General features: G+C 39.2%; 55 protein-coding genes (1 of these 55 cut by a window edge). 28 read left to right on the top strand and 27 right to left on the bottom strand.

Annotation, left to right across the window (positions count from 1 at the left end; translation table 11 throughout):
- Positions 1 to 222: 222 nt before the first annotated feature.
- The 7 genes from ACED20_RS12370 to ACED20_RS12340 form a co-directional block, all read right to left on the bottom strand.
- Positions 223 to 699 carry a hypothetical protein gene (locus tag ACED20_RS12370; RefSeq protein ID WP_378104845.1) on the bottom strand — a complete coding sequence of 159 codons (477 nt, stop codon included), beginning with the start codon at positions 697 to 699 and terminating at the stop codon, positions 223 to 225.
- A 41-nt stretch (positions 700 to 740) separates the two neighbouring features.
- On the bottom strand, positions 741 to 1,268 hold the full coding sequence (locus ACED20_RS12365) for a hypothetical protein (protein WP_294199140.1): 528 nt from the start codon (positions 1,266 to 1,268) through the stop codon (positions 741 to 743).
- Between the two features lie 2 nt (positions 1,269 to 1,270).
- A complete protein-coding gene (locus ACED20_RS12360; protein WP_294199139.1) occupies positions 1,271 to 4,006 on the bottom strand; it encodes a hypothetical protein in 2,736 nt (911 codons plus the stop codon).
- A complete protein-coding gene (locus tag ACED20_RS12355) occupies positions 3,999 to 4,799 on the bottom strand; it encodes a WxL protein host-binding domain-containing protein (RefSeq protein WP_294199138.1) in 801 nt (266 codons plus the stop codon). Before ACED20_RS12355 ends, ACED20_RS12360 begins: the two co-directional genes overlap by 8 nt.
- Before the next feature lie 97 nt (positions 4,800 to 4,896).
- The gene (locus ACED20_RS12350) at positions 4,897 to 5,475 is read right to left on the bottom strand and encodes a hypothetical protein (RefSeq protein ID WP_294199137.1); all 579 of its coding nucleotides are present in this window, start codon (positions 5,473 to 5,475) and stop codon (positions 4,897 to 4,899) included.
- A 325-nt stretch (positions 5,476 to 5,800) separates the two neighbouring features.
- Positions 5,801 to 7,405 (bottom strand): hypothetical protein, encoded by a 1,605-nt coding sequence (locus tag ACED20_RS12345; RefSeq protein ID WP_294199136.1) that lies wholly within the window; start codon positions 7,403 to 7,405, stop codon positions 5,801 to 5,803.
- Between the two features lie 125 nt (positions 7,406 to 7,530).
- Positions 7,531 to 8,325, bottom strand: a complete 795-nt coding sequence (locus ACED20_RS12340; RefSeq protein WP_294199135.1) for an SDR family oxidoreductase — start codon at positions 8,323 to 8,325, stop codon at positions 7,531 to 7,533.
- A 441-nt stretch (positions 8,326 to 8,766) separates the two neighbouring features.
- Between ACED20_RS12340 and ACED20_RS12335 the strand changes: the two genes are divergently transcribed.
- The 3 genes from ACED20_RS12335 (at position 8,767) to ACED20_RS12325 (ending at position 15,080) form a co-directional block, all read left to right on the top strand.
- Positions 8,767 to 11,655, top strand: coding sequence for a SusC/RagA family TonB-linked outer membrane protein (locus tag ACED20_RS12335; RefSeq protein WP_378104838.1), 2,889 nt, complete (start codon positions 8,767 to 8,769; stop codon positions 11,653 to 11,655).
- A gap of 24 nt (positions 11,656 to 11,679) precedes the next feature.
- Positions 11,680 to 13,188 (top strand): RagB/SusD family nutrient uptake outer membrane protein, encoded by a 1,509-nt coding sequence (locus ACED20_RS12330; protein WP_294199133.1) that lies wholly within the window; start codon positions 11,680 to 11,682, stop codon positions 13,186 to 13,188.
- Positions 13,189 to 13,253: 65 nt separating this feature from the next.
- Positions 13,254 to 15,080 carry an alkaline phosphatase gene (locus ACED20_RS12325; protein ID WP_378104836.1) on the top strand — a complete coding sequence of 609 codons (1,827 nt, stop codon included), beginning with the start codon at positions 13,254 to 13,256 and terminating at the stop codon, positions 15,078 to 15,080.
- Between the two features lie 202 nt (positions 15,081 to 15,282).
- Here the strand turns inward: ACED20_RS12325 and ACED20_RS12320 are convergent, their stop codons facing one another.
- From ACED20_RS12320 to ACED20_RS12305, 4 genes are all read right to left on the bottom strand, one after another.
- Positions 15,283 to 16,536 (bottom strand): 3-phosphoshikimate 1-carboxyvinyltransferase, encoded by a 1,254-nt coding sequence (locus tag ACED20_RS12320; RefSeq protein WP_378104834.1) that lies wholly within the window; start codon positions 16,534 to 16,536, stop codon positions 15,283 to 15,285.
- Between the two features lie 81 nt (positions 16,537 to 16,617).
- Positions 16,618 to 16,944: a nucleotide pyrophosphohydrolase gene (locus tag ACED20_RS12315; RefSeq protein WP_378104831.1), complete on the bottom strand. Its 327-nt coding sequence runs from the start codon at positions 16,942 to 16,944 to the stop codon at positions 16,618 to 16,620.
- Positions 16,944 to 17,135: a hypothetical protein gene (locus tag ACED20_RS12310; protein ID WP_294228773.1), complete on the bottom strand. Its 192-nt coding sequence runs from the start codon at positions 17,133 to 17,135 to the stop codon at positions 16,944 to 16,946. The genes ACED20_RS12315 and ACED20_RS12310 overlap by 1 nt, the downstream gene beginning before the upstream one ends.
- 18 nt (positions 17,136 to 17,153) lie before the next feature.
- On the bottom strand, positions 17,154 to 18,566 hold the full coding sequence (locus ACED20_RS12305) for a hypothetical protein (RefSeq protein WP_294224223.1): 1,413 nt from the start codon (positions 18,564 to 18,566) through the stop codon (positions 17,154 to 17,156).
- Between the two features lie 182 nt (positions 18,567 to 18,748).
- On the opposite strand from ACED20_RS12305, the gene ACED20_RS12300 reads away from it, so the two are divergent.
- The gene (locus ACED20_RS12300) at positions 18,749 to 19,000 is read left to right on the top strand and encodes a type B 50S ribosomal protein L31 (RefSeq protein WP_002976190.1); all 252 of its coding nucleotides are present in this window, start codon (positions 18,749 to 18,751) and stop codon (positions 18,998 to 19,000) included.
- Between the two features lie 55 nt (positions 19,001 to 19,055).
- Here the strand turns inward: ACED20_RS12300 and ACED20_RS12295 are convergent, their stop codons facing one another.
- A complete protein-coding gene (locus tag ACED20_RS12295) occupies positions 19,056 to 19,844 on the bottom strand; it encodes a response regulator transcription factor (protein ID WP_294236466.1) in 789 nt (262 codons plus the stop codon).
- A 168-nt stretch (positions 19,845 to 20,012) separates the two neighbouring features.
- Here ACED20_RS12295 and ACED20_RS12290 point away from each other — a divergent pair, with 168 nt between their 5' ends.
- Positions 20,013 to 21,797: a hypothetical protein gene (locus ACED20_RS12290; protein WP_294236464.1), complete on the top strand. Its 1,785-nt coding sequence runs from the start codon at positions 20,013 to 20,015 to the stop codon at positions 21,795 to 21,797.
- Between the two features lie 122 nt (positions 21,798 to 21,919).
- Positions 21,920 to 23,080, top strand: coding sequence for a GlmU family protein (locus ACED20_RS12285; protein WP_294236462.1), 1,161 nt, complete (start codon positions 21,920 to 21,922; stop codon positions 23,078 to 23,080).
- 35 nt (positions 23,081 to 23,115) lie between these two features.
- On the opposite strand, the gene ACED20_RS12280 is transcribed toward ACED20_RS12285, so the two are convergent.
- Positions 23,116 to 24,003 carry a hypothetical protein gene (locus ACED20_RS12280; RefSeq protein ID WP_294236460.1) on the bottom strand — a complete coding sequence of 296 codons (888 nt, stop codon included), beginning with the start codon at positions 24,001 to 24,003 and terminating at the stop codon, positions 23,116 to 23,118.
- A gap of 9 nt (positions 24,004 to 24,012) precedes the next feature.
- The gene (locus ACED20_RS12275; RefSeq protein ID WP_345766650.1) at positions 24,013 to 25,284 is read right to left on the bottom strand and encodes a hypothetical protein; all 1,272 of its coding nucleotides are present in this window, start codon (positions 25,282 to 25,284) and stop codon (positions 24,013 to 24,015) included.
- A gap of 163 nt (positions 25,285 to 25,447) precedes the next feature.
- Here ACED20_RS12275 and ACED20_RS12270 point away from each other — a divergent pair, with 163 nt between their 5' ends.
- From ACED20_RS12270 to ACED20_RS12235, 8 genes are all read left to right on the top strand, one after another.
- Complete coding sequence (locus tag ACED20_RS12270) at positions 25,448 to 25,780, top strand: helix-turn-helix domain-containing protein (RefSeq protein WP_294236486.1); 333 nt, start codon at positions 25,448 to 25,450, stop codon at positions 25,778 to 25,780.
- Positions 25,781 to 25,864: 84 nt separating this feature from the next.
- Positions 25,865 to 26,374 carry an RNA polymerase sigma factor gene (locus ACED20_RS12265; protein WP_294236456.1) on the top strand — a complete coding sequence of 170 codons (510 nt, stop codon included), beginning with the start codon at positions 25,865 to 25,867 and terminating at the stop codon, positions 26,372 to 26,374.
- Complete coding sequence (locus tag ACED20_RS12260) at positions 26,349 to 27,002, top strand: hypothetical protein (protein ID WP_294236454.1); 654 nt, start codon at positions 26,349 to 26,351, stop codon at positions 27,000 to 27,002. Before ACED20_RS12265 ends, ACED20_RS12260 begins: the two co-directional genes overlap by 26 nt.
- Positions 27,003 to 27,062: 60 nt before the next feature.
- Positions 27,063 to 28,331, top strand: coding sequence for a DUF4252 domain-containing protein (locus ACED20_RS12255; protein ID WP_294236453.1), 1,269 nt, complete (start codon positions 27,063 to 27,065; stop codon positions 28,329 to 28,331).
- An 18-nt stretch (positions 28,332 to 28,349) separates the two neighbouring features.
- Positions 28,350 to 28,856, top strand: coding sequence for a DUF4252 domain-containing protein (locus tag ACED20_RS12250; protein WP_294236451.1), 507 nt, complete (start codon positions 28,350 to 28,352; stop codon positions 28,854 to 28,856).
- Positions 28,857 to 28,885: 29 nt separating this feature from the next.
- Positions 28,886 to 29,590, top strand: a complete 705-nt coding sequence (locus tag ACED20_RS12245; protein WP_294236449.1) for a hypothetical protein — start codon at positions 28,886 to 28,888, stop codon at positions 29,588 to 29,590.
- 166 nt (positions 29,591 to 29,756) lie between these two features.
- On the top strand, positions 29,757 to 31,217 hold the full coding sequence (gene guaB, locus ACED20_RS12240; protein WP_294236447.1) for an IMP dehydrogenase: 1,461 nt from the start codon (positions 29,757 to 29,759) through the stop codon (positions 31,215 to 31,217).
- Between the two features lie 378 nt (positions 31,218 to 31,595).
- The gene (locus tag ACED20_RS12235) at positions 31,596 to 33,479 is read left to right on the top strand and encodes a GEVED domain-containing protein (RefSeq protein WP_378104821.1); all 1,884 of its coding nucleotides are present in this window, start codon (positions 31,596 to 31,598) and stop codon (positions 33,477 to 33,479) included.
- Positions 33,480 to 33,697: 218 nt separating this feature from the next.
- Here the strand turns inward: ACED20_RS12235 and ACED20_RS12230 are convergent, their stop codons facing one another.
- Complete coding sequence (locus ACED20_RS12230) at positions 33,698 to 34,768, bottom strand: DUF4407 domain-containing protein (RefSeq protein WP_378104819.1); 1,071 nt, start codon at positions 34,766 to 34,768, stop codon at positions 33,698 to 33,700.
- A gap of 168 nt (positions 34,769 to 34,936) precedes the next feature.
- Here ACED20_RS12230 and ACED20_RS12225 point away from each other — a divergent pair, with 168 nt between their 5' ends.
- Positions 34,937 to 35,347 (top strand): hypothetical protein, encoded by a 411-nt coding sequence (locus tag ACED20_RS12225; RefSeq protein ID WP_294236441.1) that lies wholly within the window; start codon positions 34,937 to 34,939, stop codon positions 35,345 to 35,347.
- A 51-nt stretch (positions 35,348 to 35,398) separates the two neighbouring features.
- On the opposite strand, the gene ruvC is transcribed toward ACED20_RS12225, so the two are convergent.
- Positions 35,399 to 35,953, bottom strand: coding sequence for a crossover junction endodeoxyribonuclease RuvC (ruvC, locus tag ACED20_RS12220; RefSeq protein ID WP_294224202.1), 555 nt, complete (start codon positions 35,951 to 35,953; stop codon positions 35,399 to 35,401).
- A 393-nt stretch (positions 35,954 to 36,346) separates the two neighbouring features.
- Here ruvC and ACED20_RS12215 point away from each other — a divergent pair, with 393 nt between their 5' ends.
- The 5 genes from ACED20_RS12215 (at position 36,347) to ACED20_RS12195 (ending at position 38,761) form a co-directional block, all read left to right on the top strand.
- Positions 36,347 to 36,670, top strand: a complete 324-nt coding sequence (locus ACED20_RS12215; RefSeq protein WP_294200646.1) for a PadR family transcriptional regulator — start codon at positions 36,347 to 36,349, stop codon at positions 36,668 to 36,670.
- 110 nt (positions 36,671 to 36,780) lie between these two features.
- Complete coding sequence (locus ACED20_RS12210) at positions 36,781 to 37,281, top strand: hypothetical protein (RefSeq protein WP_294236439.1); 501 nt, start codon at positions 36,781 to 36,783, stop codon at positions 37,279 to 37,281.
- Between the two features lie 14 nt (positions 37,282 to 37,295).
- Positions 37,296 to 37,640 (top strand): hypothetical protein, encoded by a 345-nt coding sequence (locus ACED20_RS12205; protein WP_378104815.1) that lies wholly within the window; start codon positions 37,296 to 37,298, stop codon positions 37,638 to 37,640.
- A 90-nt stretch (positions 37,641 to 37,730) separates the two neighbouring features.
- On the top strand, positions 37,731 to 38,030 hold the full coding sequence (locus ACED20_RS12200) for a hypothetical protein (RefSeq protein WP_378104813.1): 300 nt from the start codon (positions 37,731 to 37,733) through the stop codon (positions 38,028 to 38,030).
- 11 nt (positions 38,031 to 38,041) lie between these two features.
- Positions 38,042 to 38,761, top strand: a complete 720-nt coding sequence (locus ACED20_RS12195; protein ID WP_378104812.1) for a hypothetical protein — start codon at positions 38,042 to 38,044, stop codon at positions 38,759 to 38,761.
- 9 nt (positions 38,762 to 38,770) lie between these two features.
- Here the strand turns inward: ACED20_RS12195 and ACED20_RS12190 are convergent, their stop codons facing one another.
- The 8 genes from ACED20_RS12190 to ACED20_RS12155 all read right to left on the bottom strand — a co-directional run bounded on the left by ACED20_RS12190 (position 38,771) and on the right by ACED20_RS12155 (position 48,381).
- A complete protein-coding gene (locus tag ACED20_RS12190) occupies positions 38,771 to 39,910 on the bottom strand; it encodes a serine hydrolase (RefSeq protein ID WP_294224511.1) in 1,140 nt (379 codons plus the stop codon).
- 68 nt (positions 39,911 to 39,978) lie between these two features.
- Positions 39,979 to 40,689: a diphthine--ammonia ligase gene (locus ACED20_RS12185; protein ID WP_294236432.1), complete on the bottom strand. Its 711-nt coding sequence runs from the start codon at positions 40,687 to 40,689 to the stop codon at positions 39,979 to 39,981.
- Between the two features lie 383 nt (positions 40,690 to 41,072).
- Complete coding sequence (locus ACED20_RS12180; protein WP_294224517.1) at positions 41,073 to 44,438, bottom strand: methylmalonyl-CoA mutase family protein; 3,366 nt, start codon at positions 44,436 to 44,438, stop codon at positions 41,073 to 41,075.
- Between the two features lie 300 nt (positions 44,439 to 44,738).
- Positions 44,739 to 45,065 carry a helix-turn-helix domain-containing protein gene (locus tag ACED20_RS12175; protein WP_294313384.1) on the bottom strand — a complete coding sequence of 109 codons (327 nt, stop codon included), beginning with the start codon at positions 45,063 to 45,065 and terminating at the stop codon, positions 44,739 to 44,741.
- Between the two features lie 34 nt (positions 45,066 to 45,099).
- The gene (locus ACED20_RS12170; RefSeq protein WP_294200520.1) at positions 45,100 to 45,534 is read right to left on the bottom strand and encodes a transposase; all 435 of its coding nucleotides are present in this window, start codon (positions 45,532 to 45,534) and stop codon (positions 45,100 to 45,102) included.
- A gap of 207 nt (positions 45,535 to 45,741) precedes the next feature.
- Positions 45,742 to 46,647 (bottom strand): hypothetical protein, encoded by a 906-nt coding sequence (locus ACED20_RS12165; RefSeq protein ID WP_294224520.1) that lies wholly within the window; start codon positions 46,645 to 46,647, stop codon positions 45,742 to 45,744.
- Between the two features lie 13 nt (positions 46,648 to 46,660).
- The gene (locus ACED20_RS12160; RefSeq protein ID WP_294266025.1) at positions 46,661 to 47,470 is read right to left on the bottom strand and encodes a hypothetical protein; all 810 of its coding nucleotides are present in this window, start codon (positions 47,468 to 47,470) and stop codon (positions 46,661 to 46,663) included.
- Positions 47,471 to 47,475: 5 nt separating this feature from the next.
- Complete coding sequence (locus ACED20_RS12155) at positions 47,476 to 48,381, bottom strand: hypothetical protein (protein WP_378104804.1); 906 nt, start codon at positions 48,379 to 48,381, stop codon at positions 47,476 to 47,478.
- A gap of 149 nt (positions 48,382 to 48,530) precedes the next feature.
- Here ACED20_RS12155 and ACED20_RS12150 point away from each other — a divergent pair, with 149 nt between their 5' ends.
- From ACED20_RS12150 to ACED20_RS12115, 8 genes are all read left to right on the top strand, one after another.
- Positions 48,531 to 49,973, top strand: coding sequence for a tetratricopeptide repeat protein (locus ACED20_RS12150; protein WP_378104802.1), 1,443 nt, complete (start codon positions 48,531 to 48,533; stop codon positions 49,971 to 49,973).
- On the top strand, positions 49,951 to 50,163 hold the full coding sequence (locus ACED20_RS12145; protein ID WP_378104799.1) for a helix-turn-helix domain-containing protein: 213 nt from the start codon (positions 49,951 to 49,953) through the stop codon (positions 50,161 to 50,163). Before ACED20_RS12150 ends, ACED20_RS12145 begins: the two co-directional genes overlap by 23 nt.
- Before the next feature lie 10 nt (positions 50,164 to 50,173).
- The gene (locus ACED20_RS12140; protein ID WP_294200510.1) at positions 50,174 to 50,506 is read left to right on the top strand and encodes a DUF2061 domain-containing protein; all 333 of its coding nucleotides are present in this window, start codon (positions 50,174 to 50,176) and stop codon (positions 50,504 to 50,506) included.
- A 637-nt stretch (positions 50,507 to 51,143) separates the two neighbouring features.
- Entirely contained in the window at positions 51,144 to 51,599 is a 456-nt protein-coding gene (gene rplM, locus ACED20_RS12135) for a 50S ribosomal protein L13 (protein ID WP_056075141.1), read from the top strand.
- 7 nt (positions 51,600 to 51,606) lie between these two features.
- Positions 51,607 to 51,993, top strand: a complete 387-nt coding sequence (gene rpsI / locus ACED20_RS12130; protein ID WP_034678948.1) for a 30S ribosomal protein S9 — start codon at positions 51,607 to 51,609, stop codon at positions 51,991 to 51,993.
- 208 nt (positions 51,994 to 52,201) lie between these two features.
- The gene (gene rpsB, locus ACED20_RS12125; protein WP_294201057.1) at positions 52,202 to 52,963 is read left to right on the top strand and encodes a 30S ribosomal protein S2; all 762 of its coding nucleotides are present in this window, start codon (positions 52,202 to 52,204) and stop codon (positions 52,961 to 52,963) included.
- A gap of 335 nt (positions 52,964 to 53,298) precedes the next feature.
- Positions 53,299 to 54,270, top strand: coding sequence for a phosphatase PAP2 family protein (locus tag ACED20_RS12120; protein WP_294236422.1), 972 nt, complete (start codon positions 53,299 to 53,301; stop codon positions 54,268 to 54,270).
- A gap of 2 nt (positions 54,271 to 54,272) precedes the next feature.
- Entirely contained in the window at positions 54,273 to 55,019 is a 747-nt protein-coding gene (locus ACED20_RS12115; protein WP_294236420.1) for a phosphatase PAP2 family protein, read from the top strand.
- Positions 55,020 to 55,022: 3 nt separating this feature from the next.
- On the opposite strand, the gene ACED20_RS12110 is transcribed toward ACED20_RS12115, so the two are convergent.
- The 3 genes from ACED20_RS12110 to trmB all read right to left on the bottom strand — a co-directional run.
- Positions 55,023 to 55,478: a DUF6759 domain-containing protein gene (locus tag ACED20_RS12110; RefSeq protein WP_294236418.1), complete on the bottom strand. Its 456-nt coding sequence runs from the start codon at positions 55,476 to 55,478 to the stop codon at positions 55,023 to 55,025.
- 33 nt (positions 55,479 to 55,511) lie between these two features.
- Positions 55,512 to 56,159 carry a DUF6759 domain-containing protein gene (locus ACED20_RS12105; RefSeq protein WP_294201064.1) on the bottom strand — a complete coding sequence of 216 codons (648 nt, stop codon included), beginning with the start codon at positions 56,157 to 56,159 and terminating at the stop codon, positions 55,512 to 55,514.
- A gap of 147 nt (positions 56,160 to 56,306) precedes the next feature.
- Positions 56,307 to 56,771: the 3' portion of a tRNA (guanosine(46)-N7)-methyltransferase TrmB gene (trmB, locus tag ACED20_RS12100; RefSeq protein ID WP_345766629.1), read on the bottom strand. It continues 213 nt past the right edge of the window; 465 of the gene's 678 nt are visible here — the last part of the coding sequence; its start codon lies beyond the right edge, outside the window; the stop codon is at positions 56,307 to 56,309.

The following is a 56,771-nucleotide window of genomic DNA, read 5'->3' as shown; positions in this document are numbered from 1 at the left end:
GATACCTTCGAGAAGCAGGAAACCAGGGCAAGGCTGAAGGTTCCACAGGAGCTACCTGTTAATAGCTTATAATCATTTGTTTTATTAAACCCCGTAAGGGGTGGCCTGTTACCCATTGTCCATTTTTTCCCCAGGATAATCAATCCTATATTGACTCCGATTCTTACTAGTTAACAGTTTAAACATAAGTAAGAGAACCGTAATTTTACTCATTGCTCATATTTATAGTGCACTTATCGTAAAAACAATACGACTGCTGTATGTGGCAACGGGAATGGTTACCGAGACACCCGTCAGTTGCAACTGTATCGGAATGTTGCTATAGGAAGCCAGTGCAACAACGGCTGTGATTCTGAATAATTCAATATCGGTATTTAAGGGAACATTTGTATATGTTGTTCCACCGGTAATATTACAGGCCAAGCACGATGTTGTTCCGTTACCTGTTCTTCGGGCATTTAAGATAAGGCTGGAATTCCAGATGGGATTCACTTCGTAATGCATCGATACCTTTCCACTTGCTAAAAGTAGAGGAACCGTCGCATTCAGCAGGATCTCATCGGGAGCACTTTCATAGGTTCCGATATAGTTGGTTCCGGCTTCTGTAATAGAAGGAATATTTACAGTCCAGTTCGTTCCGCTAACCGTTAAGGTTCTTTGTGATTTCAATGTTGGAAATATCAGTAAAAGAGTAAGCATTATATATTGCTTTACATGTATTTGGAGAAATTTCATTTTGATTATTCGGTTATGGTATAGGTTATCACGATAGGGGTATTGGATCTCGCTGCCAGATTGGTATATGAATTTGTAGCCAGAGAAATTGTCAGCTGATGGCCGTTATTTGCTCCGTTTCCTGTAAATGCTCCGCCTATGCCGCTGATAATGGTTTGTGCCGTAGTTGTTAATATAATCTGCCCGGAAGAGATCCCCAAAGTTCCACCACCGGATCCGGAAGCGGCAGCTGCCTGAATTCTGATATCGGTTCCCGGGATAATCTGGCTGATGGAGGCTGTAATTCTCCTTGTAACACCTGCAGTTGTAATGGCAGAGGTGTAATTGATCCATTTTGTTATATTTGAGGTGGGAAGAACTAAGGCATTTCCCGCTTCGGTAGGGGCTGTATAATTGAAGGTAATTGTCCCTGCGGGTTCTACGTCCATCAATGTTACGACCGGTAAGGTTACGGTAACCGTTCTGCTCCCAGTTGTCTGCGAAAATAAACTGCAGGAAAGGAATAAACTGATAAGAAATATAAATTTTATCATGCTTATTGCTGTTTTTTGTTTTCATTATAACTTACCCGGATGGACTCCTGTTGATACTTCACGTCGTTCTGTTGTTTTATCACATTGAACGTAATTTTTCTAATTTCCGATGGTTTAAGATGAAGCTCAAACTGCTCAATAGGAATTTTATACTTTTTATCAAGCCCATTGCGGTAAATTTTTACTTTCCATTCGCCGGGCCGCAGATACGTAAAATCAAATGTTTCTCCCAAAACTGCCATTTTCCGGTAAGTGTGTTCTCCATCTGATATTTCCACAATAAGGTTCTCTTTTTTCTTTTTTTCAACCGGAAGACGGATAAAGCCTGAATGACCTGTTTCAGAATAATCGATGGTTCCGTGAATTATTGCTGCTTCAGTTAGTCCGAAGTTGAAAGTATTCTCTTTATCGGTTAAATGAATTGAAGCCGGAATATTAACACTGGCAATATCATTAATATTTGTTGTAGATCTGTCAATTTCTAAGACATACTCACCGGGAACCACATTCTTAAAGACGAAATTTCCATGCTGATCTGTTACCGATAAATGGTTTCCCAGCATAAGCCGGATGCCTTCCACTTTTTTAACACCTAAATTGCTGATATTTCCATGGAGGCTGGTATATTCTGCTTTTTTCTGAGTGGGTACATTTAAACGCAGCGTATAGCGCATGGAAAAAATAAAATCTTTGTTTCCCAATTCACCCCGCTGCAAGGTATATCTTCCTGAAAGATCAAATTCATGGCCGGGAAAAATCTGCTGATGAAAAAGAAGTTCAAAAAGATTCCGGTCTGCAAAATATTCTTCAGGCATATAATTGTTCTGATAGAAAATGCTGAAATTGGTTTTATCCGAAAAACGGCTCAATATTCTTGCTCCGTAGTAAATCTGTTTTTGGTTCGGCATCTGATAACGCGAAGTAACGGCATAGCTTCCATACAGATTAAATGACGTTCTCAATTTCTCGAAACTGATATTTACTGTATAAAAACCGGAATTTCCGGAAAATCCCAGAAGATAATTATCCGTTTTGCCGAACTGGCCCTGCAGGTTGACCTGGAAAATTCCCAATTGCTGATCGAGGCTCAGCCTGAAAAATTGTTCTTTATAATCAAACTCCTTGGGCATCAGACGGTCTTCGTACCGCTGGAATCCATTGTACAGTATAAGCGAACCCTTTTTTGAATACCGGTACTGTATTCCGTACTGAAGGTATTTCCGGTAAGGTGCAGCCAGAAATAAAGTATCCCGCTGAAAGTTTTTGGCATCCTGGACGTAATTGACCATGATACTGATTTTCTTAAAAACCTGATATTGTAGATTTCCGTTAAAAGTATCCGTATTATTAAAATATCCTGCATATTCCGGGCTGGTTCGCATATACATCATATTACCGCTGATTTTACTGAAATTAAAAATCGTCTGAGCCATCATAGCATTTCCAGTCGTCTTATCGGTTTTGCTGTAAGAAACTTCCCCGGAAACTTCTATATTTTTAGTAAGTTTAAATTTTCCCATAACATACGGCAGGTGCGCATCTGAATCTAACCTGAAGGTTGAAAAACTTACCCCTGTATTTTCTCGCCTCGGAATCTTGTACAGGTAACCGGCAGTTATTTCGGATTCCTTAGCAATTTTATATTTTGAATAAACATTGAATTCATCTTTGATATCCCTGAAAAACCGTGGATGATTATAGAATCCGCCGATGCTGACTTTTTTAGTGTCCATCCGGATTTCTGCTCCACGTCCATACCTGGCATACTCCGTTAAAAATGAAGATGAATAATTTTTATCTCCGAGATGCACAAAGAAGTTATTCTGTTTATAATTCACGAAATATTCTTCATAAGGAGTAAAGGAATTGAATTCTGTGGGATTTTTAGTCACGGCACGAAATTCCAGAAGATGTTTGTGTTCTTTATCAATACTTCCCCTGCTATATATTTCACCCTGAAAACCGTCACGGTATTCCCCGCGGTTCTGCATGCTGATAAAAGACACTGAAGCAGCTACAGGCAACCGATGGAAAATATCATCCTCCACAGGATTCACGGCAATAACCTTGATGCTGCTGTATGCGTTGTAAATCTCTTTTGGATTGTTTGCATTGTATACCGAAAGATTTACATTCTGGAACTCATTTTTACCGAGATCCTTATGGGTATTCTTCATTACGGTGATTATTTTTTCTTCTCCTCCCTGTAAAATCAAAGTCGTACTCCGGTCGATAACGGCGTTTTTACTTTCTAGGACAAGATTTTCAGTTACATTTCCGTTATTTTTTAAAAGAAAAGTAGATGATATGGTTTCACCGGCTTTTACAAATTCGGGAGTACTCAAAGCAATTAATACGATTTGTCTTTTACTGGAAACCGTAAACTGAGTATGCCGGAGAAACTTTTCACCGGTAGTTTTTTCCGTACCTTTTAAAATTACCGAGTAACGGCCCTGGGGTGTTTCGGAAGCTATTTTTAACGGAGTGATATAAACATTCTTTCCAGAACCCGTAATTTCTAAGGATCCGCTTGTAATTACCGGAACGATGAACGGGCTTGAGGTACCCACCTGCAGATCATAAACTTTATTTTCGGGATCCGCATTTTCTATGGTAAATGAAATGGAAGTAGTTGTTCCCGGTTGCAGATCATCTTTCTTATCGACAGAATCTTTTTTTTGTGAAAAGATGATTACGGGAAAAAATACAAATAGATATATTATACAGTTTTTAATCATCCTTTACTTCCAGTTCCACATTAATGGCGAATACATTTTCGTCTTCATCGGTAGCAATGAGAACAGCATTGTACTTTGATGCGGGTGTTTTTTCGAGATTCAGAAGGAATAATTTTGAAGTCTGCGGCAATAGGCCCATGGCTTGGCTGGAAAATGTTCCTGCTTTTTGTCCGCTGGTTTTATTATAAATTTCAACGGTTACCGTTGGTTTACAGTAGAGATTTCCTTTATTGGCAACGGCTATCTTCAGAAATGTTTTTCCATTTTCTTTGTCCATTTTCACCCCCTCAAATTTAAGTTCCGGTTTTGCCTTTTCAGTTTCCAGATCTGTGATTATCTGAACTGCATACCGTATTACCGAGGTAATGCTCACGCCCTGTATATTCTCGTCCGGCTTGATATCTTCTACAGGTTCTACCATAATGACACTCCAATAGCTTCCGGGGGCAAAAACTTTATCAGGAATGGTAATTTCGTAAAAGATCTCCGTTTTTTCTTTCGCTTTAAGATTTATGAGATTTGTATTTATCCTGATCCAGCCGGCATTTGTCCTGATATTACTTTCCGGAACCGAATACTGAATGGTACCGTCAGCCTGATAACTTACATCCTGAAGGAAAAGCTTTACATTCTGAGGCTGTTTACCGTTGTTTTCTAGGGCTACTTTCCCTCGGTATACTTTTCCGTTTTCCACTTTGTGGGTATGGGAAAGCCCGTTGAGAACGACAATTCCTGCCCGTAAAAAACAAAACTGAAAAAAGAAAATCAGAAATAGCAATATATGCTTTATCATATTCATGTAAAGTTTGGGTTTAAATGGTAGTCAGTACAAGTTTTGAAAGAGGCATTCGTATGCTTCTTCCGAATTTCATCCTGAAATCGTGGAATGATTAGTTGTCTGAAATGGTATAAGTAACGGTAGCAACTGTAGTTGCAGTAGCCTGAAGATCGGCATACACGGCAACACCGCCGGGACCGCTTCCGGGCGCCAGAGAGTAGGTAAGATTATGTCCGTTATTGGCGCCATTTCCCGTGTAGGCACTTCCGATCCCTGAAATAATGGTTTGGTCTGCAGCACTTAAAGTAAGCTGGGCGGCCGGAGTTCCTAAGGTCCCGCCTCCTGCACCGGTGGCTGCTGCTGCCGTTACACGGATATCGATTCCCGGAATAACGGCATTTAATTTTACGGAGACATTACGGGTAGGGTCGGCAACAGATTTAATGGAGGAGTAATTGAGCCAGAGGGTATTGTTGGCTGCATTTGCCACTATCGGGTTACCGGCTTCCGTGGGTGCTGTGAACCCCAGGGTAATGTTTTTAGTGGCAGCCGGTTCGATGTCTACCAGCGCGACTTCCGGGACTGAAATGGTAATCGTATGATTATCTGTGTTGGTGTCTTGTGCGTTAAGACCTGTAGAAATGGTAAACGCAGCAAAAGACAAAGCTAAAGTGAATTTAAATCTTTTCATGGTGAAATATTTAGTCATATGAAATTAGTAAAATTTAGCATTCCATAAAAATTTTTTAACATTTAATTTTCATGAATGTTTCGTTATCAATTAATTAGGGACATAGACAGGCCTTAAATTTTATTAATATTAATACTAAACCGGATCATGAATTTATGACTTAAATCACTTGATTAAATATTTTTCACAACATGGTGTAAGATTTTAAAATATTCTTTTAATTGACTCGACTACCATTATATAGAAATAAAATCGGATTTTTTGGGTTTTTACCTGTTATTTTTAGCAATAAAAAGTAATAAGAAGCAGGGGCATCTCCGTTCCGTTAAAACCGGCTCAAAATTCCCCAGTGGATTTTGATATCATTGAATTTAAAAGGGTTCCCGAACTCGTTTCCATTCGAAAGCTGGAAACTCATCAGCCCGATCGGAATAAAGAAATTGAATCCGAGACCGACACTGTAAAGCTTAGGCTTAACATTTAAGGATTTATTGTTGAGCTGTCCGTACTGCCCGAACACATCGAAGAAAGCCTGGCTGCCAATGAGATACCGGTATTCCAGACTGCCATAATAATAGAAATCAGCAGCAAGGGAATTTTCATTGAAGCCCCGCATCGAGTTCCAGCCGCCGAAGCGGTAGAGTTCATTCGCCGAAAAATCGATTTTCGAATCCATCATCGCTCCTTCTGCCTTAATGTTCAGGAAATGATTGCCGTTGATGTGGTAATTGTGTTCCCCAAAAAAGTAAAACTGATTCTGTGGAGCTGTTATATTGTCTTTGGTATAGGTAGTCGTCAGATAATCGTAACCGCCGTTGATTTTCGTTTTGTAAAGAAAAAGGTCGATATCCGTAGGTTCTACCATTTCAAACCATATTCCTATTCCCTTTTTATTATAATCTTTCCCCTGTACATACAGCGTATCGATAATGCTGGAACTTTCAAAAGTGCCTCTCAGACCGATCTTATTGCGTGAATTGATATGGTAATAAAAAGCAGGAAGTGCTTTTACATTGGCAAAGGTAGAATCCTGGCGGAAAATATTCACCTTCATGTTCAGGCCGACATTGGATTTGAAAAGATAGGGGATATCCGTCTGCAGGTCGAATGTCTGACCTTTATCGGGATTCCGCTGCCAGTAAAGGTTTACCGTTTCAAAGCCGTTGAAAATGTTTCTGAAGTTTACGTTCAGGGTACCGTTTAACGTAAATTTGTCGGTTTTGTCGTTTCCGAAGCCGATCACCCCGTCGAAGCTGTTTGTTTTTTTCTTCTCCATGAAAAGATAGATGCTCGTGGAATCTTTGGTAAACAGGGTTTGCGGAGGACGTTCCAGGCTGACAAACTGGTGGCTCTGAAAGCTTTTATTGATCGCAATCAGGTTTTTGTCATCGTACGTCTTTCCTTTGAATTCCTTTTTCAGGTTTTTGATGAATCTCTTCGGAACGCTGGTATAACCTTTTACGACAAAGCCGTCAATTGTTCTTTTGTTGTTTTTATTAATGTCCAGCTCTACAATCGGATAACCGTTTTTCTGGCCTTTATATTTGGATTTGATCCTGCTGAAGGCGAAACCGTCATTGATGTAGGCTTTATTGATGCTTTTTTTGGTAGAATCTAAATTTTTCGTGAAAAATTCTTTCCGGATCTTTGTTTTCTGTACGATAGAATCCGAAAGGCTGACGTAGGTCTGGTTAAAGTTCTTTCCTTTATCATAAATAATTTCCGTACTGTCTCCTTTTTTACGCACTTCTTTCAGCTGGGTAAAAAAATAATTGGTCTGTGCCAGCGAATCAAGGAATTTCACGGCCGAAGCGGAATCCTTTACCTTCTTTTTGACTTTCGTTTCCGAATCGATCAGGAAATAAGGCTTCTTCTGCGCCTGGATGAAGATGCAAGAGAGGACAAAAAATATTTTCAGGAATACTTTCAATTCTGATTTTTCTAAATCATTAAAGTCATGATCTTATTAAAAGAAATCTTTCTCGACTTCTGAAATCAATCTTTACGGTTCAGGATCTGTTAATTTTTAAAATAAATGTGTTTTAATAACTCAAACTAAGCTAATTTATTATATTTCTTCATCAAATTCTCATATGTTCCCTGTGGCAGGATCCATTTTAATGGAACCCCGATTTTCTGCCCGAATTTTCCAAAGTAATAATGTGCTTTCCATTTGTTTTTAGCAAGAAGCTGATCTACATATTCAGCTACTTCCAGTGGTTCTGTGCCGTTGCCGACATGCGAATTCATCAATGCATATACTTTGTCGAAAACATTTTTATAGGGTTCCGAAACTTTCGTGCGTACCCGGTTTTCTGCAATATTGGTTTTGATGTCGCCCAGGTGAAGCGAGCATACATGGATATTCCAGGGATAAACTTCATACCTCATCGCTTCCGTTACCTTATCCAGTGCCGATTTTGAAGCCGAATAAAATCCCCGGAACGGTAATCCCATTTCGCTGCCGATACTGGAAACATTGATGATCTGTCCGAATTGATTTTCCCGCATTTTCGGCATCACGGCACTCATCATCTGTACGGCACCTACCAGGTTTAGGTTGAAAAGCTTCAGGATGTCCTCTTTTGAAGAATCTTCCACGGCACCTACCATCCCCATTCCGGCATTGTTGATCAGTACGTCGATCCTGGTTTCCGTTTTCAACACTTCGGCAACCGCGTGCTGTACGGCATCGTTATCTGTAACATCCGTCGGAATGGATCTGAAATGCAGGCTTTCGGTGTGCTTTCTGCTCAGCCCGTACACTTTATGGCCTTTCTTACCAAAATATTCAGCCAGTACAAAGCCGATTCCCGATGAAGTTCCTGTGATGATGATTGTTTTTGACATGAATAATTTAAGTATTTATTTGATTAAAGGCTTTTAAAGATTTTTCAGGACCTAAAATTATTCATTTTTAGACAAAAGAAACCTATTTATCGTCTTCAGTTTTTAAATTATCTATATCCCACTCAAAGAAAATAAATGGAACCAAAATTTCTTTGCTATCCGTTAAAGGATATGAAGCGAAAGTAAAGAAAATAAATAAGTCTACTTTTATGGTCGGGTTTTAAACTTAAAATACGTTTAACATACTGCATATTTGAATTGTAAAATTTAACAATGGAAAGATTTCTTATTAAATTGGATTAAACATTTAAGCATTTTTCTTCCGAATCTGAAAACAGGGTTTTTAAAAATAAAAAAATTAGTTCATAAAAGAACAATAATAACTTAATAAAGTCCTGATGTGTGGTAGGCTAATTTTGCGCCAGGTTAAATCAAGGATTTATGAATGTATTTAAAATCCCGGTTTCAGTAAACTATTTTACAGGACGGGTATTACTTATTGGTGCAATAACAGCTTCACCATTGTTCTTTGCTCAGAAAAAAGACAGCTTAAAAGGAAAAACGCTTGACGAATTGGTCATGGTAGGCTACGGCACCCAGAAAAAAAGCAAGGTATCCGGAGCGGTAACGGAAGCTTCACTGGATAAACTTATGTCCAGGTCATTATCCGGCGTCGGGGAAGTACTTCAGGGAAAAGCAGCCGGTGTAACGGTCGTAAACGAAGGCGGCGATCCGAACGGTACGCCTAAAGTAAATATCCGCGGTCTGGGAGGAATCAATGGTGAAACGCCGCTTTATGTGGTGGATGGTGTTGTTTTCAACGGTACGCCATCTGTTAATCCGAATGATATTCAGGATATTTCTGTACTTAAAGACGCTTCTGCCGCTATTTATGGAGCAAGATCCTCCGGAGGTGTTATCCTGATCACCACTAAAAAAGGAAAGAAAGGTGCACTCTCCGTTGATTTTGATGTGAAGTACGGGCTGAACCAGGCCTGGAGAATAAAAGAAGCCCTGAACGCTGCCGAATTTCAGGATGTGATGTATAAAGCCTATGAGAATGCAGGAAAACTGAATAGTTTACCGATCGCTTTTAATCCTAACCTGTATCCGGACGGAAGAATTACCAGAACCGACTGGATGAAAGAGATTTTCCGTACGGGAGCCATTCAGGAATATAATGTAAACATAAGCGGCGGAAACGAAAAATCCAGGTATTTCGTGGGAATGAACCACCGGAGTCTTGAAGGGATTTTATTGAATACCCAGGCAAAAAGATACAATTTCAGGGTAAATTCTGAGCATAAAGTGAAAGACTGGCTTACCATCGGGGAAAATATGTATTACAATTACTCCGACGGAAATTCTGCCGATACCAGAAGTGCATATACGGGCGCTTTGGTGGCCGCAATGTATTATCCGCCGAATGTTTCAGTATATACCCCTTCGGGAGCGTATTCGGGATTACCTGTTGATGTGGCCGGTGGTTACGGGGACGTTATCAATCCGGTGGCTTATCTGCAAAGGATCAATATAAAAAATCCTACGCATGAAATCCTTATCAATCCGTATGCAGAGATCACGCTGGCAAAGGATCTGAAATTTCGTTCCAACTTTTCACAGACTTTCCGGTTAGGGGATGTCAAGAATTTTACATCGAGAGTGCTGGAAGTCGGAAAAATATTCGATACCAATAATTTGGAATATCAGTCCAATAATTCTTCTACGGCCCTTGCCGAGCAGCTTCTTACCTATAAATTTTCTTCGGGTAAACATAGCTTCGATTTTCTCGGAGGATTTACTTTCCAGAAAACGATCGACGAAGGTTTTATGGCGAGAGCTTACGATTTCAGAAGCGAGGCAGCTACTTTTCAATACCTGCAAAACGCCGCAGATACCAATAAAGATGTTTCCAGCTACCGGTTCAAGCAGACCCTAATCTCTTATCTGGCCAGGATCAATTATGATTATGCAGGCAGATATATTGTTAGTGTCTTAGGACGCCGGGATGGTTCTTCACTGGTGGCAGAACAAAACCGTTTTGCCAATTATTATGCGCTCTCCGGAGCATGGGTCGTATCCAAAGAAAATTTCATGAAGGATATCAGCTGGCTTTCCAACCTGAAATTCAGGGGAAGCTATGGTATTTTAGGGAATCTTGGCGGAATTTCCCCTCAGGCGGTAAACCCGTTGATGACAAGGTATAATAACGTGATTTTCGGACAGGATCCTTCTCAGAATATTGCTTACTATACTACAACGCGTCCTAATCCGAATTTGAAATGGGGAAAATCAGAGCAAACCGATTTCGGTGTTGATGCTTCATTCCTGCACAACAGCCTATCTGTTCAGTTCGACTATTTTGTGAAAAATTCCAAGGATCAGATCTTTAACGTCAGTCTTCCAAGTACTTCCACCTATTACAATCAATACGTAAATGCGGGATTATTCCAGGATAAAGGATATGAGTTGGGGATCAATTACACCGGTAAAAGCACAGAGGATTTTACCTACTCGGTTGGAGCCGTATTCAGTCAGCTAAAAAATACGGTAAAACAGCTGGCCGGTGTGGATGAGATCTTTATTAATGATAACGGAGTAAGAGGAGTTTTAAAACCTACAAGGGTAAAAGTCGGTGATCCGTTATATTCGTTTTACGGCTACCGGACGGGAGGAATCTTCCAGTCTCAGGAAGAGATTAACAATTACAAGGATGCCAACGGTAATCTGATCCAGCCCAATGCCAAACCGGGAGATATTAAATTCCTGAAAAAAGATGGAAATACAGGCGTTCTCAGCAACAGTGATTTTGTAAATCTCGGAAGCCCGTATCCTAAATTCTCTTACGGATTCTCTTATAACATGACATGGAAAAATTTCGATCTTAATCTGTTCTTCCAGGGAGTATACGGAAATAAAATATTCAACGGATTTAAATTTATCTCTTTAAATCCCGGCGGAACAGGACAGAATTACAATATGGACCGGGATATCCTGAATGCCTGGACACCGGAAAATACCAATACCAATATTCCGAGACTGGTACAGGGTGACCCAAGCGGAAATTATTCCAAAGTTTCGGATTTCTACGTGGAGGACGGATCTTATCTGAGGCTTAAAAACCTTACCATCGGTTATTCGCTGCCAAAAGATCTATACAGAAAGCTGGATGTAAATAAGATCAGGGTGTATGTAACCACCAATAACCTTTTTACCATTACCAAATATACAGGATTTGATCCTGAAGTCGGGATGAACTCTTACGGGGTGGATACCGGAAGATATCCGCAGGCACGTTCGTTCATTTTCGGGGTAGAAGTAGGATTATAATTTTAACCATCAAAAAAGAAAACAATGAATTTTTTTAATAAAATATTTTTAGTGTCGGGAATCTCAGTAATGCTTCTTTCATGTACAGGGGAGCTTGACGTTCAGCCGGAAGGTACGCCTACGGAAGCTAGCTTCTGGAAGACCGAGAATGATCTGATTACAGGAGCAAATGCCATGTACAGGCCACTCGCGGACAGTGAGTTTTACGGAAGAGGACTTTTCTGGTTCATTAATGCCAGTGACGATATGGTGACGGGAAGATCCAAAAGCGAACCCGATAATGCCAAGAATTTCAGCAGCAATTATATTGCGGCCGGCGACCTGGAAACCCAATGGAATAAAAGATATACGGTAATCGGGGTAGCAAACCGTGTCATCCGCAATATTGACAACATCCAGGCTTCCGCAACCGTGAAGAACAAATATCTCGGCGAAGCTTTTTTTATGAGCAGCAGAATGTATTTCGAGCTGGCTTACAATTATGGGAACGAAAAAGCCGGAGTCCCAATCGTAGACCGTACCAAAGAGCCGGATTCCGATCCGGTTCCGAGGGCAGCCAACGTTATGGAAAACTATAACTATATCGTTCAGGACCTGAAAAAAGCAGCCGAACTGCTTCCGTACCAGGAACAGCTTCCTGCGAAAGATTACGGAAGACCGCATAAAGCGGCAGCATGGGCCTTACTGGCAAAAGTTTACCTGTTTATGAAGGATTGGCAGAATGCCGCATTCTGGGCTAACGAAGTCATGACGAAAGGAAACCGGAATCTTCTGACCAACTATGCCGATGTGTTTAAAGCGGAAAATAATTACAGCTCAGAGTACATCTGGTCCGTACCCAGCACACCAAAATTCAATTCCGTAGGAAGTATTCTTCCTGGCGTAATGCTGGAGAACAAAGGATGGGGACAATACAACGGATGGGGATACTTCCAGCCTACGAAAGAACTGTATGATGAATACGAAACGGGAGACCTGAGAAGGAGCGCAACCATTCTGAAGCTGGGAGATAAATTTACCTTTAACGGAACGGAGAGAACCTATGCTTCTACCAACTCGCTTACCGGATATCAGTTCAATAAATATATGGATGCCTTTAAATATCCATTGAACAGCGGCCACGTAAGTGCGAATGGGGATTATCCGTGTACCGACCTTGCCGTTCCGATCATGCGTTATGCTGAGGTGATATTAATCCGGGCAGAAGCTTTACTGATGATGGGGCAGAATGCCGACCAGGAAATCAACAGAATCAGAGTCCGTGCAGGATTGGCACCGAAAACAGGATGTATCCTGGCAGACCTGAAGCATGAAAGACGTTGCGAGCTTGCCGGAGAATGGGCAGACCGCCACAGGGATCTTGTACGCTGGGGCGATGCGCAGGCCAATTACGCCAAGCCGCTGCACGGGATCAACGGTCAGACCGTTTGGGCAGCCAGGAACTTCAATCCTTCGGTGCATAATGTATGGGCGGTTCCGCAGGTAGAAATCGTCAACAGCAAAGGAGTGATCAAACAAAATGAAGGCTGGTAAAATTTAATTTAAAATAAGAACTGCAGGTCACGGATCTTCGTGATCGGCGGTTTTTCAAAGACAGTATGAAGATATTTAAAATAGGATTAGCACTGGCTCTAGGGATCTGGTCTCAGAATTATGCCCAGAATTATTTGAATTACAGTGTGGCCAATGCGCATTCGCATAATGATTATATGCAGGATGTTCCGTTCTGGAATGCCTATTATGCTCATTTCGGATCGATAGAAGCAGATGTTTTTCTCGTAAAAGATCAACTGTGGGTGGCTCATACCGAAAAAGAGCTTTCTCCGGACAGAACGCTGGAAAGCCTTTATCTGAAGAATATTTCCAGACAGCTGAAGCTGAATAATGGGCATATTTATTCCGAAGGAAGCCAAAAGCTGCAATTGCTGATTGATATTAAACGGGACGAGAAGGCAAGTCTGGCTGCATTGATTAATACCTTGAAAAAGTACCCCGAAATTACCGGGAATCCTGAAATTAAAATAGTTATCACAGGAGAAAGGCCGAAGCCTGAAGATTTTAAAAATTATCCTGCTTATCTGTATTTCGACGGGGATCTTAACCAGAATTACACGGCGGAACAGCTTAAAAGAGTAGGGATGTTCAGTGAATCATTTACTGATCTGGTGAAATGGAGCGGTAAAGGTATTCCGAGAGATGAAGAAACGGAAAAGATCAGGAAGGAAGTGGAAAAAGCCCATGTGCAACAGAAACCCATGCGTTTTTACGGAGCCCCCGATTTTACGAATGCGTGGGTGAACCTTATCGATGCAGGCGTGGATTATATCAACACCGATCATATTCCCGACCTTAAAAGGTTCATGAATTCCATTCCGAAAAATTTTTATAAAAACACGGTGGCGTATGAAACGTATCAACCGACTTATAAAACCGACGGCCTTCATCAAAAGGTAAAGAATGTGATCCTTCTTATACCGGACGGAACTTCACTGCCTCAATATTATGCTGCTTTTACAGCCAATAAAGGAAAGCTGAACGTTTTCAACATGAAAGCGACGGGATTATCCAAAACAAATTCCTACAACGCTTACGTTACCGATTCTGCTCCGGGATCCACTGCTTTTGCTACCGGCGTAAAAACGAAAAATACATTTGTAGGTGTTGATGCATCAGGGAAAGCTTTGGCTCAGATTCCCGATATTATTGCAGAAAAAGGACGGGTTTCCGGACTGATTTCTACCGGAGATGTTACCGATGCCACACCGGCAGACTTTTATGCCCATTCGGATAACCGCAACAGTTCGGAAACGATTCTGAAAGATTTTGTGGCTTCCAAAACGAAAATCCTGATCGGAGGTCCTTCCGGCGGACTAACAAAAGAAACGGAACAAAAATTTAAGGATGCCCATATTGACCTGTATCGCGATCTGAAATCAGCAGGAAAAATCAATAACCGGACATTAATTGTTGATCCGATAGCGTCCCGCAGAATTACCGATGGGAGAGGGAACTGGCTTGGGGATGCTTTTGATCTTACTCTGAACGAGCTGAAATCCAATGAAAAGGGATTCTTCATGATGGTGGAAGCATCCCAGACCGATGGCGGCGGACACAGCAATAACATCGGGCAGTTGGTTACCGAATTGCTGGATTTCGATTCCGTAGTCGGAAAAGCCATGAAATTTGCCGATGAAAATAAAGAAACATTGGTGGTTGTACTTGGAGACCATGAAACGGGAGGGCTTACCCTTCTTGACGGCAGCCTTACAGAAGGCTGGGTATTCGGGAATTTCAGTACCAATGATCATACCGCACTTCCATCAAGTGTATTTGCTTACGGTCCTAATTCCGGGGATTTTACAGGGTTCTTTGAGAATAAGGAGATTTTTAATAAGATCCTTACGGCTTACGGCATTCAGAAATAGGAAATTGATTTATTTTTTATAGGAAAAGGCTGCCTGAATTTTTGGGGCAGCCTTTTCGTTTATTTTAAATCAATATTTTAACGTGATAAACAGAGCCTGCATTTAAAAAAAGCGAACAAAATCATTTGATACTAAGACTCCGAACAGTATGTTGACCGAAAGGAGCTTCCGGCTTCCCTCTTCCAGCCTGTAGACCTGATTTCTATTTCGTGTTCACATTAATTTCAGTGATATTGTTGATCAGGATTTTCTCAAGATCCTCCCAAAACATCGGGTAAGACTTCTCCACCACATTTTCATCTTCAATAGTAAGTTCTTTAACTAAGCAAAACGGCGCAAAACTCATCGCCATCCGGTGATCCTGATAGGTTTTGATCGAGATATTCTCCTGGGGCTCATCAAAGCGGACCGATCGTATGGTGGAATCCGTAATTTCGGTTTCAGTTCCCAGCTTCTGTAATTCGTTGTATAGAGCCAGTAGCCGGTCGGTTTCCTTTACCCGCAACGTTCCCAGGCCTGAAATTTCAAACGGGATCTTCAGGGCTGCTGCCGTTACGCAAAGGGTTTGGGCAATATCGGGACAGTCATTCATATCCAGGATAATCTTTTCCGGAAAGGTAAAACCTTCAACAGGCTGAAGGGTGATTGTATACTCTTCGTCTGTAAAAAGGGTTTTAATCCCGAAAAATTCCTCATAGATTTTTGCAATCGCAGAATCTCCCTGGGTAGATTCCCGGTAAAAGCTTTTCAGACGAATGGTCTTCCTTCCTAACGCGGCAAATGAGTAGAAATAAGAAGCTGAGCTCCAGTCGCTTTCCACTTCGTAATGGATGATGGATGACTGATGATCAGTAAACGGTTCTACTTTGATCGTATTTCCAATGAAGCTGGCTTCAATACCGAATTTCGTTAAAATATCAAGCGTCATTTCAATATACGACCTTGAGGTAATTTCTCCGACCAGATTAATCTCCAATCCTTTTTCCAGCTTTCCGGCAATGAGCAGGAGAGAGGTGATGAACTGGCTGGAAATATTCGCCGGAACATTTACCCGGGTTTCTGTGATCTTCCGGCCTTTAATTTTCAGAGGTGGGAAGCCTTCATTTTCCAGGTATTCGATTTCTACCCCAAGGTTTTGCAGAGCTGTCACCAGATTTTTGATCGGCCTTTCCTTCATCCGTTTGGATCCCGTAAGAATGGTCGTTTTTCCTTCCTGAATCGAATAATAGGACGTCAGGAAACGCATGGCTGTTCCCGCATGATGAATATCTACGGTTTCTGTGTTTTCCGAAAGGGCTTTTTTTAATAACTGCGTATCCTGCGAATTGGAAAGATTGTCGATTTTTATGTTTTCAAACAGGCTTTCCAAAATCAACAAACGATTCGAAATGCTTTTCGAACCGCTGATCTGTATGGTCTTGTTGGATTGTAATTTTGATTTTTCTAACTTCTTCATTATTCTTCTGAGTTGAAAGGCCGAAGGCAGCAATCTTGAAGTTGTGCACTGCGCTAAACTTCTGTCAGCCATCTTCCTACCTTATTTTAATTTCTCATTATTCTGATGGCGGTCTTTGTCGCGATCGGTTTTGATCTTCATTTTTTTATCGAAAGCTTCCTGGAGGTTAACGCTGGTCTGGTTAGCCAAACACAAAGTCACAAACAGGACATCGGCCAGTTCTTCTCCCAGGTCCTTGGTTTTATCGCTTTCCTTTTCGCTTTGTTCGCCGTATCGTCTGGCAATAATCCGCGCCACTTCGCCAACTTCTTCCGTAAGCATCGCCATATTGGTCAGCTCGTTAAAGTAACGGACACCGATCGTCCTGATCCATTCGTCTACTTGCTTCTGCAGGGTCGTAATTTCCATTATGGTTTATCTTTAAGCTGCTCTTCAAAAACAGTAACTTTAGATTGCAAAATTTCCAATTCCTCTGTGTGGTGGCTTATGTTCCCAAGATTTTCGGTGAAATCAGCAAATTTTTTGAAAAGCTTTCTTACGGTAAAATATACGGCAATCAATATGATAAAAGCCCCTATTTTGACAATATTAAAATCCATTGACTTTTTAGATTATATTTAAAAATACTGGTAAGCGCCCAGTGTAGGATTGGATGTTCTTGAAACATTGGCAATATCGGTAGGAACCGTCGCCGCCACGGATGCACTCCCTTTTCCGATGGCAGGAGAGTTCTGCTTTACCCGCATATTCATTTTTGCTGCAAAATAATTGACAAACAGAGGGTCCTGGTTTTTGATCGATTGTATAACGCTTGTACTCGTGTCAAAATTAAAGCCCGCTTCAGAGGTGCCGGAATATTTGATCAGGCAGTTCTGAAGAGTGAAATTAAACAGCTGTCCCGGAGTCTGTTCAAAGCTCACCGAATTATCGCGGTCCGAATACACAATGCTGTTTCTTAGATTAAGAATCAAAGCGCCCTGTTCTTTCGTCCCGGATTCATTGGTCCATTCGTTGCTGGCATAGAGACCGTTTCTGTTGTAAGAATGCAGCAGATCGGAATAATTGGCAATGGTACAATGGGTAAAACTATGCGTTCCTCCTTTGAAAAGGGCAACAGCAGATTCCCCACAATTGTTCATCACCAAGTTTTTTGCATTGATGGTCGAAGCCACCGAATAAATCCCATACTCCTGGAAGGTATGGATAAATGAGTTATTGATCGTAGCATTGGTTTGTTTCAGATCGAGCCCTCGCGTACCGCCGAATAACCGTGCGTAATTCATGTTCAGCGTAGAGCCGGCGCTCATCTTGATGGAGTTCCAGTTTTTAGGAATGGTATCGTAAGCCGGGTCGTTCCTGTCGCCGCGAAGGGTAACATTATTGGCCAGGGTTCCGTTAATATTCAGAGTAGCCCCTGAGAGTACCTTCATCCCGCTGTTTTTATGGAAATATACTTTGGTGCCCTGCTGAATATTTAAAACCGCATTCTGATCAATCGTAAGATCGCCGTAAATAATCTTAGCTTTATTGCTGGTCCAGTTGGTGGTTGAAGTAAGAATATTCGGATTGGTAGGCGTTTTAATAAAGAATTCCGCATCCTGTACAACGGAGAATAAGACCACCTGCTGCTGGCCGGCCGGACTCTGAAACAAAATTTTGTCTTCGGCTATGGCTTCGGGGCCGCTTGCTTCCGGTGCAATCTCAACGAAAATATACAGACTGTCTTTCTTTCTTAAAGGAACATCTTTAAAATCGTAGCCCGGTTTTCCGTCTACATTGATCTTATACAAGGAAGTCGCGCCTTTTTCAAGATGAATCCTCGGGATCAGAATGTCTTTATCTTCATTATTATATACTTTTACGGCATAAGTTTCTGAACGGACCTGATGATACACCGTATCACAGAAAACGGTATCTTTTGAAAAACTTAATTCCTGTGAAGGTTGATCAAAGCTGATGTCATCCTTATTACAGGAGACTGCCATAACAAGCATCCAGAAACAAAAAGCCAGTAATAATTTGAATTTCATCGAAAATAAAGTTTAAATAGATTTCAAATGTAACGAAAATACTTCAAATTTCTTATGAAGAAAAAATTATTGATGTGTTATTTGCAATTTCAAAAAAATATTGTATTTTTGCACCCTAAAATTAGCAGAGAAATATCCATTACTATTTCGAAAGCAAACTTTAATTTTTTAAAAATTGTATTATGAAAAACGGAATCCACCCAGAAAATTATAGACTTGTTGTTTTCAAAGATATGAGTAACGACGAAGTATTTCTTTGCAAGTCTACAGCAGAAACAAAAGACACCATCGAGTATGAAGGACAAGAGTATCCTTTGATCAAAATGGAAATCTCCTCAACTTCTCACCCTTTCTACACTGGTAAAGTGAAGTTGGTTGACACAGCAGGTAGAGTTGACAAATTCATGAATAAATACAAAAAATTCGCTAAGTAATTTTTTGAAATTAAAATATTAAAAGTCTTCCAAATTTTGGGAGACTTTTTTGTTGTTAAATCAAACCTGCTTCTATTGCTTTTTTTACCATTTCAGATACTTTATTGCAATTCATCTTGCTAAAAATGTTTTTCCGGTGGGTTGTAACCGTATGATAGGAGAGATTTACTTTATCTGCAATTTCTTTGGCGGAAAATCCTTCTGATAAAGAAGTAAGAATCTGTATCTCTCTTTTCGTAAGTGAAAAATCTGCATCGGGTTTTCCCTTTTTCTTATAGAACATCTGATGGAAATCATTCCGGCTCCCAAATCCTGAAACCAAGACCGTATAAGGATTCTCATGGATAAGATGCTGAACATTGGAGTGGATATTGATTGCCTGAACAAGTCTCCCGTCATTGTCCCGGTGGGTATGGATGGCCTGATGATGAAACATTTCATAATTGTCTTTTCCGGTGATCATCCTGAAACAGTAGCTTGATTTTAATTCGGTCTGATGTTCCCAGCCGATCTCGTACATTTTTTCAATAGACATTCTTTCAGCTTCTATTACAAATTCCAGGTCTGCAGGATGAATCAAATCAATAATTTCTTTCAGATGAGTTGGGGTATTTTTTAAGTCGTGTATTTTCAGGATGTTCCTGTGTACTCCGCTTATGGTACTGTCATAAAAATCGATGGTGTAATAGTAGAATTCTCCGGGAGCAAACATGCCGCCTATAAAATCTTCAATTTTCGGTTGGGCAAGCTGTATTCTTTTGTTTTGCAGAATTTCAGGATAGTCGTTCCAGACATCGGTAAGTTGATGGGCGCTTTTTGCACCGGTTATATATTTTCCAGTCATGGTTTTTTAGTTTTCAATAAAATTAACAAAAATTATGTTAAAAAATACCTTTTTCGAGGGATTTTGTGTTAGGTTTTTTGAGAATAATTTTGAATTAAATATATAAGTGAGATGAAATTTTGATTCACACTTATTTCTGTCATCTTATTTACATCAAAACTAAAGACTATGAAAAATCAAATTTTTATTTTATTGCTTATGCTACTACATCCGGTTTTCTTTTTGGGTAATAATAAACCTAAGAATGATTACAATAAATTAAAAGATACAATAAGAGAAAAGCATCCCAAAATCTTTATAGATTCTACACGACATATTATTTATGATTTCAAAACAGGAAAGTATTTAAAGGATATTCGCAGAATTAAGGTACACACTCCGGTAGTCTTCAGAGTTAAAAATATTAATCCATTTGTCTATAAAATCATTATAACTCCAAAAGATTCGATTGTAGGAGAATCTTGGTTTGATAAAGAATTCATGACTATGTTGACAGGAAAAGAATTGCAAAAAGCAGAGAATAAGCTTCTGGAAGAACAAGCGGATTCTGGTAAAAATATGGCAACCCAAACTCAGATAGTTACTAAAAAAGAATATATAGGAAATCCTGCTGAACAAGAGAATAATAAAAAAGGAGTAAAAGCTATTCAGAAGAATATTTTATTAAAGAATGAAAATAAAAAACTTCAAGCAAAAGTTGAGGAAACCATTGATGGATTAGGGAAATTGGGCGTCCCAATTACTAATAGAAATCCTGAAAAAGTTCAATTGAATATTGAAAGTTTATCAAAAACAGATACAATTAGTTTTCCTAAAACATTGAATTCTCTTTCTGCTAATTTGAAAGATTTACTTGAAAAAATAAGTATTAACTCTAATGAAATAAAACAAAATGAAGGTTTTATAAATGATAAAACTAAAGAATATGAAATTCTTTTGGATGATTTTAATAACAAATATAATTCCTTTATTAAGGATAGTCGTGCAATATTCAGTTTATTAAGAGTTTCAAAAAAAGTAGATGTTATATCAAATATTCCTGATCTAGATTCTTTTAAGTACATTAAATATTCACAAGAAATAATGAAATATTCCGATAGTTTATTGAAAGGTACTGGAGAGGTTGATGAATATAAAAAAAGCTTTTCAGAATTAGGAAATGCTTATTATAAACTGATTTCTATGAATCATCTCAAAGAAATAATGGAGAAAAGTGGTGTAGAAAAATTACTTTCGTATCCTGCATATTTAAAAGAAAAATCAGACGCACTTAATGATTGGTTTGTAAAGTTTAATATTGACAAAGTAATCGCACAAGCATTTTGGGTAACCACTCAATTGAACAATCCTGAAACTTTTATTACAAAGTCTGATCCTGTCCAGCCGGAAAATGATATGATCCAATTTCATATTAAAATAGAACCAAGGGACAAAACTAGGCCAGAATCTTATCATAATCCCAGAGATTTTACTTATAAGCAGGCCTTATATGGTGGGACTCGGGTTGATTTCAGTTTAGGATTAGCAGCTGCTCATTATTGGGATGCTCCAATTTATGAAGTAGATAGAGATAATAAAATTAAAAGTTCGTTTAAAAATATGTTTTCACCATCTCTGGTTGGAATGGTCACTATGAGTTGGAGGAAATCAGGATATTTATCATATGGTGGAAGCTTTGGAATGGGGCTTGACATAACAGATGGTAAGATTCAATTTAGTAATTTCTTTATAGGGCCAACTATTTTACTTGGTAAAAAACAAAGGATATTTATTACTGCTGGCCCATCAGTAAAGAATGTCGGAAGACTTAAAGATGGTTTTGATGGATTTCAGATAAACGGTACAAATGATTTATCATCATATACCAGCAATTACTATAAAATTGGAGTTTTCGCATCTGTTACCTACAGCCTAACTAAAGATGCTAGATTACTAATTAAAAATTTAAGATAAATAGATTACGCAATAATTTTTTATGTCAATATTTTAAAGTCTTCCGAATTTCGGGAGACTTTTTTATTTGTACTTTTGTTACACATTGAACATTGAATTCTAAACCTTAAACTTACTGAACGATGCAATTGGTATTTTCAGATGCGCAATACTGGGAAGATTTCCTTCCGCTTACTTTTACCCGTCCCGTAGCAGAAATGCGATGTGGAATCCTGACTTTTTCCGAAAGATGGCAGAAAATTTTAGAAAACACGGAAATTTCTTTTTTCACAGAAATGTACCTGCAGGAGAAATTTCCGGAACCTGAAAAAAAGGAGAGCCTTTTTCTGGTCACCAATTTTCTACCCAGTGAAACGGTTATTCAGCAGATTAAAGACCTGAAGCACGGGGAAGCATTGGTTTATGAAGACGAACTGATCGCAGCCCGGATCAATATGGACGGCTTTTCGCTTCATCAGATCGAAAAAATGACTGACATCAAAGAAGAATTGGTATTCTTTAAAAAGCCGACGGACTTATTCACTTACAACCATAAAGCCATCGATTTTGATTTTGAATTAGTAACCAGAGGCAGAATTTCCCAGGAGCTTTCCTCCACCAATGGTTTTTTAGGAGATAAAAAAGACCTGTTCATCGAGGAAGGTGCCCAGATCGAGTTTTCTACCCTCAATACGAAAACCGGGAAAATTTATATCGGGAAAAATGCGGAGGTTATGGAAGGCTGTCATCTTCGTGGTCCTATTGTGCTTGGGGAAGCTTCTAAATTTAATTTAGGCTCAAAAATCTACGGCGCAACCACCATCGGTCCCCATTGTAAAGTAGGCGGTGAGGTAAACAACGTCATTATTTTCGGCTATTCCAATAAAGGGCATGACGGCTTTATCGGAAATTCCGTGATCGGGGAGTGGTGTAATTTCGGAGCAGATTCCAATTCATCCAACATGAAAAACAATTACGGGAACGTAAGACTTTGGAACTATCGCACCAAAGCGTTTGAAGATACCGGACTTCAGTTCGCCGGCCTGATTATGGGCGACCATTCCAAAACCGCCATCAATACCCAGCTGAATACGGGAACCGTAATTGGCGTGGCCTCCAATATCTTTAAAGAAGGTTTCCCGCCGAACCACGTTGAAAACTTTTCATGGGGTGGTTTTAAAGATGATGAGAAATTTAAACTGGATAAAGCCTATGAAGTTGCCGGACGGGCAATGGCAAGAAGAAAAGTGCTTTTAACGGATGAGGATAAGGCTATTTTTAAACATATTTTTGATGCGTATTGAAAAATAAAACCTCAGAAAATCCTGAGGTTTTTTAATTATTTTAGTTCTTTTGCGATCATTATTTTTTCGTTGATGATGTTATTCCATAATAATCCATTTGTTGCGGTATAATATTCGTTAGATGAATTTTTTGGCTTTAATTTAAAATAAAAATCATATGATCCTCCAACAATTCCCTTATCTGGAATATATAAAAATCTGTCAATGCCGCGATGTTCATCATATCCATCCTGCATCCACCATCCATCAAAAGTCCAAAATTGATAGGCTTTCTCTCCTTTTATAAGTAGTTCTTTTGATAAATAGTTTCTGAAACTGTATGGAATATCAATATTTTTGCTGAGATCAGCATCGCGAGGATCCATGATAAATTTTTGACTGGGAATTTGTTTCTTGAAACTTTTTTCCATTTGTTGAATAGTTACCTTTTTTTCGCTAATATTAATCGTACCATATGTAGAAACAAGAGGTGATTCTAAATTTGCAATACTAAAAAATTCTGTTAAACATTTCTTAGATACATAATAGCTGCCATTTTCTTTTTTAATAAGTTTATATTGAAAAGTCTTTTTTTCTGAAGTATTATTCATTTTCCAATCACTTAGCATACTAAGCATTTTTTCTTTGGAAAATACTTTATCTTTTATTTTGTCGTAATTAATAATCATCCAGTTATTGCCTCTTTCGTCCATTCTAGGAAGAATATTTTCATCAAGATCTGGTAGTACAGATAATAGCAATATGTTTTCTTTAGAAATAAATATGTTAAAAACATTGATATCTTTTTGAATATTATAAAGATCTTTAGTGTCTAAAGTATATTCATTTATCTTAAAATTTGTTTTTAGGTCATCTAATAAAAGATACTCCTGTGCGAGAAATAGATTTGATATTAATAGTGTTATTGTCAGTATTACTTTCATAATTTTAATTTATGGACATTTTGTTCCTAAGTTATTTCCCAGTAATGTGTTCCTTTCATTGTTGTTTAATTGTGCCTGTTCCGGAGTTAATGTTGTTATACCAGCTCTTGATATAGCTGTGATTACATTATTGGGGAGATTAGGATTGTATTGTGAAACGATATTTTGTAGTGTTGTTAAAAATGGGACTAGTTGTGCGTGTCCTTCAATGAAAGTAAATGTATTGGTAATAGTTCCATTTGATGCATAATCGTATCCAACGGTTACGCCAGGATATTGTGCTTGAAATTCTGTATTTCCTAATTTATATAATTGATATTTTAAAAAGGCATGAAGAACTTCATGATACATAGTAACCAATATATATTCTTTTGTTGCATTTAGTAATACTTCATCATTTAAATTAATAACGGCATTGAAAGTGTCAAATTCTGTGCTATATGTGGCAAAGGTTTCTCCGTCAGTAGTCCCCAATCCACTCTTTGCCCTAAAGGTAATATTATATTTTGTATTATTTTGAAATATTTGTCTCATATTCGAAGCAATACTGTTATTTAAATTTGGTAACTGTTGGGCAATACTATGTGCACATGGGTAATTTTGTAGTTGATCAATTGTGATATCTTGATTGGAATTTTCATTTCCTCCACCACTTCCTCCACCACCGCCGTAGTCGTAGCCTCCGCCACCGTTGTCTTCCCATCCCGGACCGGAATAATCTAGAAAGTTATAACAATTGGTATAGTAGTTGGTTTCCCAATAACCTCCAGCATTAGGATTAGACTCGTTATCAGGATACCACATGGATATCGTTTTTGTTATACAAACTATCCCTTTATGTGTGTTTGTTTTGGTATTATTCGCTTCTGTTTTATATCGGGTATATTTTCCGTAGATGATGTTCTGGAAAAAAGCATTGTTGGTCTCGGAATTTTCATAACGGAAGTAAACTTTTTTATCGAACCTTGCACAAGCCAATGTATTTACTACTTTACCATTTTCTATGACGGGAACCACCATAAAAGATTCATCATATTTTCCCATGCTCATGGCATAATCCCAGTCTGGAGTTCCGGAAAATTTCTTGATTTTGTCATGATGTTCGGAGTAAATTTTCATTACATTTTTAATGTACTTTTCATCTTCTTTCCAAAGACTTTTAGAATGGTAGTCTGCAGATGCAGGATCGGAAGAAGTATAGATATCATCATGTATGCATGATTGTATACTCAAGGTGAAAATGGCAATAAATGTAAGCCACGAAACAATTTTTTTCGTCATAGTCATTTTGTTTTTAATGGATTAAAGATAAATGTTTTTATATTACTCTACAAAGATGTGAAAAACAAATTGAGAAAATACAGTAAAATATTACTGCTTTCCGTTCTTTTTTTCTAAAAAAAATTTTATGTATTTTTGAAGGAAATACTTTTGTGCTGAAAAAATAAAAAAAGCAAGACTTGGCAAAAACTTCACGCAGGAATATCTTGCCGAAGTGCTGAATGTTTCCCAGAAAACCTATTCCAATTTTGAAAACGATAAAAGTAAACCCGATTTTCATCAGGTGGAGGATATCGCAAAAGTTTTGGAAGTAAGCATCCTTGATTTTTTGAGTAATGATGGCATGTCATTTAATTATGATAATGTTCATGGTGGAAATAATGGATTTATTTACCAGAACCAACTTCCGGAAAAATTAATCGATCAATATGAGCAAAGGCTAAGGGATAAAGACACGGAGATTGGATTTCTCAAGCAGCTTCTCGGTAAAAAATAGAAACTTCAAAATTTTTTGAAGTTTTTTTATTTTCAGTGTAATATTTTCCGAATTTCGGTTGTCTTACTTATAGAAACAAAACTTATGACTCAGGAAACCTTCAGGGATACGGTATTTAGTCTCAAAAATGAGATGTATCGCTTTGCGAAAAGGTTTGTCATGAGCAGTGACGAAGCGGAAGATGTAGTGCAGGACCTGATGATTAAATTCTGGCAGAAAAAAGAGGAGCTGGCACAGTTCGGGAACTTAAAGTCCTATGCGTTGAAAGCAGTACGGAACGAGTGCCTGAACCGGCTGAAGCATCATGAAGTAAAGACGGGCTTCGCCGATATGCAGCTTCACCGTTCCGAGCTTTACAGCATGGAGGTGAATAATCTGAAGGAATACATCATCGGTTTTATCAACGAGCTTCCGGAAAAACAAAAGACGGTTATCCATTTAAAGGACGTTGAAGAATATGAAGTTTCGGAGATTGCCGGAATGCTGGAAATGGAAGAAAACGCGGTACGGGTAAACCTGATGCGGGCTAGACAAAAAGTAAAAGAACAAATTTCACAATTGATGAATTATGAGCAAAGACAAATTTCAAGATAAATACGATGAGATCTTCCAGCAGATTAAGGAAGATAAAATGAACTGGGATTTTGAAGATTTCCTGAAAAAAGCGGAAGGCAAAGAAGAAGAGGCTCAGGGAAATAACACACCGGTTATCCCAATCGGGACAAAAACAAAACCTTCATTCCCGAAATGGTTCTGGATGGCGGCAAGTGTGGTTTTACTTTTGAGTATCGGTTTTATCTTTAATCATAATGCTGATCTTAAAGATAAAGCTCAGCTGGTTGAAAACCAGATCAGGCAACAGAAAAATAATTTTATCGAAGAGAACCGCGATCATCAGGTAGCAATCAACAACCCGAACGATTCTCTCGCCGAAGCCAAGAAAGATTCGGTCTTTCAGGGTAACAGAATGGCGGAAAAGGATGTTCTGGATGAAATCCTGCCGAAGAGAGGAAGGCTTAAAAAAGAAAGAAGGCCGAAATATGTGTATAATTCCTCAAAAACTGATTCTACCGGCTATAAAGATTCTTACGTTATCGTTAACGGTAAAAGAATCGATAATGTAGAAGAAGCAATAAACGTGACTAAGTATTCATTTCAAATATTTGCAAATAACGTCAGTGAAAAATTAGTACAACCTAAAGTCGTTGACGACGATTATTAATTAACCTTAAAAAAGATTATGCACCTGATCAGGCACTAATAATCAAATAAAAATTGACTCATGAAAAAAGTATTCATCATATTCGCATTGGCCTTTTCACATTTCTTCAATGTGTACGGGCAGAAAGATAAAGTAGACCAGCTTTTTGATAAATATCAGGAAGTGGAGGGCGTGACGACCATTAAGATTGCCAAACCGATGTTCGGGATGCTCAGCAGTCTGGATTTGGGAGATGCAGAACTAGACCAGATCAAACCTTTACTGTCTAAAATTAACGGACTGAAAGTTTTTATCGCCGAAAAGCCACAGGAAGGAAATTCTGCAAAAGGGCAACAGCTGGCTCAGATCAATAAAGATATTAAATCGTATCTGAGCAATCTGAACTATAGTGAAATCATGTCCGTGAATAGCAACGGCGCGAAGATCAAATTCCTTTCCGCGGAAGAAAAAAACGGTGTCCTTGATGACTTATTGCTCAGCATTGACAACGGCGGAGAAGAAAACATCCTGATAAAACTGGACGGAAAACTGTCGATGAACGACATTAATAAAATCATCAATTCCACGGAAACCAACATCAATCCGGTAACCAATTCCAGAAATAATACGATTTCCGAAAATACCTCTTCGTATCTAAATGGGGAAAACAGAAATGTAGGGGAATTCTCAGGGATCCAGGTAAGTACGGGCGTTAATCTGGTTTATAAGCAGGAAAACCCGACCAGCGTGAAAGTAATTGCTGATGCCGACAAACTTCAGTATATCATTACCAAAGTTGAAGGCGGTATTCTGAAAGTCTATGTCGATAACAAAGGACAGAAAAATTTGAAATTCAAAAACATCAGTGTCAATGTCTCTTCGCCGAGGATGGATAATATCAAAGCGTCTTCGGGAGCACTGTTCACCGCCATTAGTCCGGTTCAGGAAAACAATCTGAGTATTGATGCTTCCTCCGGGGCAATGGTAAAGGGAATGTTTGATGTTTCAAATAATGCAAAGATTGAAGCTTCCTCCGGAACAAGTATCAAAGTTGGGGTAAATGCCAAAAATGTAACGGTAAAAGGATCCAGCGGTTCCGATACAAATATTGAAGGAGAGGCACGATCAGCAGCTTTTGACATCAGCAGCGGCGCAGTTTGTAAAGGAGAAAACTTCAGCGCAGATCATGTAGAGGCAGAATCTACTTCGGGAGCCAGCTTATCGGTAAGCGCGTCGCGTACTTTAAAAGCAAAAGCATCTTCAGGCGGTCTTATTAAATACAGAGGAAATCCTGAAATTACGGCTGATATCAGCAAGATGTCCGGTGGAACTTTAAAACCGATCAATTAATTTTAAATACGAATCACCATGAAAATAATAAAAACCATTTTTCTGATGCTTTGCACATTGATGATGATGCAGTCCTGCATCGTATCTTCCGGAAAATCGAATATGACATATTTTTCAGATTCTGGAGAAGAATTTAAAGGCGCGAAGTTTACGAGTATGAATCTCCCGATGTTCCTGGCAAAGCCCATCATTAAAAAAGCATTACGGGAAGACGGAGAAGATCATGAAGATGTTATCCGGATCATCAAAAAGATTTCAAAAGTAAAAGTGCTGACGGTAGAAAATGGCGACAAAAGCATGCTAAGGGATTTTGCAGCCTATCTGAATAACAACAATTATGAAGACTGGGCAACCATCATGCATGATGGCGACCGGATCAACATCCGCGTAAAGCAGAAAGGAGATGCTATTAAAAACATGCTGATCACGATAAACTCCAAGCAAGAACTTTTATTCGTCGATGTCAAAGGAAATTTTACCTCCGGTGATATCTCCAGATTAATTGCTTCTGCATCAGATAAATAGTCTTACATTTAACCAAAATTATATTGGTTATGGAAAGATTAATCCGAGAAGTACGTATCCTTAAAATATACGGAGCAGTACTTACTATTTTGTGTGTGATGTTCTTTTTCCTTGCCTTTAGAGGCAACCCTGAACAGCATTTTAAGGAAATCGATGTCGAAAGGATCAATATTGTCGAAAAAGACGGAACGCTGAAAATGGTCATCAGCAATAAGGAAAGACAGCATCCCGGAATGGTTAATCATCGAGCTGTGAAGCCGAGAACAAGAGAAGCGGGAATGATTTTTTTCAATTCTAAAGGTGATGAATGCGGCGGACTTGTTTACGATGGTGATGATAAAGGTTCCGGAATGGTATATTCGGTAGACCAGAGAAATACGGACCAGATTATGCAGTTGCAGTATTCGGAAGCCGTAGGAAAGGAAAAAGGAAGAGTATACGGATTAAAACTTTGGGACCGGCCGGACGATTTTACGCTGGAGCAACTGATAAAAGTTGATGACTCCCTGAAAAAGCTTGATAATCCGGTATTGTATAAAAAAGCTTTTGCCAAACTGAGTGAGGAAGGAAAACTCGGGAACGAACGTTTCTTTGCCGGGAAAACCGCTAACGGCGATGTAGGCATCTTTATCCGTGACAACAAAGGAAAAGTACGCCTGCAGATTTATGTGGATAAAAACAACCGGACCCATATAGAATCTTTGGATGAAGATGGAAAAGCTGTTAAAAAATGACTGAAGAGGTGAGCCATCGCCTTAAAAAGTATAAATTATTTTGTTAGAAACCATTCCGTGAGGAGTGGTTTTTCGATTTAAACCATTGATTATTAAGTTTTATTTAAACTATCAAACTGGATTTTCGTATTCCGATAAAATACCTTAATTTTGCAAGAAAGTAAAGATGTCTATTCATAACAAAATTGTAGAGACAGCCATCACTTTCGATGACGTGCTTCTAGTCCCTTCTTATTCAGAAGTTTTACCTAACCAGGTTTCATTAAAATCAAGACTTACCGACAAAATTACGTTGAATGTTCCGATCGTTTCCGCTGCTATGGATACCGTAACGGAAGCTGAGCTGGCGATTGCCCTGGCAAGAGTGGGAGGTTTAGGTTTTATTCACAAAAATATGACCATTGCCGAACAGGCTGCCCAGGTAAACCGGGTAAAGCGTTCCGAAAACGGAATGATCTCTGATCCTGTAACCCTTTTCAAAGAGGCTACCTTGGAAGAAGCGAAAGCACTCATGGCAAAATACAAGATTTCAGGATTGCCGGTGATCGATACGGACAACGTATTGATCGGGATTATTACCAACAGGGATGTAAAATATCAGGAAAATCTTAACATGAAAGTGGAAGAGATCATGACGAAAGAAAACCTGATCACTTCAGATAAAAATACCAACCTTGAAAAAGCCAAGGAAATCCTTCTTAAAAACAGAGTGGAAAAGCTTCCGATCGTGGATTCCGAAAATAAGCTGGTAGGTTTAATCACTATTAAAGATATTGACAATCAGCTCGAATACCCTAATGCCAATAAAGACCAGAACGGAAGGTTAATCGTTGGAGCAGGAGTAGGAGTAGGAGAAGATACTTTAGATAGGATCGAAGCTCTGGTAAAAGCAGGAGTGGATATTATCGGTATCGATTCTGCTCATGGCCACTCTAAAGGTGTTTTGGATAAAATTTCAGAAATCAGAAAAGCCTATCCGGATCTGGATATCGTAGGCGGAAATATCGTAACGGCTGAAGCGGCAAAAGACCTGATCGAAGCCGGAGCAAACGTACTTAAAGTAGGGGTGGGGCCAGGTTCTATCTGTACAACGAGAGTAGTCGCTGGAGTAGGCGTTCCTCAGTTGTCTGCCATTTACAATGTGTACGAATATGCCAAAACTAAAAATATAGCCGTTATTGCAGACGGGGGAATCAAGCTTTCAGGAGACATTGTAAAAGCGATTGCCAGCGGAGCAGGAGCCGTAATGTTAGGATCACTTTTAGCAGGAACAGATGAAGCCCCGGGGGAAGAAATTATTTTCCAGGGAAGAAAATTCAAAACCTATCAGGGAATGGGAAGCCTTTCTGCCATGAAGAGAGGCGGAAAGGAAAGATATTTCCAGAGTGAGGCTAAAAAATTCGTTCCGGAGGGAATCGAAGGACGGGTGCCGAGCAAAGGAAAACTGGAGGACGTTATTTTTCAGTTAACAGGAGGCTTAAGGGCTGGAATGGGGTATTGCGGCGCAAAAGATATAGAAGCTTTGCAAACGGAAACCAAGATGGTCATGATCACAGGAAGCGGGCTTAAAGAATCTCATCCTCACGATGTGATCATTACGCAGGAAGCTCCGAATTATTCTTTGTAGTCATTCCGCCAATATAAGAATTAACTATTCTGATCAACAATATTTTAAAATAAGCATAAGAATCCGTCTCGGTTATGAGACGGATTCTTTATTTATAATTATTGCCGGAAGATATTATCCATTAAATTTTCATCTCTTAATTTAAGATGTTATGTATTCTCAATTGTTTCAGTTGATTCATTACTGCCTATGTATATTGTTTTTCAGATGAAATAATTTTTTGTAACCTTTATTAAATTTTTGCTGTCTTTGGTTATATAAATAAAATGTATATGAAGTTTTATATCCGGAGCCGTGAGTGCGGATCTATCGGTTAAAAAAAATAGATATTAGATTTTGAGGATAATTAACATCAATTTTTACAATAAAAATTTAGTAATGAAAAGAACAATTATTTATGGAGCATTTTTATTCTCCTTGACACTAACGGCTCAGCAGCAAAGATTCTGTGGTTTCGATCAGACTATTAAAGAGCAGGACAGGAAGAATCCAGGTTTAAGAGAAGCTTTTGATAGAATTATCCGGAATATTCAGAGTCATCAGAAAGACGGTATTACTCCGGGTCTAGGTAAGTTAGTCAATGGTGTTTATGAAATCCCTGTGGTAGTCCACGTAATCCATCCTGATGGAGCTGCTGTCGGGAGTATCTACAATAAGTCGGATGCGCAGATCCAGGCCTGGCTTGACCGTACCAACCAGATGTATGCAGGAACATACGCATGGCCAACTAATGCTGTGCCTGCAGATTTTGGAACTTCTGCAGTTCTGCCTGTAAGACTGGTACTTGCAAAGAGAGATCCAAACTGTAATGCTACTACAGGCATTGTAAGGTATAACGGAGGCTCTTTAACAGGATATGATACTTCGGGAATGGCGTACCAGACGGCTAACGGTGCTTCCAGGAATGCAATTATAGGTCTCGCACCTCATTGGCCGGAAGCCTCTTATTTCAATATTTACATCATCAGTATGTTTGACGGCTTTGCAAGCCCAAACTCCGGATTAATGGGCTTTGCAGCATTTCCCAATACGGCAGATCCTTATTATGAATCATTTATGAAATCAGGAGTGGTTACTAACGATCATGATACTACTGTTGCCCATGAATTCGGCCATGCATTGGGGTTATACCATACGTTTCAGGATGGGAATTATCAGGCGCAGCCCGGAGATCCTGATTGTTGCCCACCAACGACCGGAGTATGCGAAGACGACGACGACGGGATATGCGATACGGAAAGAGCAGGAAGTGGATATACATTATGGCCTGTTCCTACGAATACTCAGATCAATCCCTGTACCGGGGCAAACTATCAGGGAGTACAATACAATACGATGAATTATACTAATTCTGTCGCTCAGAAATTCACTTTAGGCCAGGGACAAAGGATTCAAGACTTTTTTATGCTGATCAGAAGCAGTCTTACAACATCCAAAGCTGCTACTTCTCTTCCTGCAGTACCTGTCAGCACTCTACCGGTTGCTGCTGCATGTATTCCTACAGGAGTTGCCAATTCAAGTGCTGCCGGAGCGTACCTGGTGGGCCCAACTTCCGTAAAACTGGGTCAGATTAATAATGAATCAGCCGCTTCATGGGCAGGTGCGCCGGATTATTATATAGATTATACTACAAAGGCCTGTCTTACAAACTCACATACAACATTAATTGTAAACCAGTCACAAACCGTTGAGGTTGGGTTTATCAATGTCATAGACGTAGACCCTTCAATCAGAGTTTGGATCGATTATAACAATAACGGTACTTTTGAATCGTCCGAGTTGGTAGCATCCGGTAATAGTGTAGCTTCGGCAGCAAACGGATACGGTACTTTTACGGCCTCGTTTACTCCTCCTGCCAACGCTGTTCTAAATACCCCGCTTAGAATGCGTGTACTGGCTGATATTTTAAGTCCGAGTTCTTTTGCCCCATGCGGACAATTAGGATATGGGCAGATAGAAGATTATTCGGTCACCTTAATATCCTCAGCTCTCGCTACTAACGAAACACAGGCGGATAATGATGATCTGGTAATCTATCTGAATCCTGTGGCAAGCGGTGATCATGTATTTATTAAAGCTAAAAACGGAAAAGGCTTAAAAGTTTCTGTTTCTGATATGTCAGGAAGGTTAATTGCCAATCCATCTGTAACCGGGGAAGGAAAAGATCTTTATAGAATCAATCAACAGCTTGAAAAAGGAGTTTATATGATCCAGATTTCAAACGGTAAAAGCAGTAAGACAAGCAAGCTGATCGTAAAGTAATAATATTTATTATTAGTTGATTAAAACTACTCTTGCGGGTAGTATTTAAATAAACAGGCAAGGACTACCTTCCGGGGTAGTTCTTTCTCTTTTTAACATTTACAAATTTGCGGTCAACAGTTTACATATGAAAGGAATATTATTTTTTTGAAAATAATACATATAAGAAAACCTCAAAGCCAGCCCTGAGGTTTTAGGTGAAACAGAGTTGTAAAAGATTATTTACCGAGATTATCCTTAAAATCATCGATCCGGAAGTCGGTTAGGGCATTTCCTTTTTCTACTTTTTCTTTTGAATACAGACGGAAATCGTTTTCCGTTTTTTCCAGGAGATAATCGTAAGGTCCGACGTGGGAGATTAGTTTTACCAGTACCGGCGAAATCTCAAGGCAGATAAAAAGTCCCATGATAAATGTTGCCGCCAATCCGATGATCGCAGAATTTTTTCCCAATTCGTCCAATGCCTGCAGCCTTGCCGCAAACCCGTTGAATTTATCTTCAAATGTTTCCGTGGATTTTCTTTCGGTTTCAAGATTGGTGTAAACTTTAGAAATTTCCTTGTCCAGATACTCCAGGCGCGGAGCGGCCTGCCTGCGGTAATTTTCCAGGTCCAGCCTTCTCTGTTCTTTCAGTTCCTGCTTACGTTTGGCATTTGGTCCGAAACCTTCCTTACCACTGGTTAACCCGGATTGTTTTCCAAGGATCTCTTTTTCCAGCTCTACGGATGCGGAGTCATAGGATTTCTGATAGTAGGCAATTTTATCGGAAATCTGTTTCTTTTCAGTTTCAAAAGGTCCGCTCTGCTGAAGAATCCGGCCGCTCATTTCTCCCTGAAGCTGTTTTTTATTTCTCTGAATGATGGTATTCAATTGTTTGTTTACCTCTTTCTCAAAAATTTTGAGCTCTAAAGGTTTGGAGATAATGATTCCCAGGAAAGTCGCCAGGATCAGTCTTGGAATGGCCATCAGAACCTGATTCCACCAGGTTCCCGTTTTTTTGATGGAAGAAACGATGTAACGGTCCAGGTTAAAGATCATTAGTCCCCACAAGACGCCGAAGCCGATGGCCGTCCAGATCTCATCGAAGACCGTGTACATGGCGTAGCCTGCGGAAAGTGTGGCAAAAACTGCCGTAAACAGGACAATGCCGCCGATTCCGGCAAATTTGTTCCATTCGCTCGGTGTTTTTCTCAGGATGTGAATGTTTCCTCCGGAGCAGATTATAAGAAACTTCTGGAACCAATTGATGTGATGATTCGCTTGATTTATAGTTTGTTGGCTGTTTTTCATGACAGAAAATTTATACAAAGGTACTACTAAAATCTATACCAATGTAAAAGATAGTATTATGTTTTACCAAGTATGGCTGCTTAGATAGTTATTTGGTTGTTAACCAGTAAATTAAATTTATTCCTGAAATATTCTTATCTTTAATTAACAATCATTAAAAATTTAAATATGAAAAATGTAATCAGCTTCTCTCTGCTGTGCCTTACAGTGACTTTAACTTCATGTAAAAAAGAAGATAAAATTGATGACGACCTTAAAGAAGTGGCGGCAAACATCAACAAGACCACACCTCAGATCCTTGCCGATGGGGTTCGCCTGGACAGTGTTTCGGTACAGCCCGGTAAAATTTTCAGGTATAATTATACTTTAACGGATGACACCAAAGACGCGGTAAGTCCGGATCAGATCGAGACCTTTAAAACCTCTGCCAAAGAAGGGGCATTGCGTGTAGTGAAAACATCTCCGGAAATAAAGGAATTTCGGGATCGGGATGTAACCATGGTCTATACTTACTACGATAAGGACGGTAAGAAAACGGCAGATTTTAAAATTACACCCGACGAATACAAAGCAAAATAAAATTCGGTAAAGAATAATAAATCCCGCGAATATTGTATTCTGCGGGATCTTTTATTTTAAGCGGTCCGGATTCTGTTTCAGGAAACTTTCCCAGCCGGTATACGATTTTGTGTCTGCAATTGTTCCGGAGTTGAAATGGTGGCAGACGGCAACGGCCAAGCCATCGGAGGCGTCGAGGTATTTGGTCGGGAATTCTTTTAATTTCAGAAGATTTTGCAACATTCCGGCGACTTGTTCCTTACTGGCATTTCCGTTTCCGGTAATGGCCATTTTTATTTTTTTCGGGGAATATTCCGTAATGGGAATATTGCGATAAAGACTGGCTGCCATGGCTACACCCTGTGCCCGGCCCAGTTTCAGCATACTCTGTACGTTTTTACCGTAGAAAGGGGCTTCCAATGCTACTTCATCCGGATGAAATTCATCGATAAGCGCCAGGGTTTTATCAAAAATATATTTGAGTTTAGTTTCGTGGTTGGGATATTTGTGAAGCAACAGTTCATGGATCGATATCATCTCCATTTTGCCTTTTTTCACGGAAATAATTCCAAAACCCATCACCGTTGTTCCGGGGTCGATTCCTAAAATAATCTTCTCTGCAATCATTGGGACAAAGATATGATTTTCTAACCTTTTACGGAGAAATAAGGAATTAATGTTTCGGTGCTTCAACTATAAATTTCGGCTATATAACTTTAAAACACGTTTTAATTATAAATATTTTAAAATTAAGAAGTTAAGGTTTAAATTCTTAACTTTTTCCGTTAATCAGCTGAATTAATTACGTCAATTCTCAAGATTTCTTACTGTTAAAATTGAGAATAAACTTCGTTTATTTGAATGAAGTACATTAAGTAGAGTTCATGAAAAATTATCAGATACCATTTAAACAGGGTTTTAAAATCAATAATTTTTTTTTAATTCTAAAAATTTTAAAAAATAAAATCATAATACATAAGAAAATTATGTATAGATTTGTAAGGTATAAAAGATTCGATATTGAAAAAGAACAGTCTTTACAAAGGAACATTGCAGAACATCATTCTGAAGCTGCTTGCCAAGGAAGTGAAAATGTATGGCTACCAGATTACCCAGCGTGCGAAAGAACTTACCCAAGGTGAGCTGGAAATGACGGAAGGCGCGCTGTATCCTCTTCTCCATAAGTTGGAAGCGGAAGGAATGATTACTTCCGAAATTCAGAAGATCAACGGAAGAGACCGCAAATATTATCTGTTGACCGACAAGGGAAAAAAACAGCAAGTCACACAGGAAGAGGAAATGAAAAGCTATTTGTTTAACTTAAATACCATTTTTAATATATGATTTCATTGGAACAGGAAAAGCAGATTACCGCTTATCTGAATTCGAAAAAATTGTCACCTCAGATACTTGATGAGATTAAAGATCATTTCATAATGCAAATAGGGGGTCTTATGGAAAATGAAAATATGGGTTTCCATGAAGCATTTCTGATGGCCCGAATCAGCTGGCAAAAAGAGCTTGAAATGGTAAAGGCAGACTTTTTCTCATTCAGGAAAATAGCGAGAATAGAGAAAGAGCTTTTGCAGAGAAGATTTAATAAAATTACCCTTACGGCATTACTTGTTTCAATTATCTCTGCCGGTATTTATGTAGTTGCAGATGAAGTTTATGATTACTTCCAGATTTTCGCCTTGATTGCATTTGCGTCAACCGTATTATTCGGAATTTTTTCCGGGAAAATAAAATTTACTGACTACCAACGGACAAGTTTTCATCCTCTGATCATAAGAAATCTCATCCTCGGTATGATTATTTTTCCGGCAGGATGCTATTTCTCGGGAGAATTTGAATTCTGGAAACCGGTTTGCAATCAGCTGGTTATTTTTTATTCGGTGACGATACAGATTCAGCTGCTTTATTTCAGAATTAAAAAGATTAATGTTTTGGTTTAAACAAGAGAGATAAAATGATAACTACAGAACAGGAACAGCAAGTTACCGACTATCTTATTTTTCACAGGCTTCCGCTGGATATTCTGCTGGAAGTAAAAGACCACATGATTTCCCAGGTGGCGGATATTCAGGCAGAAGAAAACATGAGTTTTGAGGAGGCTTTCCATAAAACGCAGAAATTATGGGAAAGTGAATTTAAACTGACAAGCTATTCCTTTTTTTACAAAGAACCGATTCCTGTAATCTTAAAAGAAATCGTAAAGGAAAAGTATTTTGACTTGTTTAAAAAATCCTTGCTTTTAGGACTGGCATCTTTTACCGTTAATTTATTGCTGGTGTATTTCTCGACGGATCAGTAAATGTACAACGATCTTTTTCGGTTCTGTAACTCGCTTATTGTCATGGTTCCCTTTTCATATTGGGCTTTCAGTAAAAATATGAGAAGATACATGAAAAAAGATTTTAAATACCGGGAGAAATCATTTTTTACGATATATCAACGGAATTTCGGAATGCTTTGTATTTGTGGAAATATCATTTTTCAACTTATTATCCGTGACGATAAACATATTTTCAGATTTTTCCATACAAGCGATCCTGTAGCTGTATTCCCGCTTGTATTATCGCTTACCCTGCCTTACATCCTTCATGCCATTATATTTTTCGTGCTTATCAGTTTTTATGCGCACAAAAAGTCTCTTGATAAAATGCAGGGCTTTCTGAATACCGGCACCGTGCAAGCTAATTAAAACTAAACTGTATGTATTCAAATCAAGAAGAAAAACAGATAACCGATTATCTTTTGCTCCATAAGCTACCACTGGATATTCTGCTGGAAGTGAAAGACCACATGATCTCTCAGGTTGCAGATATTCAGGCTGAAGAAAACATGAGTTTTGAGCAGGCTTTTCATCAGACCCAGAAATTGTGGGAAAGTGAATTTCGGATGACAAAATATTCCGTTTTCTACGCAGAAGAAATTCCTGTTATTGTCAGGAAAATTGTCAGTGCCAGAAATAATAGCCTCCTTAAAAAAGCTTTCCTGCTGGGAATTATCTCTTTAGCCGTCAGTTTTTTATCTGTTTATCTGCTAAACGATGTGGATCTTTACTCGGATTTTTTCAGGATACAGAACGGGTTATTTATTGTTGTTCCCATCGTTATCTGGGCCTATAATTATAAAATACTAAAGTATATCAAGCATGATTATAAGTACCAAAACAAACTGTTTTATACTCTGTATCAGCAAAACGCAGCCTTAAGCCTGTCAATGATAGGATTGATGGGGCAAATCATCGTAAAAGACGGAAAATACCCATATCTGTTTTTCAGAGAGAATGATTACGGAGAGATCGGATATGTGGTGGTAACATTGCTTTTACCCTACATCGTGCAGGTACTGATTATTTTTGTGATGATGAGTTTTTTCGAGGATAAGAAAGCTTTGGTCAGGGTAGAGCGGTTTCTCAGCACCGGATAAATTACATTTTCATTTGTTTTCTTCTTCAGTATTCATTGAAGAAATGATATTTTCAAGATCGTCTGTAATTTTTTTAATTTCTGCATGAGGTCTGAAGGTAGATCCTTTGCCTTTTTCTTCATTGGCAATATTTGATAAAATGATCACTGAAGTTTTTGTTTTGGGATAAAAAATATTCAGAGATGGAGATCCTTTGATATAGCCGCTGTGGAAAAATGCCTCAGGTTTCCCGGTATTGGCCATGATCCCGTATCCATAACCCATTTTTCCAAAAATAGGATGATGCCTTTCAGCACTCCTTGTTTTGAATTTTCTGATGGCTTCAGGTTTCAGGATTTTTCCGCCGTACAGTGCATTGTTCCATTGATGGAGGTCTTCAACAGTTGAGAGAACGCCGCCTGCAGGAATCCCGATGGTTTTGCTGCTTAATCTTTCGGGCATATCTTGTACCTTTTCATACACTTTATCGTTACCCAGGTAAGCTCCGGCAAAATTTCTTTCCGTATTATTAAATGAAGTCCCAGTAAACGAAGAATTCATGCCTGCTTGTTTAAATAATGCAGCTATATTTTCGTCAAACGGCTTCCCTGTAACCTTTTCTACAACTTTTCCCAAAGCATTGAATCCGTCATTGGAATAGAGAAAATCCGTACCGCTTTTAAAACGGAGTTGCTCTCCCATCACATTCAGTCCTGACGTATGATTTAAAAGCTGGTGGAGGGTGATGTTTTCGTACGTTTTATTCTGAAACTCCGGCAGATATTCTGAAACTTTATCCTCTATCCTTAATTTTCCCTGTTCCATCTGTAGCAGGATAAGAACGGCTGTAAACTGTTTGCTCACGGATCCGATGGCAAAAATCGTTTGGTCATCGATTTTAACCTGATTTCTGAAGTCCGAAAATCCTTGATTTTTCCTGTACAATTCAACGGAATCTTTAAAGACCGCAACACTTCCGGTAAACTGATGCTTTTTAAAAACTGAATCGATCTGATTTTTAAGCAGGCTCTTCTCGAAAGCTGTAATCGTACTGTCAATAGCCTTTTTTTTATCAATTACTGTATTGGTTTCCGGCTTGGTTTGCTGACAGGAAATGAAGCAGAAAAGCAGACTGGTAACAGAAATGAAAAGAGAGGATTTTTTAAGCATTTATTGTTTTTCATTTTTAAGCAATATGCATGCCTTAAGGAAATCCATTTTCTGGCTTATGTACCTCGTTATTTTGCTTTCAGATCACAGAACCAGAAAACATATTCACCGTTTTCTTCATCACTGCCGGACTTGGGTTTCGGATAGGTTTTCTTTACGATTTCACCTACTTCAAAACCAATCGGATCTTTAAAAATAGGGCCGTCAAAAGTAAACGTATGAAACTCGCCATTTTCTCCGCAGGGATCTACATTTTCAGGTAAATCTTCAATAAATTGTTTGTCAATAACCCTTCCTGCGAAGCTTTTGTCCAGATAGGTTTCGTTGATGCAGGTGACAATGGTTTTAAAGCCGAGATCCATAAACTCTTCAATGAGGTTTTTCGTATCCTTCTTCCACAAAGGAAAGACGCCCTGTATGCCTGCTGCCGCCAACTGATCTTCCCTGTATTTCCTCAGATCTTCCAAGAAAATATCCCCGAAAACGGAATGCGTAACGCCCTGCTGTTTAAAATCATTCATGGTGCTTTCCATTATGTTACGGTATTCCTCCATCGATGGTTCTTTCGGGAGTTCTAGTTTTATAAGAGGGAAACCCAAACTTTCCGCCTGTTTTTCCAGCAACGAAACATGGACCCCGTGCATGGAAATCCTCTGAAACTCTTTATTGATGCTGGTGAGCAAAGAAGTAATTTCAAATTTTTCTTCCTGTAAAATTTTATATAAGGCAAGGGCAGAGTCTTTTCCGCTGCTCCAGTTGAAGACGGCTTTGGGTTTCATCTAAACAAATACGAACTTAATAAGTTGAAAATTTAAATGTTCAATAATGTTTTATTTATTATCCGGTTTTCCGAAATTATTAAATTCATTCGGTTCTATTTTTTTTCTTTCGGCTTCTAGCCTTTTTTGTAATTCCTCAGTATTCCTGTCCATGTCACTTTTGTGCGTGTCAGCCATCGGATATGAATTGCAGCTTTTTAAGGATGTTACAGCGAAAAGTATAAGCGTTAAGAAAGAGAAATTTTTCATTAATTTTTTTAGATTGAGTTAAATATATAGATAGTTCAAAAATACAAAAACCTCAAAGAAAATTCTCTGAGGTTTACTTTATAATTTTTAAAACAGTTAATTGTAAAAATTGCCGGTTCGGCTACAGACCGGACCTACATATTTCTTCTGTATTTACCGCCTACTTCAAACAAGGCATTGGTAATCTGCCCGAGAGAGCAGTATTTTACAGCATCCATCATGACCTCAAATAAGTTTTGCTGATTGATGGCAGCGTGTTGCAGCGTTTTCAGGGCTTCTTCGGATTTATCTTCATTCGATTTCTGGAAATTATGAAGCATCTCGATCTGGAACTGCTTTTCTTCCTCGGTCGAACGGATCACTTCTCCCGGACGAACCGTCGGCGAACCGTCTTTTCCTAAAAACGTATTCACCCCGATGATCGGATATTCGCCGGTGTGTTTTAACCATTCGTAATGCATCGATTCTTCCTGGATCTTGGAACGCTGATACATGGTTTCCATAGCACCCAAAACACCACCTCTTTCCGTAATCCTGTCGAATTCTGCATAAACCGCTTCTTCCACAAGATCCGTCAGCTCTTCGATAATGAATGAACCCTGAAGCGGATTTTCGTTTTTCGCCAACCCTAATTCTTTATTGATAATCAACTGAATGGCCATCGCTCTTCTTACGGATTGCTCGGTCGGAGTCGTAATCGCCTCGTCATAAGCATTGGTGTGAAGAGAATTACAGTTATCATAGATCGCATAAAGTGCCTGTAAGGTCGTTCTGATATCGTTAAAATCAATTTCCTGGGCGTGAAGCGAACGTCCGGAAGTCTGGATGTGGTATTTCAGCATCTGGCTTCTTTCGTCGGCGCCGTATTTCAGCTTCATGGCTTTGGCCCAGATTCTTCTGGCGACACGCCCGATCACCGAATATTCAGGATCGATTCCGTTCGAGAAGAAGAAAGAAAGGTTCGGTGCAAAATCATTAATGTCCATTCCTCTGGAAAGGTAATATTCCACATACGTGAAACCGTTTGCCAAGGTGAAGGCCAGCTGGGAAACCGGATTGGCACCAGCCTCTGCGATATGATATCCTGAAATGGAAACGGAGTAGAAGTTTCTTACTTTTTCCTTGATGAAATACTCCTGAACGTCACCCATCAATCTTAAGGCAAATTCCGTAGAGAAAATACAGGTATTCTGAGCCTGGTCTTCTTTTAAAATGTCAGCCTGAACAGTACCACGAACCGTTGCAATGGTCTTGGCTTTAATTTCAGCATAGACATCGGCCGGAATGATTTCATCACCGGTAATTCCTAATAATTTCAGCCCTAAACCGTTGTTTGAAGGAGGCAATTCGCCGTTGTATTTCGGTCTCGCCAAACCTTTATCGTCGAATTTTGCCTTTAAAACTTCCTCAACTTTAGATTCCAAGCCTTTTTCAACAATGTATTTTTCTACGTTCTGATCGATCGCTGCGTTCATAAAGAAAGCCAACAACATCGGCGCAGGTCCGTTGATGGTCATTGAAACGGAAGTCAATGCGTTCACCAGATCAAAACCGGAATATAATTTTTTCGCGTCATCCAAGGTCGCAATGGAAACTCCGGCATTTCCGATCTTACCGTAAATATCCGGTGGTAAAGCAGGATCCTGTCCGTACAGGGTTACCGAGTCGAAAGCGGTGGACAGACGTTTGGCCGGCATTTCCGCAGAAACATAGTGGAATCTTCTGTTGGTTCTCTCCGGGCCTCCTTCTCCGGCGAACATTCTCGTCGGGTCTTCTCCGGTTCTTTTAAATGGATAAATTCCGGCTGTATAAGGGAAGCTTCCCGGCAGGTTTTCCTGGCCTTTCCATTTGATCAGATCGCCCCAATCATTGTATTTCGGTAAAGCGATTTTCGGAATCCTTAAGTGGGATAAAGATTCCGTTGAGGTTTCCACTTTAATTTCCTTACCTCTTACAAAATAAGAATAAAATTCCGCTTTGAAAGCTCCTTTTGTATCATCCCAGGTTTTAAGAAAGTCAATGTTCTCCTGTTGCAGTTCTTTTTCAGCCTTCTGATATTCAGCATCCAGAGTTTCATTGGAAATGATTTTTTTAACGCCATCAATATGATACATTGTCCTTGCCAGTTCAGCCTGTTTCTCTACATTGGCATCATACTGTCTGTTGTTTTCAACAATTTCGGAAAGGTAGCGTACTCTTTTCGGAGGAATAATGGTTACTTCATCTGTAATTTCCTGTTCAACAAAACCTTGAAATTGTGGAGCATTGTCACCCTGAGCTTGTCGGAGGGTATCGTTTACTTTAGAAACCAATCTGTTGTACAATTCGGTTGTTCCGTGATCGTTGAACTGCGATGCTTTTGTGGCATAAACCGGCATTTCATCCAGCGGCTGTTCCCATAATAAGTGGTTTCTCTGGAACTGTTTTCTTACGGCCTGAAGCGCATCAAGAGCTCCTCTTTTGTCAGATTTATTTAAAGCCACCAAATCCGCATAATCCAGCATATCGATTTTCTCCAGCTGGGTGGACGCTCCGTATTCCGGGGTCATCACGTACATCGAAACATCGGCAAAATCAGAAACTTCAGATCCGGATTGCCCGATCCCTGAAGTCTCGAGGATAATCACATCCGGATGAGCCAGTTTCAGCACATTTAAGGCCGACTGAATGAATGGCGAAACAGAGACGTTATTTTCCCTTGTAGCCATCGAACGCATATAAACCCTAGGGTCGTTGATCGCGTTCATACGGATCCTGTCACCCAACAGTGCTCCTCCCGTTTTCTTTTTGGAAGGGTCGATGGAAATGATGGCAATTTTTTTATCGGTATTTGAACGTAAGAAACGTCTTACCAATTCATCTGTTAATGAAGATTTTCCGGCTCCTCCTGTTCCTGTGATCCCGATAATCGGAATGTGCAAATCTTTTGATTTTTCGTCAATAGCCTGTACCAGCTCGGGTTTTTCTTCCGAGAAGTTTTCAACCGCTGAAATGATTTTGGCGATGCTGGTCGGGTTTTCAAAGCTTATAGCATCCAGGTCCTGAGCGGTAACTTCTTTTCCTGTGGCAAAATCTGATTTCCGAACCAGGTCGTCGATCATTCCCTGCAGGCCAAGCTCACGTCCGTCGTCCGGAGAATAAATCCGGTCGATTCCGTAATTCATCAGATCTTGGATCTCTTCCGGCAGAATCACACCGCCGCCGCCGCCGAAAATTTTAATCTGCGGAGAGTTTTTCTCTCTTAAAAGATCGTAGATGTATTTGAAATATTCATTATGACCGCCCTGATAAGAGGTGAGGGCAATCGCATTAGCATCTTCCTGAATGGCGGTATTTACAACCTCTTCAGCGGATTTGTCATGTCCGAGGTGAATGACCTCGCATCCCGTTCCCTGGATCACGCGGCGCATGATGTTGATTGCCGCGTCGTGACCGTCGAACAACGATGCTGCCGTTACAATTCTTACTTTATTGTTTGGGGTATATTTTTGGGTTTCCATAAAAAATTTAGAAAATTTCTGAATTTTTCAAAGATAAAAAAATTGATCAGAGGACGTCACATAAATATAAATTTATTTGATCTGGCGGTAATAGTAAGCATATGCTTCCGGATATACCTTGTTTATTTATCTGTAAAACAATGCTTTTATTCCGGAGGATATTTATCCCAAGCTCAGTCGGTTGGTAAGGTGCTATCCTGTACTGCCCATATAAAAAGCAGGATTGGACTATATGGTTATTACTGAAATTTAGGTTAGTTCCATACAGCAATTAGGGTCACAATTTAGTAATTCTTTTACTCAGGAGGTTTCTACACCAGCATACAGTCTCTTCCATTTTGTAACGGTATTCCTGCTTAGATTATATTTTTTAGCAAGGTTTGTATTGGTGAGATTATTTATCTTCTGGTCAGCGAGAATTTGCAGGATTGCTATTTCATCATAGGATCTCAGTTTTTGGTTAAAAACCAATGTATCCTTATCGGGATTTCCGAAAATCAGATGATTTAGATTGATAATGTCAAGTGATGAGAGTGTTTTCTTTTTAAGTATTTTCTGACAAAACTTTATTTTTTCGGGATATTTTCTAATGATGATATCTTTGTATATTTCTTTGTAATTAGGCATTTTTCTTCAGTATTATAGTAATTGAAATTTATTTTTATCTATCTGCGCGATATTTACTCAGCCATTTGTACAAAGTGGTTGTGGGAATTTCGTATTTCCTGTTGATTTCCAAATTGGTTTTTTCACCACTCAGGATAAGATCAAGAATAAAATCAATGATTTCTTTGGTATAAATATTTTTACGGAAGTTCGGGAGCCTGCTTTCTGATGCTTTGTCTTTATTTCCACTGTTTTTCTGAGCGGGCGAAAACAGGATAAGATGCTGGCTGTATAATCTGAAAAAGTCATATTTCAGGAGTCTGCTCCATCTCATAAGCAGTTCGCAGTCTATACTTTTTTTATTGTACATTGTCCAAATCTCATCTTCACTGCATTTCAGGAATTTACAGATGCGCTGCATTGTTATTCCGGATTCTTCAACTTTGAGTTTTATGAGTTCTCCGATAGATATTTCTTTTAGATTAATCATATTGTGTTAATTTTTGAATAGTAAAGAGGGAGGAGAAAAGTCCTCCCTCTTAGGGTTTTTTAAAGGTATATAGAATTTGTGTTTTGGATAAACGGATTCTTTTTTTAAGAGTTAAAAATATCAGGTCTGTTCATTAATGTGATATTTCCGCCTTTGGCATAATTAAGGAAGACATGTATGTCCGGGACCTGTAGTTTGCATTACGTTTTACTGTTCAACGATTGTAAGAGTATTATATGAAGAGTCGTTCAGCAGGGTGACTCCGGTGCCGGGGTTCAAATCTACCCAGACCAGCGGGTAAAGTCTTTGTCCCGCAGTTAAATGTACCGAAACTGTACAGTTGCTGCCGATAAGCATAGACGTAACAGTTCCGCTTGGATTCCGGCTGTTTGCAGGAAAATTGTTGGCACATTTCAGCCGGTTGAGGATCGTGGTTGCATCGCTTCTTATTTCCCATATTGCTTCGATCTGGTTAGGGTCGTCGAAGGTTGCATTTTGAAATGCCTGAACCGGTGTATTGGTGGCAAAAGTAAAGGTGGCCAAGTAATTTCCGGTTCGCGGCGCAGTAAAATATCCTCCTGTAGGATTCGTTTCCCCGGCACCGTTCGTTCCGATGGTAAAGTTATTATTGGAATCGTAAATTTTATTCCATCCGAAATAATAAGATGTTCTGTGAGGGATATTGGGGGTGTCTGTCTTATTGGCAATCACTACGGATTTATTTAAATTTGTGGTGCTTTGTACATTCACCCATTCTAAGCCGTTGCTGTACTGCAAAAGAGTCCCGTTATACCGCAGGGCACCTTCTTTGGCTTCTGCGGCGGTAAGGGTGGTGTTGCCGATGCCGATGGCACTGTTGTTTCCTGCCGTGTTCCTTACATCAAGTTTTACTTTTGGCGAACTGTTTCCTATACCGGTATAGCCTTCCGTATTTGTTGAATTTGATATCATCACATCATCCACGACAGTCGTGGCATTAGGTACTGTATTCTGATTATTTTTTGAAGCATCGATATGAAAGATCCCAACGGGTGCGGAGGTATCAATACCCACCTGAGCGTAAGTGAGTTTAAACATAAGGACGACAGGAAGTACAAGATATTTTTTTTTCATTTTTTCAATTTTTTTAAATTCCGAAGATGGTTAATGTCGTTTTTGCGGGATCAGAAGAAATCGCTTTACTTCCGCCTGTAGCATTTTTGATCTGTACATTTACGATATCATTTTGCTTCAGATTAAAAATGGCACTGCAGGCACCGGAAGCGGGAATGTTGCTGTTGGAACTCCCGGGATAAGAAGAAATGCACTTAAATGTCGGTATATTATTATTAGTCCTGTTGCTGTTGATAATAGCTTCCACATAAGCGTTGGTTCCTAAAATTGCCGTTTGGAATTCAAAATTGAAAGTAACCAGATAACGTCCGTCTTTATTTGCTGAAAAATTACCTGTAGCGGGATCGAAGCTTTCTGTAAAATCTTTACTTTCAGCCCAGTTTGTGATCGTTGTAGTGGTGTTGTCATTAACAGACTGGCCGGAAGCTTTACTGGCCAGTACAAATGCATTGGGGATGGATACGGGTAATATATTCCATGTGGTTCCGTCTGAATATTCAATATTGTTTCCGTTATACCGGATAGCACCGGAGCCTGCGTTTGCGGCAGTTTGCGAAGTGTTTCCGAATGCAATGGCATTGTCGTCATCCTTTGAACGGACATCTACTCGCGTTACAGGATCTTTGGTTCCGATTCCCAGATATCCTTTTTCACTAATGACTACATCATCATAGTAATAAGCTGCATCAGATGACGGAACCTGGGGGTTGTTTTTTCGGGCATCTACATGTAAAGGTTTTTCAGGATTTTTAGTTCCTATGCCAACATTTTGTGCAGAAAAATTCAAGAATGTCAGAAATCCTATTAGTATAAAATATCTCATGGTAATTATTGTTCGGTTATCGTTAGGTGGTTAAAGCCCTGCTCTGTATTGGAAAGATCATTCAAAGCTCCTGACGGGGGAAGTCTCAGGCTGAGGTCTCCGTTGTAAGTGGTCTGGCGGATGGTCGCATAAATCTTTTCGTTGGTATTAAGGGATATTGCGCCTACACAGGATCCTCCTACCTGCGATTGCCGGGCGTAGGTAACGCTGGAATTATCACCATAAGAGGCCAAACTGCGGACGCATTTTTTTTCTATGGAGATTGCTCCAGAATCCGTGGTCTTTACAAAATCAACTTCAATCATTCCTCCTTTCAGTACCCAGTATTTCACCATGTCATAACTGAACGTCAGAAGATATATTCCGTTGCGGGGGGCGATAAATTCTCCGGATGAGGGATCGAATGCATTTTTATTATCGGAAAATTCTTCAAATTGGGTAACTTTCTTATCGATATTGTAGGGAAACTGGTATTGCGGCTGAAATGCGGCTGACCGTATTCTGGCGACAACATTTGTTTTTTCGATGTCAGGGGTTTTCAGCTGGAACCAGGCCGTTCCGTCAGAATATTGCAATACACCCCCGTTCACCGGTACATAGCGTAGGGTTCCGGCAGAAACCTGCGCTGCTGTCTGGGCTGTATTCCCTATTCCTAATGAATTGTTGCTTCCTGCAGAACGCAGATCCAATTTTACGCTGGGAATCAATGTTCCGACGCCTGTATTTCCAACCGAATCTATGAAAAAGTCATTGGCTGCCTGGGTGCTGTTGGGAGACCCTGTTGCGGGGTTGTCTTTATTTCCGTCTACATGGAATCTTCCCTGTGGATTACTGGTATTAATACCAACCTGTGAACAATAAAGCTGATAGGAAAGCAACATTATTGTAAAAGATAAATTAATTTTTTTCACTTTGTTTTCTTTTGATGCTCACAAAGTTATCATTCGTTTCAATTTTTGCATCATGATCATTTGTGACTTATTTGCAAATTGCAGAAATTTACAAAATAATAATTTGCACCTTACTTGTAGGTTGCGGAATTTTACAAATAAAAACAAAGATGAAAAAGTTAAAAAAATTAACAACATATGCTGTTAAGGGCATTGTATTTTTATCCTTTCTGATTTTCTATAATATCAAGGGGCAAACAAAAATTTATTTTGAGGATGAATATAACAGGCTGAAGCAATGTGTTCAGAGCGATATTCCTTCTGCGTTAAAACAAATCGACAGGCTGATCTTGGATGCCCGCAATTCCGGGGAGAAAAAATTCATCGTAAAAGGGCTGTATCTGAAAAGTTTTGCCTACCTGCTGAAAGGAGAACCGGACAGCTGTTTTGAAAATGCACAACAATCTCTTGATCTGGCGGAAGAAATTCATTACAAAGAAGGGCAGGCCCTTGCTTACCGGATGTTGGGTACTCAATATGCGAAAATGGAAACATTTGATCTTGCCATGCAAAATTTTGACCGGGGCCTTAACATTCTGGATAAAATGAATTCACAGGAATCCTACGAGGTGAAAGGGCTCATTCTCAATTCAAAACTCATTGCCCTGGGTGATGATAAAGAGGTAAACGTGATGAAGGAAAAATTAAATGTGTCACTACAGGTAACTCAGGCATTCCGACATATCAAAAATCCGGAACTGAGAGATAACCAGATGGTTTCCGCTTATACCAACGTTGGATATAATTACGCTGATCTGGGAAATACAGATTCGGCAAACCTGTATTTTAAACGGGCGCTCAGCCTCGTAAAGCCGGATAATTATTACCTTCAGGCGGCTGTAAATCATGATATCGGCTATCTTCATCTTAAAAACAGGAATTATCCCGAAGCCATAGCATATTTAAAAAAAGCGCTGAATATTTTACCTGATCATGAGGGTTTTGTAAATAAAAAAATTGAAGTTCTGAAAAATCTTTCTCAGGCTTATTCCGAAAGTGGAGACCAGTCGGATTTTATTATATATTCCGGGGAATTAAAAAAGCTTACGGACATTTCAAATAAAAAAAATCTTCACAGCATGGAAAAATTCCTGCAGGATAAAAATCTCACAATTCAACACCAGAATGCCGAAGTTTCTGTTTATTCAGGCATCCTTATTTTTTTATTGCTGGTAATGATTCTGCTTATCGTTTTTTATCTTTACAAATCAAAACAGAATAAAAGGCGATATGAGGAACTGAGGAGCAGGATCAATACCGTGATAGAAAGCGAAGACCGGCCTGAAAATGTACCAATGCCCGTAATCCAGGAAACAACAGTAAAGGATCCTGGGAAAGAGCAATCCGGGGGATCTTCTAAAAACATAGTTTCAGTTTCAGAGAAAACAACGGAGCTTTTACGTGCGGGACTGGATAATTTTGAAAACGGAACTGCATTTCTGGAAAAAAACTTTACTTCAACAAAACTTGCATCTCTGCTGGGAGTAAGCCCCAGGACACTTTCTGATTTTATTAAAACTGAAAAAAAATATGAATTTCAATTGGTATATTAATGATTTGCGTACCCGGCATTTTATACAGAAATTAGATACCGAAAGTGGGTTCCGTAAATTTAAACTTACTTATATTGCGGATTATTTGGGATATTCATCTTTAGGGGCATTCTCTAATTCATTTAAACAGATTACAGGAATCGGCCCGTCCTATTATATGAAGAACCGTAATAAAGAACTGGAATTTTAAAAAAAAATCTATGAAAAAAGCACTATTGTACTTCGTTCTCGGAACCGTTGTCAGCTTTATTATTAATTATTTATTTACAGAGCATCTGAGCATAGGGCTGGAAATTTATTATGCTGTGGCTTTTGGTTTTGCCTGGGGCGTTGCCTACTCTCTCGATACTCCGGACTTTACACTCCTTCAGAAGCTTGGATTATCTTTTGTGGCAATGGGACTGCTCGTTTTAGTGGGGTCTTTAATCTTCACGCTTGAGTTTGCCATTCCGTCTATTCTGAAATTCTCAACTGTATTCGTCGCATATTATCTTATAGCCAGCTTCCGGGCGAGTAAAACGCTGCGCAATTAATATATTGTTTAAAGCTTATAGAGATTAGTAAAAGAAACATACAGAAGAGCGCGAATAAATGTACAATACACAGGAAGATTCCATGCTTTCGGAAGAGAGTGTACAATGGTTTTCGTGAACGTGTCGATATCTGATCATTCCTGAGTCCTTGTTTCTGGAAACGAAATGTCTTCGATGAAATGAGTGAAAAGATAATGAAGCGGCTGTTTGAGTTCCGTATTTTCTGTCCGCAATGGAGGCCGAATCTTTATTCCAAAGTGTGTCCGCAGCTAAGACACGTCCTATCTTCTCTGATTTTCCCATGGCTCATGATATTAATAGAGGGTTCCGGCAAATTAATTATTTGAAGAAATTAAATAATCAAATCAGCATATTTTTAAGGATACATTTGAATTTAATTATGGATTTTTTTATAAACCTGTTATTAATTCGGATTTATTCATGGATTTGCTATGTGATTCGTCAATTCTTCTGCTTTGAGAGCAATGCCAGATTCTTCAATTATAATTTACAGGTTTATAAATGCCGAACAGAGAATCAGCAGATTAAAATAAATTATGTTTTTGCATTCCGGAAATAATTTGTACCTTTGCACACCCTTTTAGGGGAAATTATGTTTAATCTTTAACTAAAACGTGTGAATACATTAAGTTACAAAACTGTTTCAGCGAACAAAGCTACTGCTAATAAAGAATGGGTTGTGGTAGACGCTGAAGGACAGCCGTTAGGAAGACTAGCTTCTACGGTTGCAAAGATTTTGAGAGGTAAGCACAAAACGAATTACACACCTCACGTAGATTGTGGTGATAACGTAATCGTTTTGAACGCTGGGAAAGTTACGCTTTCCGGAAACAAGTGGAACGATAAGACTTACATCTGGCATACAGGTTATCCTGGTGGACAGAAGTCTATGACAGCTCTTGAACTTCAGAAAAAAGATTCTTTAAAAGTGTTGGAAAAATCCGTAAAAGGTATGCTTCCGAAAAACAGATTAGGATCTGCCTTGTTGAAGAACCTTTATTTATATGAAGGAACTGAGCACAAGCACGAAGCTCAACAGCCGAAAACAATTAATGTTAACGAATTTAAATAATTAAATTATGTCTATAGTTCACAAAATCGGAAGAAGAAAAACTTCTGTAGCCAGAGTTTATGTAAAGCCAGGAACTGGTAACATTACAGTAAACGGTAAAGACGCTGCAACTTATTTCTCTACAGACGTGATGGTTTACAAATTGAACCAGCCGTTTATCCTTTCTGAAACTGTTGGTCAGTACGACGTTACCGTAAATGTTTTCGGTGGTGGTAATACAGGTCAGGCAGAAGCTATCAGATTAGGTATTTCAAGAGCTTTATGCGAAATCAATGCTGAGTTCAGATTGGCTTTAAAACCTGCAGGTTTACTTACGAGAGACGCAAGAATGGTGGAAAGAAAGAAGCCAGGTCAGAAAAAAGCAAGAAAGAGATTCCAATTCTCAAAACGTTAAAAAAGCGTATGGCTATTGGCTTATGGCGGATAGCTTTAGAAAAATTTTTAAAAAATTATTTTTTAACCCAAAGCTGGAAAGCCAGTTGCCAAAAGCAATAAGCCAACAGCAACTTTGCCCGTTACGTTTAGCATCCAAACGCTTCTCCCATCTAAAGAAGTTGTTGATTGTTTAAAAGACGGAAAGTAAACTAACAAAAACAGAAAACATGGCAAAAGCAAATGTAAAAGACCTTTTAGAGGCTGGCGTACACTTCGGTCACATGACCAGAAAGTGGAATCCAAATATGGCTCCATACATTTTTATGGAGAAAAACGGTATTCACATTGTAGACTTACATAAAACAGCTGTTAAATTGGATGAAGCGTGCAGCGCTTTGGAAAAATTAACTTCTGCAGGTAAAAAAGTTCTTTTCGTAGCTACTAAAAAGCAGGCGAAAGAAGTAGTGGCAAAACACGCTGCTGAACTGAATATGCCTTATATTACAGAAAGATGGCCTGGAGGAATGTTAACGAACTTCGTTACCATCAGAAAGGCTGTAAAGAAAATGAACTCTATCGACAAAATGAAAAAAGACGGTACGTTCGAAACTTTATCTAAAAAAGAAAGATTACAGGTAGACAGACAAAGAGCTAACCTTGAGAAAAACTTAGGTTCTATCTCAGACATGGTTCGTCTTCCTTCTGCAATCTTCGTGGTGGATATCATGAGAGAACATATCGCTGTAACGGAAGCTAAGAAATTAGGAATTCCTGTTTTCGGTATTGTTGATACCAACTCTGACCCAAGAAAAGTAGACTTCGTAATCCCAGGAAACGATGATGCTTCAAAATCTATCGATATGATTCTTAGCGTAGTTTCTGAGTCTATCAAAGAAGGTCAGTCTCAGAGAAAAGCTGATAAAGAAAAATCTAAAGAAGAAGGAGAAGTAGTATCTGCTGATAAAGATGCTGATTTCGACGCTGAATAATTAAAGATTTTCTTTGAAATATTAAACCCGCTGAATTTAATTCAGCGGGTTTTGGTTTTCTATGAGATGAATTTTAATGTTATTTTAAGGATTCCGTAATCTTTCTGTGGTAGGTATATTGCTGAATTTTTTTAATTTCGCAGCGGTAAAATAAACAATACTTATTCTAAAGAAGGAAGAGGGAACTTACAGTAATTTCTCAATATCATGAAACGAATAAGACTGACAATATTTACGACATCATTAAGCCTGCAAAAATGATTGATTTGAATATGAAGGGATAGGTTTGAGTAATTAATAACAATTATCTAATTAAAAATTCTTCATATTATCAAATGCTGAAAAGAATTAATTTTTTACTGCTGCCATTTACCATGATGGTATCCGCACAAACCACCGAAGTTTCTTCACCAACCGATTCATTGGGTTCACAGGCTTATCATCTGCCTGATGCTTCTGTAAGACTTTATAAAAAACCGAAATTCTTTGATTTTATCACCAAAGCTCCCGGAAATTTTATCAATACAAATAAAAATCTGATTGCGAAAGATCATGCTTATTATGTAGGAGGAGCTGTGATCGGAACGGTTCTGTTGCTGCCGGTCGATCAGAAGCTGATTGATAACAGCCGTGAACTTGCCCAGCAATGGGGAATGAGCGTTGACAATAATTACAGCACTGTGGCAAAAGTGTTTAAGCTGCCCAAAGATGTCGGTTCTGCATTGTATCTCATGGGAAACGGCTCCACCCTTGTATTACTGGGTATCGGATTCGGGACTTATGGACTCATTAAAAATGATTACCGCGCACAAGCTACTGCGAGTGGCCTGATGGAAAGTCTCATCCTGGCTGGCGTTTTTTCACAGACCCTCAAAAGAATTACAGGCCGTGAAAGTCCTTTTATTGCCATAGAAAACGGAAATCCCGGAGGCGACTGGAATCCTTTTCCAAGTTTCTCTGCCTTTGCCATCCGGACTCCTCACTACGATGCGATGCCTTCCGGGCATCTTACGACCTTTATGGCCGGGCTTACAGTAATTGCAGATAATTATCCTGAAGTGAAATGGATCAAACCCGTAGGCTACACTTTGGCAACTGCACTCTGTTTTCAGATGATGCAGAGCCAGGTACACTGGGCTTCAGATTATCCTTTGGCACTGGTTTTAGGCTATTTTATTGGCAAAACAATTTCAAAAAGCAGATATACCACCATATTAAAGGAAAGTGCAGGAGTGCGTTATAAAGTAGAATTTACTGCTTCACGTGCGATGAACTACAATATGGCAGGAATTAAAGTTTCCTTTTAGAGATGAACAGAACTTTTGTAATTATTTTTGTTTTTTATTCCCTTTTATTTTCTGCCCAGGATTCATTGTCCGTCATGAAGCCTCTGAAACCTGAAAAAAAAGATTTCAATTATAAGAAGCTGATCATTCCTGCCGGTATGATTACCATAGGTGCCGTACTTAAAATTCACAGCATCCAGCAGAATCTTCAGAAGAACGCACAAAAAATGGTATATCGGAATTTTAAAACGAAAGCAGATAATTATCTTCAGTATGCTCCGGTATTTTTTATATTTTCAGGAAATTCATTAGGATTCGAATCAAAGAATACGTATCTGCAAATGGAGAAAAATACCTTAGCGGCCTCAATGATAACGGGAGGAATTGTTTTTATAGGCAAGAAGTCATTTAAAGATATAAGACCTGATAATTCCGCACGAAATTCTTATCCGTCCGGCCATTCCGCGTTATCCTTTACCCTAGCGACAATACAATTTCTCGAATATAAGGATTCCGACTTATGGTATGCGAGTTCGGGATATGTTTTTGCCACGGCTACTGCATTGCTGAGGGTAGCCAACAACAGGCACTGGAATGGAGATGTGCTCACCGGCGCCGGTATCGGCATTGCGGTGGCACTGATCGTAGATCATTGGAATCCGTTATCAAAACTTTCTTTTAGTACTTCAGCCGGAAAACTTTCTTTAACGGGCTATCCGGTAGTACATCAGAATACTTTCGGCTTAGGAATTTCAATGAATATTCAATAGCAATTAATCCGAAACCGCTGTCCGGTGCGGACCCGATATAAATTTGGTTTTCTGATACACTGCGTTGCAAACCATTCCCGAAAGATTGTAATTCTGGTTTTTGGGTAGCATAACGGCTCCAATTTTACCTGCGGCTATCGGAACTTTCTTGAAGTAATTATTCCCGCTGATGGTGAGGACCATATTACACCGGGATTTATTTTCTACCGTCACAGAGGTTTTGTCCTGATCGGAGGAACCGTTAAGAATATCCGTTAAGACAGCTGCCGTTTCAGATTTGTAAGTCTTGCTTAATGTCTGAAATTCCATTTCCGTCTGATTGGCAGGAATGACAGCCGGTCTTGTTCTGGAGACTGTTGCAACAGATCTTTTCACAGGAGGTCTGTACGGAGCGCTTGCACCGCCGCAGCTGTTGACAATCAGACAGGTTAAAAAAGATAAGTAAAAAAAGTTTTTCATTATACCATATTTCTCAATATAAATGTAATCTTTTTACTTCTTTTCCGGAAAAATATTATTTCCGGCAGGAACTGGATTGTTGATTGTCAGAAACAGGCTCTTGCTGATCTCTTTCTTTGAAGTATAAACAACATCGCATACATTGCTGGTGAGGGTATAGCTTCCTTTATTGATGACCATGAAATTTTCATTCTTAGCGGGAACGGCTAGGTTATAAAAGCTTTTTCCCTGGATCCTTACGATCATGTTGCAGTCTGATTGATTCTTGAGTAGCAGAATGACTTCTTTGCTGCTGATATCCTCATTGAACATGGCATTAAGAAGCTTTACTGTCTTTTCAGAATGTTCTTTGCTGGTTGAGGCAATGAGCTGCTTAAATTCTTCTGCTTCTGCTGAATTCGAGTTTTTTAGAAGATGGCCCGGGATTTCTGAAATAACAGGACGGGCTTCCATAGGATGAGCCGTCTTACTTCCTTTGGTCCATTCTGAATTTTTCAGGGCAATAAGCTTTGGCTTCAGAACGCTTCTTCTGGGATCGTCGGGGTGGGATGTTTCCAGGAATCTTTCGATTTCAGCGATATTTTTGCTTTCGAGAATATTTGGGGAATGGACATTCTCATGAGCAGTACGGCAGGATATGGCAATAGCACATAACGCCAGAAATAGGGTAATTTTTTTCATGATACAGTTTGTGTTTATATGACGATAAAAGGATGTACTTTGTTACAGCCTGCTATCAAAGAAAATGAAATAAAGTTTACTTAAAAAATTACCGCTGAATGTGTTAAAGTTCTCGAAATAAATGTGTCTTTCATCATGTTTTTTTATTTAATTAATTTTGAATTTAATGTAGGTAATTGTTTTTCCTTTTGCCGAAAACAATTCTTCGTAATAGGTTCGGATGTCTTTCAGGTGAGGCGTATCCGGATTGTATTCCACGGCGCCGTAAATGTCGTGATGAGCCGTCAGGATTTCATAGCCTGCTCCCTGAAGGTATCCTAAAGTATATCCATGAAGGAACTCCGAATCCGTTTTAAGGTGAATGATCCCGCCTGGTTTCAGGAACTTTTTATATCGGTTTAAAAAATCCGGGTGGGTAAGCCTGTGTTTGGTCCGCTTATATTTGATCTGCGGATCCGGGAAGGTAATCCAGATTTCGTCCACTTCATTTTCACCGAAGAAATAATCCACCAGTTCAATCTGGGTTCTTAGGAAAGCAACATTTTTCATTCCGTTTTCAACAGCCTCTTTTGCCCCGAACCAGAATCTTGCCCCTTTAATGTCTATTCCTAT

It is taken from the genome of Chryseobacterium sp. sg2396, assembly GCF_042610505.1.
Classification (GTDB): Bacteria; Bacteroidota; Bacteroidia; order Flavobacteriales; family Weeksellaceae; genus Chryseobacterium.
This window is presented reverse-complemented; position numbering and strand designations above follow the sequence as displayed.

What these genes read in the sequence shown, in the direction of transcription:
- ACED20_RS12330 (WP_294199133.1), top strand. Translation starts at nt 11,680, where the DNA reads ATGAATTTTTTTAATAAAATATTTTTAGTGTCGGGAATCTCAGTAATG.
- ACED20_RS12235 (WP_378104821.1), top strand. Translation starts at nt 31,596, where the DNA reads ATGAAAAGAACAATTATTTATGGAGCATTTTTATTCTCCTTGACACTA.
- ACED20_RS12360 (WP_294199139.1), bottom strand. Translation starts at nt 4,006, where the DNA reads ATGATTAAAAACTGTATAATATATCTATTTGTATTTTTTCCCGTAATC.
- ACED20_RS12115 (WP_294236420.1), top strand. Translation starts at nt 54,273, where the DNA reads ATGAACAGAACTTTTGTAATTATTTTTGTTTTTTATTCCCTTTTATTT.
- ACED20_RS12225 (WP_294236441.1), top strand. Translation starts at nt 34,937, where the DNA reads ATGAAAAATGTAATCAGCTTCTCTCTGCTGTGCCTTACAGTGACTTTA.
- ACED20_RS12250 (WP_294236451.1), top strand. Translation starts at nt 28,350, where the DNA reads ATGAAAATAATAAAAACCATTTTTCTGATGCTTTGCACATTGATGATG.
- ACED20_RS12295 (WP_294236466.1), bottom strand. Translation starts at nt 19,844, where the DNA reads ATGACTGGAAAATATATAACCGGTGCAAAAAGCGCCCATCAACTTACC.
- ACED20_RS12165 (WP_294224520.1), bottom strand. Translation starts at nt 46,647, where the DNA reads ATGAAAAAAAAATATCTTGTACTTCCTGTCGTCCTTATGTTTAAACTC.
- ACED20_RS12285 (WP_294236462.1), top strand. Translation starts at nt 21,920, where the DNA reads ATGCAATTGGTATTTTCAGATGCGCAATACTGGGAAGATTTCCTTCCG.
- ACED20_RS12160 (WP_294266025.1), bottom strand. Translation starts at nt 47,470, where the DNA reads ATGAGATATTTTATACTAATAGGATTTCTGACATTCTTGAATTTTTCT.
- ACED20_RS12315 (WP_378104831.1), bottom strand. Translation starts at nt 16,944, where the DNA reads ATGGAAATTACGACCCTGCAGAAGCAAGTAGACGAATGGATCAGGACG.
- ACED20_RS12245 (WP_294236449.1), top strand. Translation starts at nt 28,886, where the DNA reads ATGGAAAGATTAATCCGAGAAGTACGTATCCTTAAAATATACGGAGCA.
- ACED20_RS12355 (WP_294199138.1), bottom strand. Translation starts at nt 4,799, where the DNA reads ATGATAAAGCATATATTGCTATTTCTGATTTTCTTTTTTCAGTTTTGT.
- guaB (WP_294236447.1), top strand. Translation starts at nt 29,757, where the DNA reads ATGTCTATTCATAACAAAATTGTAGAGACAGCCATCACTTTCGATGAC.
- rpsI (WP_034678948.1), top strand. Translation starts at nt 51,607, where the DNA reads ATGTCTATAGTTCACAAAATCGGAAGAAGAAAAACTTCTGTAGCCAGA.
- ACED20_RS12195 (WP_378104812.1), top strand. Translation starts at nt 38,042, where the DNA reads ATGTATTCAAATCAAGAAGAAAAACAGATAACCGATTATCTTTTGCTC.
- ACED20_RS12230 (WP_378104819.1), bottom strand. Translation starts at nt 34,768, where the DNA reads ATGAAAAACAGCCAACAAACTATAAATCAAGCGAATCATCACATCAAT.
- ACED20_RS12200 (WP_378104813.1), top strand. Translation starts at nt 37,731, where the DNA reads ATGAAAAAAGATTTTAAATACCGGGAGAAATCATTTTTTACGATATAT.
- ACED20_RS12190 (WP_294224511.1), bottom strand. Translation starts at nt 39,910, where the DNA reads ATGCTTAAAAAATCCTCTCTTTTCATTTCTGTTACCAGTCTGCTTTTC.
- rpsB (WP_294201057.1), top strand. Translation starts at nt 52,202, where the DNA reads ATGGCAAAAGCAAATGTAAAAGACCTTTTAGAGGCTGGCGTACACTTC.
- ACED20_RS12370 (WP_378104845.1), bottom strand. Translation starts at nt 699, where the DNA reads ATGCTTACTCTTTTACTGATATTTCCAACATTGAAATCACAAAGAACC.
- ACED20_RS12175 (WP_294313384.1), bottom strand. Translation starts at nt 45,065, where the DNA reads ATGCCTAATTACAAAGAAATATACAAAGATATCATCATTAGAAAATAT.
- ACED20_RS12110 (WP_294236418.1), bottom strand. Translation starts at nt 55,478, where the DNA reads ATGAAAAACTTTTTTTACTTATCTTTTTTAACCTGTCTGATTGTCAAC.
- ACED20_RS12210 (WP_294236439.1), top strand. Translation starts at nt 36,781, where the DNA reads ATGGAAAATGAAAATATGGGTTTCCATGAAGCATTTCTGATGGCCCGA.
- ACED20_RS12260 (WP_294236454.1), top strand. Translation starts at nt 26,349, where the DNA reads ATGAGCAAAGACAAATTTCAAGATAAATACGATGAGATCTTCCAGCAG.
- ACED20_RS12265 (WP_294236456.1), top strand. Translation starts at nt 25,865, where the DNA reads ATGACTCAGGAAACCTTCAGGGATACGGTATTTAGTCTCAAAAATGAG.
- ACED20_RS12290 (WP_294236464.1), top strand. Translation starts at nt 20,013, where the DNA reads ATGAAAAATCAAATTTTTATTTTATTGCTTATGCTACTACATCCGGTT.
- ACED20_RS12140 (WP_294200510.1), top strand. Translation starts at nt 50,174, where the DNA reads ATGAAAAAAGCACTATTGTACTTCGTTCTCGGAACCGTTGTCAGCTTT.
- ACED20_RS12320 (WP_378104834.1), bottom strand. Translation starts at nt 16,536, where the DNA reads ATGAAGAAGTTAGAAAAATCAAAATTACAATCCAACAAGACCATACAG.
- ACED20_RS12280 (WP_294236460.1), bottom strand. Translation starts at nt 24,003, where the DNA reads ATGAAAGTAATACTGACAATAACACTATTAATATCAAATCTATTTCTC.
- ACED20_RS12305 (WP_294224223.1), bottom strand. Translation starts at nt 18,566, where the DNA reads ATGAAATTCAAATTATTACTGGCTTTTTGTTTCTGGATGCTTGTTATG.
- ACED20_RS12300 (WP_002976190.1), top strand. Translation starts at nt 18,749, where the DNA reads ATGAAAAACGGAATCCACCCAGAAAATTATAGACTTGTTGTTTTCAAA.
- ACED20_RS12205 (WP_378104815.1), top strand. Translation starts at nt 37,296, where the DNA reads ATGATAACTACAGAACAGGAACAGCAAGTTACCGACTATCTTATTTTT.
- ACED20_RS12150 (WP_378104802.1), top strand. Translation starts at nt 48,531, where the DNA reads ATGAAAAAGTTAAAAAAATTAACAACATATGCTGTTAAGGGCATTGTA.
- ACED20_RS12120 (WP_294236422.1), top strand. Translation starts at nt 53,299, where the DNA reads ATGCTGAAAAGAATTAATTTTTTACTGCTGCCATTTACCATGATGGTA.
- ACED20_RS12255 (WP_294236453.1), top strand. Translation starts at nt 27,063, where the DNA reads ATGAAAAAAGTATTCATCATATTCGCATTGGCCTTTTCACATTTCTTC.
- ACED20_RS12170 (WP_294200520.1), bottom strand. Translation starts at nt 45,534, where the DNA reads ATGATTAATCTAAAAGAAATATCTATCGGAGAACTCATAAAACTCAAA.
- ACED20_RS12365 (WP_294199140.1), bottom strand. Translation starts at nt 1,268, where the DNA reads ATGATAAAATTTATATTTCTTATCAGTTTATTCCTTTCCTGCAGTTTA.
- ruvC (WP_294224202.1), bottom strand. Translation starts at nt 35,953, where the DNA reads ATGATTGCAGAGAAGATTATTTTAGGAATCGACCCCGGAACAACGGTG.
- ACED20_RS12105 (WP_294201064.1), bottom strand. Translation starts at nt 56,159, where the DNA reads ATGAAAAAAATTACCCTATTTCTGGCGTTATGTGCTATTGCCATATCC.
- ACED20_RS12145 (WP_378104799.1), top strand. Translation starts at nt 49,951, where the DNA reads ATGAATTTCAATTGGTATATTAATGATTTGCGTACCCGGCATTTTATA.
- ACED20_RS12310 (WP_294228773.1), bottom strand. Translation starts at nt 17,135, where the DNA reads ATGGATTTTAATATTGTCAAAATAGGGGCTTTTATCATATTGATTGCC.
- ACED20_RS12325 (WP_378104836.1), top strand. Translation starts at nt 13,254, where the DNA reads ATGAAGATATTTAAAATAGGATTAGCACTGGCTCTAGGGATCTGGTCT.
- ACED20_RS12340 (WP_294199135.1), bottom strand. Translation starts at nt 8,325, where the DNA reads ATGTCAAAAACAATCATCATCACAGGAACTTCATCGGGAATCGGCTTT.
- ACED20_RS12180 (WP_294224517.1), bottom strand. Translation starts at nt 44,438, where the DNA reads ATGGAAACCCAAAAATATACCCCAAACAATAAAGTAAGAATTGTAACG.
- ACED20_RS12275 (WP_345766650.1), bottom strand. Translation starts at nt 25,284, where the DNA reads ATGACGAAAAAAATTGTTTCGTGGCTTACATTTATTGCCATTTTCACC.
- ACED20_RS12335 (WP_378104838.1), top strand. Translation starts at nt 8,767, where the DNA reads ATGAATGTATTTAAAATCCCGGTTTCAGTAAACTATTTTACAGGACGG.
- ACED20_RS12185 (WP_294236432.1), bottom strand. Translation starts at nt 40,689, where the DNA reads ATGAAACCCAAAGCCGTCTTCAACTGGAGCAGCGGAAAAGACTCTGCC.
- ACED20_RS12350 (WP_294199137.1), bottom strand. Translation starts at nt 5,475, where the DNA reads ATGAAAAGATTTAAATTCACTTTAGCTTTGTCTTTTGCTGCGTTTACC.